The organism is Mesorhizobium sp. M1329 (assembly GCF_040318035.1).
Classification (GTDB): domain Bacteria; phylum Pseudomonadota; class Alphaproteobacteria; order Rhizobiales; family Rhizobiaceae; genus Mesorhizobium.
Window position 1 is genome coordinate 143,469 of sequence record NZ_JAMYLN010000007.1, and the last position, 56,024, is coordinate 199,492.

The 56,024-nt window shown below is 61.9% G+C and carries 57 protein-coding genes, 1 tRNA gene and 2 pseudogenes (2 of these 60 cut by a window edge); 34 read left to right on the forward strand and 26 right to left on the reverse strand.

Going from position 1 to position 56,024, the window contains the following annotated elements:
• From NKH21_RS09525 to NKH21_RS09550, 6 genes are all read left to right on the forward strand, one after another.
• Positions 1-450: the 3' portion of a CMD domain-containing protein gene (locus tag NKH21_RS09525; RefSeq protein WP_352864518.1), read on the forward strand. The gene continues 33 nt to the left of window position 1, outside the view; the window shows 450 of its 483 coding nt (coding positions 34-483); its start codon lies beyond the left edge, outside the window; it ends in the stop codon at positions 448-450.
• Entirely contained in the window at positions 447-1,010 is a 564-nt protein-coding gene (locus NKH21_RS09530; protein WP_352670092.1) for a peroxidase-related enzyme, read from the forward strand. The genes NKH21_RS09525 and NKH21_RS09530 overlap by 4 nt, the downstream gene beginning before the upstream one ends.
• A gap of 57 nt (positions 1,011-1,067) precedes the next feature.
• Positions 1,068-1,808, forward strand: a complete 741-nt coding sequence (locus NKH21_RS09535) for an amino acid ABC transporter ATP-binding protein (RefSeq protein ID WP_352670143.1) — start codon at positions 1,068-1,070, stop codon at positions 1,806-1,808.
• Positions 1,809-1,840: 32 nt separating this feature from the next.
• Positions 1,841-2,668: a transporter substrate-binding domain-containing protein gene (locus tag NKH21_RS09540; protein ID WP_352670094.1), complete on the forward strand. Its 828-nt coding sequence runs from the start codon at positions 1,841-1,843 to the stop codon at positions 2,666-2,668.
• A gap of 66 nt (positions 2,669-2,734) precedes the next feature.
• Complete coding sequence (locus NKH21_RS09545; protein ID WP_352670097.1) at positions 2,735-3,451, forward strand: amino acid ABC transporter permease; 717 nt, start codon at positions 2,735-2,737, stop codon at positions 3,449-3,451.
• A gap of 17 nt (positions 3,452-3,468) precedes the next feature.
• The gene (locus tag NKH21_RS09550) at positions 3,469-4,161 is read left to right on the forward strand and encodes an amino acid ABC transporter permease (RefSeq protein WP_352864521.1); all 693 of its coding nucleotides are present in this window, start codon (positions 3,469-3,471) and stop codon (positions 4,159-4,161) included.
• A 210-nt stretch (positions 4,162-4,371) separates the two neighbouring features.
• Here NKH21_RS09550 and NKH21_RS09555 read toward each other — a convergent pair.
• The 13 genes and pseudogenes from NKH21_RS09555 to NKH21_RS09615 form a co-directional block, all read right to left on the reverse strand.
• Positions 4,372-4,456 (reverse strand) — tRNA-Leu (locus NKH21_RS09555).
• A gap of 262 nt (positions 4,457-4,718) precedes the next feature.
• Positions 4,719-5,363 carry an alcohol dehydrogenase catalytic domain-containing protein gene (locus NKH21_RS09560; protein WP_352864523.1) on the reverse strand — a complete coding sequence of 215 codons (645 nt, stop codon included), beginning with the start codon at positions 5,361-5,363 and terminating at the stop codon, positions 4,719-4,721.
• Entirely contained in the window at positions 5,360-5,488 is a 129-nt protein-coding gene (locus NKH21_RS09565; protein ID WP_352670106.1) for a hypothetical protein, read from the reverse strand. Before NKH21_RS09565 ends, NKH21_RS09560 begins: the two co-directional genes overlap by 4 nt.
• Positions 5,481-6,566 carry a Gfo/Idh/MocA family protein gene (locus tag NKH21_RS09570; protein WP_352670109.1) on the reverse strand — a complete coding sequence of 362 codons (1,086 nt, stop codon included), beginning with the start codon at positions 6,564-6,566 and terminating at the stop codon, positions 5,481-5,483. Before NKH21_RS09570 ends, NKH21_RS09565 begins: the two co-directional genes overlap by 8 nt.
• Positions 6,563-6,756: pseudogene (locus NKH21_RS09575) on the reverse strand (nuclear transport factor 2 family protein); the annotation flags it as partial. The pseudogene NKH21_RS09575 and the gene NKH21_RS09570, both read right to left, overlap by 4 nt.
• Before the next feature lie 115 nt (positions 6,757-6,871).
• Positions 6,872-7,717 (reverse strand): SDR family NAD(P)-dependent oxidoreductase, encoded by an 846-nt coding sequence (locus NKH21_RS09580; protein ID WP_352864526.1) that lies wholly within the window; start codon positions 7,715-7,717, stop codon positions 6,872-6,874.
• Between the two features lie 123 nt (positions 7,718-7,840).
• Entirely contained in the window at positions 7,841-8,278 is a 438-nt protein-coding gene (locus NKH21_RS09585; RefSeq protein ID WP_352864528.1) for a DsrE family protein, read from the reverse strand.
• Positions 8,279-8,409: 131 nt separating this feature from the next.
• Entirely contained in the window at positions 8,410-9,375 is a 966-nt protein-coding gene (locus tag NKH21_RS09590) for an MBL fold metallo-hydrolase (RefSeq protein WP_352864530.1), read from the reverse strand.
• Positions 9,376-9,468: 93 nt separating this feature from the next.
• Entirely contained in the window at positions 9,469-10,293 is an 825-nt protein-coding gene (locus tag NKH21_RS09595) for an alpha/beta fold hydrolase (protein WP_352864581.1), read from the reverse strand.
• 259 nt (positions 10,294-10,552) lie between these two features.
• Complete coding sequence (locus tag NKH21_RS09600; RefSeq protein WP_352805192.1) at positions 10,553-10,852, reverse strand: tautomerase family protein; 300 nt, start codon at positions 10,850-10,852, stop codon at positions 10,553-10,555.
• Between the two features lie 34 nt (positions 10,853-10,886).
• The gene (locus NKH21_RS09605) at positions 10,887-11,888 is read right to left on the reverse strand and encodes a zinc-dependent alcohol dehydrogenase family protein (protein ID WP_352864533.1); all 1,002 of its coding nucleotides are present in this window, start codon (positions 11,886-11,888) and stop codon (positions 10,887-10,889) included.
• Positions 11,889-12,018: 130 nt separating this feature from the next.
• Entirely contained in the window at positions 12,019-14,889 is a 2,871-nt protein-coding gene (locus NKH21_RS09610; RefSeq protein ID WP_352864535.1) for an ATP-binding protein, read from the reverse strand.
• Between the two features lie 220 nt (positions 14,890-15,109).
• Positions 15,110-16,077, reverse strand: a pseudogene (locus NKH21_RS09615) (SDR family NAD(P)-dependent oxidoreductase).
• Positions 16,078-16,539: 462 nt separating this feature from the next.
• Between NKH21_RS09615 and NKH21_RS09620 the strand changes: the two are divergent.
• From NKH21_RS09620 to NKH21_RS09630, 3 genes are all read left to right on the forward strand, one after another.
• On the forward strand, positions 16,540-17,487 hold the full coding sequence (locus NKH21_RS09620; protein ID WP_352670112.1) for a DUF5996 family protein: 948 nt from the start codon (positions 16,540-16,542) through the stop codon (positions 17,485-17,487).
• A gap of 324 nt (positions 17,488-17,811) precedes the next feature.
• Positions 17,812-20,049 carry an adenylate/guanylate cyclase domain-containing protein gene (locus NKH21_RS09625; protein WP_352864538.1) on the forward strand — a complete coding sequence of 746 codons (2,238 nt, stop codon included), beginning with the start codon at positions 17,812-17,814 and terminating at the stop codon, positions 20,047-20,049.
• 53 nt (positions 20,050-20,102) lie between these two features.
• The gene (locus NKH21_RS09630; RefSeq protein ID WP_352670117.1) at positions 20,103-20,255 is read left to right on the forward strand and encodes a hypothetical protein; all 153 of its coding nucleotides are present in this window, start codon (positions 20,103-20,105) and stop codon (positions 20,253-20,255) included.
• On the opposite strand, the gene NKH21_RS09635 is transcribed toward NKH21_RS09630, so the two are convergent.
• Positions 20,249-20,605 (reverse strand): DUF1963 domain-containing protein, encoded by a 357-nt coding sequence (locus NKH21_RS09635; RefSeq protein ID WP_352670145.1) that lies wholly within the window; start codon positions 20,603-20,605, stop codon positions 20,249-20,251. The two genes, NKH21_RS09630 and NKH21_RS09635, sit on opposite strands and share 7 nt — an antisense overlap.
• A 173-nt stretch (positions 20,606-20,778) precedes the next feature.
• Between NKH21_RS09635 and blh the strand changes: the two genes are divergently transcribed.
• The 5 genes from blh to NKH21_RS09660 are packed head-to-tail and all read left to right on the forward strand — an operon-like array spanning position 20,779 to position 24,014.
• Positions 20,779-22,071 (forward strand): bifunctional sulfur transferase/dioxygenase Blh, encoded by a 1,293-nt coding sequence (gene blh / locus NKH21_RS09640; protein ID WP_352670119.1) that lies wholly within the window; start codon positions 20,779-20,781, stop codon positions 22,069-22,071.
• A gap of 5 nt (positions 22,072-22,076) precedes the next feature.
• Positions 22,077-22,409 (forward strand): sulfite-sensing transcriptional repressor BigR, encoded by a 333-nt coding sequence (gene bigR / locus NKH21_RS09645; RefSeq protein ID WP_352670148.1) that lies wholly within the window; start codon positions 22,077-22,079, stop codon positions 22,407-22,409.
• A complete protein-coding gene (locus NKH21_RS09650) occupies positions 22,406-22,816 on the forward strand; it encodes a YeeE/YedE family protein (protein ID WP_352864540.1) in 411 nt (136 codons plus the stop codon). Before bigR ends, NKH21_RS09650 begins: the two co-directional genes overlap by 4 nt.
• Positions 22,813-23,247, forward strand: coding sequence for a DUF6691 family protein (locus tag NKH21_RS09655; RefSeq protein WP_352670125.1), 435 nt, complete (start codon positions 22,813-22,815; stop codon positions 23,245-23,247). Before NKH21_RS09650 ends, NKH21_RS09655 begins: the two co-directional genes overlap by 4 nt.
• 8 nt (positions 23,248-23,255) lie before the next feature.
• Complete coding sequence (locus tag NKH21_RS09660; RefSeq protein WP_473600042.1) at positions 23,256-24,014, forward strand: sulfite exporter TauE/SafE family protein; 759 nt, start codon at positions 23,256-23,258, stop codon at positions 24,012-24,014.
• Positions 24,015-24,865: 851 nt separating this feature from the next.
• On the opposite strand, the gene NKH21_RS09665 is transcribed toward NKH21_RS09660, so the two are convergent.
• On the reverse strand, positions 24,866-26,725 hold the full coding sequence (locus tag NKH21_RS09665; protein WP_352864543.1) for an ABC transporter ATP-binding protein: 1,860 nt from the start codon (positions 26,723-26,725) through the stop codon (positions 24,866-24,868).
• A 372-nt stretch (positions 26,726-27,097) separates the two neighbouring features.
• On the opposite strand from NKH21_RS09665, the gene NKH21_RS09670 reads away from it, so the two are divergent.
• Together NKH21_RS09670 and NKH21_RS09675 are read left to right on the forward strand one after the other, a co-directional pair.
• Positions 27,098-27,685, forward strand: coding sequence for a YqaA family protein (locus tag NKH21_RS09670; protein ID WP_023677958.1), 588 nt, complete (start codon positions 27,098-27,100; stop codon positions 27,683-27,685).
• 29 nt (positions 27,686-27,714) lie between these two features.
• The gene (locus NKH21_RS09675) at positions 27,715-28,233 is read left to right on the forward strand and encodes a disulfide bond formation protein B (RefSeq protein ID WP_352670133.1); all 519 of its coding nucleotides are present in this window, start codon (positions 27,715-27,717) and stop codon (positions 28,231-28,233) included.
• Between the two features lie 151 nt (positions 28,234-28,384).
• Here the strand turns inward: NKH21_RS09675 and NKH21_RS09680 are convergent, their stop codons facing one another.
• Complete coding sequence (locus NKH21_RS09680; protein WP_023677956.1) at positions 28,385-28,942, reverse strand: HNH endonuclease; 558 nt, start codon at positions 28,940-28,942, stop codon at positions 28,385-28,387.
• Between the two features lie 128 nt (positions 28,943-29,070).
• The gene (locus NKH21_RS09685) at positions 29,071-29,712 is read right to left on the reverse strand and encodes a DNA-3-methyladenine glycosylase family protein (RefSeq protein WP_352670137.1); all 642 of its coding nucleotides are present in this window, start codon (positions 29,710-29,712) and stop codon (positions 29,071-29,073) included.
• Between the two features lie 122 nt (positions 29,713-29,834).
• Here NKH21_RS09685 and gluQRS point away from each other — a divergent pair, with 122 nt between their 5' ends.
• Positions 29,835-30,710, forward strand: coding sequence for a tRNA glutamyl-Q(34) synthetase GluQRS (gluQRS, locus tag NKH21_RS09690; protein WP_352670139.1), 876 nt, complete (start codon positions 29,835-29,837; stop codon positions 30,708-30,710).
• A 150-nt stretch (positions 30,711-30,860) separates the two neighbouring features.
• On the forward strand, positions 30,861-31,751 hold the full coding sequence (locus NKH21_RS09695) for a DMT family transporter (RefSeq protein ID WP_352668914.1): 891 nt from the start codon (positions 30,861-30,863) through the stop codon (positions 31,749-31,751).
• Here NKH21_RS09695 and NKH21_RS09700 read toward each other — a convergent pair.
• Complete coding sequence (locus NKH21_RS09700; RefSeq protein WP_292656768.1) at positions 31,718-32,572, reverse strand: YihY/virulence factor BrkB family protein; 855 nt, start codon at positions 32,570-32,572, stop codon at positions 31,718-31,720. The two genes, NKH21_RS09695 and NKH21_RS09700, sit on opposite strands and share 34 nt — an antisense overlap.
• 57 nt (positions 32,573-32,629) lie before the next feature.
• Between NKH21_RS09700 and NKH21_RS09705 the strand changes: the two genes are divergently transcribed.
• The 7 genes from NKH21_RS09705 to NKH21_RS09735 all read left to right on the forward strand — a co-directional run bounded on the left by NKH21_RS09705 (position 32,630) and on the right by NKH21_RS09735 (position 38,189).
• Entirely contained in the window at positions 32,630-33,496 is an 867-nt protein-coding gene (locus NKH21_RS09705; protein WP_352668915.1) for an SDR family oxidoreductase, read from the forward strand.
• A 23-nt stretch (positions 33,497-33,519) separates the two neighbouring features.
• Entirely contained in the window at positions 33,520-33,711 is a 192-nt protein-coding gene (locus NKH21_RS09710; RefSeq protein ID WP_023677950.1) for a twin transmembrane helix small protein, read from the forward strand.
• Between the two features lie 29 nt (positions 33,712-33,740).
• Positions 33,741-34,322: a cob(I)yrinic acid a,c-diamide adenosyltransferase gene (locus NKH21_RS09715; RefSeq protein ID WP_352668918.1), complete on the forward strand. Its 582-nt coding sequence runs from the start codon at positions 33,741-33,743 to the stop codon at positions 34,320-34,322.
• A gap of 25 nt (positions 34,323-34,347) precedes the next feature.
• Positions 34,348-35,151: a rhomboid family intramembrane serine protease gene (locus tag NKH21_RS09720; RefSeq protein ID WP_352668919.1), complete on the forward strand. Its 804-nt coding sequence runs from the start codon at positions 34,348-34,350 to the stop codon at positions 35,149-35,151.
• A 208-nt stretch (positions 35,152-35,359) separates the two neighbouring features.
• On the forward strand, positions 35,360-36,109 hold the full coding sequence (locus NKH21_RS09725; RefSeq protein ID WP_023677947.1) for an electron transfer flavoprotein subunit beta/FixA family protein: 750 nt from the start codon (positions 35,360-35,362) through the stop codon (positions 36,107-36,109).
• A gap of 157 nt (positions 36,110-36,266) precedes the next feature.
• Positions 36,267-37,196 carry an electron transfer flavoprotein subunit alpha/FixB family protein gene (locus NKH21_RS09730; RefSeq protein ID WP_352668921.1) on the forward strand — a complete coding sequence of 310 codons (930 nt, stop codon included), beginning with the start codon at positions 36,267-36,269 and terminating at the stop codon, positions 37,194-37,196.
• Between the two features lie 114 nt (positions 37,197-37,310).
• Positions 37,311-38,189, forward strand: a complete 879-nt coding sequence (locus NKH21_RS09735; protein WP_023677945.1) for a 3-hydroxybutyryl-CoA dehydrogenase — start codon at positions 37,311-37,313, stop codon at positions 38,187-38,189.
• A gap of 9 nt (positions 38,190-38,198) precedes the next feature.
• On the opposite strand, the gene NKH21_RS09740 is transcribed toward NKH21_RS09735, so the two are convergent.
• Both NKH21_RS09740 and NKH21_RS09745 read right to left on the reverse strand, forming a co-directional pair.
• A complete protein-coding gene (locus tag NKH21_RS09740; RefSeq protein WP_352668924.1) occupies positions 38,199-38,837 on the reverse strand; it encodes an NrsF family protein in 639 nt (212 codons plus the stop codon).
• A gap of 1 nt (position 38,838) precedes the next feature.
• Positions 38,839-39,381 (reverse strand): sigma-70 family RNA polymerase sigma factor, encoded by a 543-nt coding sequence (locus tag NKH21_RS09745; RefSeq protein WP_352668926.1) that lies wholly within the window; start codon positions 39,379-39,381, stop codon positions 38,839-38,841.
• A gap of 202 nt (positions 39,382-39,583) precedes the next feature.
• Between NKH21_RS09745 and NKH21_RS09750 the strand changes: the two genes are divergently transcribed.
• The 3 genes from NKH21_RS09750 to NKH21_RS09760 all read left to right on the forward strand — a co-directional run bounded on the left by NKH21_RS09750 (position 39,584) and on the right by NKH21_RS09760 (position 43,423).
• Complete coding sequence (locus tag NKH21_RS09750; protein ID WP_352668928.1) at positions 39,584-40,591, forward strand: iron ABC transporter substrate-binding protein; 1,008 nt, start codon at positions 39,584-39,586, stop codon at positions 40,589-40,591.
• A 169-nt stretch (positions 40,592-40,760) separates the two neighbouring features.
• Positions 40,761-42,344, forward strand: a complete 1,584-nt coding sequence (locus tag NKH21_RS09755; protein WP_352864550.1) for an ABC transporter permease — start codon at positions 40,761-40,763, stop codon at positions 42,342-42,344.
• Complete coding sequence (locus tag NKH21_RS09760; RefSeq protein WP_352668933.1) at positions 42,341-43,423, forward strand: ABC transporter ATP-binding protein; 1,083 nt, start codon at positions 42,341-42,343, stop codon at positions 43,421-43,423. The genes NKH21_RS09755 and NKH21_RS09760 overlap by 4 nt, the downstream gene beginning before the upstream one ends.
• A 47-nt stretch (positions 43,424-43,470) precedes the next feature.
• On the opposite strand, the gene NKH21_RS09765 is transcribed toward NKH21_RS09760, so the two are convergent.
• The 4 genes from NKH21_RS09765 to ugpB form a co-directional block, all read right to left on the reverse strand.
• Positions 43,471-44,538, reverse strand: a complete 1,068-nt coding sequence (locus tag NKH21_RS09765; RefSeq protein WP_352668935.1) for a sn-glycerol-3-phosphate import ATP-binding protein UgpC — start codon at positions 44,536-44,538, stop codon at positions 43,471-43,473.
• Between the two features lie 7 nt (positions 44,539-44,545).
• The gene (gene ugpE / locus NKH21_RS09770; protein ID WP_352668937.1) at positions 44,546-45,394 is read right to left on the reverse strand and encodes a sn-glycerol-3-phosphate ABC transporter permease UgpE; all 849 of its coding nucleotides are present in this window, start codon (positions 45,392-45,394) and stop codon (positions 44,546-44,548) included.
• A 7-nt stretch (positions 45,395-45,401) separates the two neighbouring features.
• The gene (gene ugpA / locus NKH21_RS09775; protein ID WP_352864585.1) at positions 45,402-46,286 is read right to left on the reverse strand and encodes a sn-glycerol-3-phosphate ABC transporter permease UgpA; all 885 of its coding nucleotides are present in this window, start codon (positions 46,284-46,286) and stop codon (positions 45,402-45,404) included.
• 185 nt (positions 46,287-46,471) lie between these two features.
• Positions 46,472-47,782, reverse strand: coding sequence for a sn-glycerol-3-phosphate ABC transporter substrate-binding protein UgpB (gene ugpB / locus NKH21_RS09780; protein ID WP_352668939.1), 1,311 nt, complete (start codon positions 47,780-47,782; stop codon positions 46,472-46,474).
• A 105-nt stretch (positions 47,783-47,887) separates the two neighbouring features.
• On the opposite strand from ugpB, the gene NKH21_RS09785 reads away from it, so the two are divergent.
• Complete coding sequence (locus tag NKH21_RS09785; RefSeq protein ID WP_352864554.1) at positions 47,888-50,170, forward strand: bifunctional diguanylate cyclase/phosphodiesterase; 2,283 nt, start codon at positions 47,888-47,890, stop codon at positions 50,168-50,170.
• A gap of 2 nt (positions 50,171-50,172) precedes the next feature.
• Here NKH21_RS09785 and tlpA read toward each other — a convergent pair whose 3' ends face one another.
• A complete protein-coding gene (gene tlpA, locus NKH21_RS09790) occupies positions 50,173-50,856 on the reverse strand; it encodes a thiol:disulfide interchange protein TlpA (RefSeq protein ID WP_352668941.1) in 684 nt (227 codons plus the stop codon).
• Positions 50,857-50,891: 35 nt separating this feature from the next.
• Here tlpA and argH point away from each other — a divergent pair, with 35 nt between their 5' ends.
• From argH to lysA, 3 genes are all read left to right on the forward strand, one after another.
• Complete coding sequence (gene argH, locus NKH21_RS09795) at positions 50,892-52,292, forward strand: argininosuccinate lyase (RefSeq protein WP_352668943.1); 1,401 nt, start codon at positions 50,892-50,894, stop codon at positions 52,290-52,292.
• Between the two features lie 71 nt (positions 52,293-52,363).
• Positions 52,364-52,570 (forward strand): hypothetical protein, encoded by a 207-nt coding sequence (locus NKH21_RS09800; RefSeq protein WP_352668945.1) that lies wholly within the window; start codon positions 52,364-52,366, stop codon positions 52,568-52,570.
• A 17-nt stretch (positions 52,571-52,587) separates the two neighbouring features.
• Positions 52,588-53,856: a diaminopimelate decarboxylase gene (gene lysA, locus NKH21_RS09805; RefSeq protein WP_352668948.1), complete on the forward strand. Its 1,269-nt coding sequence runs from the start codon at positions 52,588-52,590 to the stop codon at positions 53,854-53,856.
• Between the two features lie 10 nt (positions 53,857-53,866).
• Here lysA and NKH21_RS09810 read toward each other — a convergent pair whose 3' ends face one another.
• On the reverse strand, positions 53,867-54,169 hold the full coding sequence (locus NKH21_RS09810; protein WP_023677929.1) for an ArsR/SmtB family transcription factor: 303 nt from the start codon (positions 54,167-54,169) through the stop codon (positions 53,867-53,869).
• 64 nt (positions 54,170-54,233) lie between these two features.
• Between NKH21_RS09810 and NKH21_RS09815 the strand changes: the two genes are divergently transcribed.
• A complete protein-coding gene (locus tag NKH21_RS09815; protein ID WP_352668950.1) occupies positions 54,234-55,175 on the forward strand; it encodes a threonine/serine dehydratase in 942 nt (313 codons plus the stop codon).
• A 211-nt stretch (positions 55,176-55,386) separates the two neighbouring features.
• A protein-coding gene (locus NKH21_RS09820) for a TIGR02302 family protein (RefSeq protein ID WP_352668951.1) crosses the window boundary here: on the forward strand, positions 55,387-56,024 show its 5' portion. Its footprint extends 1,978 nt past the window's final position; 638 of the gene's 2,616 nt are visible here — the first part of the coding sequence; it begins with the start codon at positions 55,387-55,389; its stop codon lies beyond the right edge, outside the window.

Here is a 56,024-nt window from a genome sequence, read left to right on the forward strand (position 1 = left end):
TCACCGGATGATGCCCTTTTCGCCGCACGGCGGTTTCGGCCCGAATTCGTGCAAGGGGCGGAGGAATGTCGCCTCTCCGTCCTGCAGCCGGCAAACGATCAGGGGCTGGCGCCGAATTTGAGGGTTGCCCTGGCCCGTCGCATGGCCGCTCTGAATGACGATCCCGTCCTGATGGCCGAATATGATGTGCAGCTGGCTCAGCTTGGTCCGACTGAGCAGCTTCTGGCACTGGCCCAGGGGGAAACGGATTTGAATGAACCTCTCGCAACCATCGTCCGTCATGTCGACCTGATCACGCTGACGCCGAAAATGGCGGAAGCGAGCCATATCGCCCTCCTCGCCAAGGCTGGATTGAACAATCCTCAGATCGTCGCACTCTCCGAACTGATTGCCTTCGTCAACTTCCAAACGCGGGTGGCGACAGGCTTGCGCCTGATGAGGTCGAAATGATTTCCTCGGTTCGTCTGAAGCCATTGAATTGGCACCCCTACATCGCACCGGTCGAGCTATCGGAGGCCACGCCGGAACAGCTCGAAGCGATGAAGGTTACGCCCTCTGCGAAGAAGGTTTCGGAATATGTGCGCACCCTTGTGCATGACCCAGAGAGCTACCTTGCCCGCACTGTTCTGTTCAACGCCATCATGTATGTCGAAGGCGGACTTGTCCGTCCTGACCGCGAACTTGGTGCACTGGGCGCCTCGATCGTCAATGGCTGCAAATTCTGTGCCGTCGTTCACGCCCGCAGGCATTCAGAGTTGACCAAGAGCGACGAAGTCGTCACCGCGCTGTATCTCGACAAACCCGAAAAGCTTGGGCCGCGCGATGCGGCAATCTACAGTTTTGCCCGCCGCCTGTCGGCGGCGCCGTCGGAAGCGACGGCAGACGATATCGCGGCGCTTCGATCAGTCGGCATGGATGACCGCGAGATCATCGACCTGATCCACGCCATATCGATCTTCGGCTGGGCAAACCGGCTGATGCACGTTCTAGGCCATGCGGAGAGCGGGTGATGATGTCGCATGCGGTCAAGGCACTCCGTCTCACACTGTGAAGGGCACCAACCAGAAATGCTTGAACTCAAAGATGTAAAGCTGTCTTACGGAAGCACGCAGGTCCTGAACGGCGTCAATCTCTCGGTAAAGCGAGGTGACGTGGTGTCGATCATCGGCCCCAGCGGCACCGGCAAGACCACGCTGCTGAAATGCATCAACTACCTGGCCAAGCCGTCATCCGGAACCATCGCCTTCGATCAGATTCGGATGGATTACCAGCGCGCCGACAAGGCCGCCGTCCAGGCGATCCGGCTCCGGACAGCGATGGTCTTTCAGCAATTCAACGTCTTCAAGAACATGACGGTCCTCCAGAACGTGATGGATCCCCTGGTTGTCGTGCAGCGCAAGTCCACGGACGAGGCGCGCGAGATCGCCCTGCGGGAACTCGAGCGGGTCGGCCTCTCCCCGAAACGAGACAGCTATCCCTCCCAGCTTTCGGGCGGTCAGCTTCAGCGCACCGGCATCGCGCGCGCCCTGGCGGTTCGTCCCGACGTGATACTCTTCGATGAGCCTACGTCATCGCTGGATCCCGAACTCGTCGGTGAAGTCCTGAAGGTGATCAAGGATGTCACCTCGTCAGGCATCACTTCGCTGCTTGTGACCCACGAGATGCAATTCGCAAAGAACATCTCGAACCGAATTGTCTTCATGGATCGTGGCGTGGTTGCCGCCGATGGCAGCCCGGCTGAGATCTTCGATGCACCTTCCAGCCCACGCCTTGCTCAATTCCTGCAGTCGGAACTCGCTTTTCAATAGCTCAACAACTCTACAAGAAGGGAACCTAAGAAATGTCTGCAATCACATCCAGTTTGTCCCGCCGCGCTGCCCTGGCTGTTGCCGGCGGCATCGCAATCGCCCTTGCAACCGTGGGGATCAGCCACGGCGAAACGGTCAGGACGATCAAGATCGCGACGTCGGCGGAATCCAAGCCCCTGGCGTGGGGCGCGATAGGCGTCGAGCCGCAGGGCTATGAACCCGATCTCCTGAGGGCGATCAACGCAAAGCTGCCGCAGTACAAGTTCGAGATGGAAGGTGTCTCCGACATCGCGCAGGAAACCGGCCTGGCCACGGGCAAGTACGACATCGCGGTCGGCGGCTACTACAAGTCCCCCGAGCGCGCCAAGCAGTTCTTGATTCCGGAAAATCCAATGGGCGCCAGCCTGATGAAGATCTACAGCAAGAAAGACAGCGGCATCAAGGAGATGAAGGACCTGGTCGGCAAGAGGATCGTTCCGACCACGGCCGGCGGCGGAACCTACAAGTTCATCATGAACTGGCAAAAAGAAAACCCGCAATACAAGCTCGATGTAACGGCATCGAGCGCCGGTATTCCGTACCCGAACCGTCTGGACGAAGTCCAGAACGGCAAGTTCGACGCTCTCGTCCTGCCCTCGAATCTAGGTGAGCAGACCGTCATCGAGGAAAAGAAACTCGATATCGTGGCGTCCGAACCAGTGTTCAGCAACAACACCTACATGCTGATCCACAGATCAGACGAGAACAAGGTTCTGGCCGACGATGTGAACAAGGTTCTCAAGGAATTGAAAGACGACGGCACGATCGAAAAGCTCTCGCAGAAGTGGTTCGGCGAGGGCATCGTCCAGTACATGAAATAGCACGGCCGTCAACGACCATATTCGCTAGTCAGCGGCAAGACTGAATTGCAAGAAGGAGCGTTTCAAGTGGATGTTTCTGCTATGATCCCCGAGTTGCTCTCGGCACTGCCGCTGACGCTCGCCATCACGTTTACGGCCCTCATTACCGGGTTCTGCCTGGCTCTCATTGCGACAACCCTCCGGGTTCGCAGGGTGCCGGTGATCAGTCACCTGGTGGACCTCTACGTGTCCTATGCCCGCAGTGTTCCTGTCGTCCTCCAGTTGTTCGTCGCGTTTTACGGGCTTCCCCTGTTGGTGATCCTATTCGGCGCCAAAGATTTTATCTCGGCGACGATCGCTGCCATGGTGGGGTTGAGCCTCTACCACGGCGGCTATCTGTCAGAAGTCATGCGGCCTGCATACCTGGCCGTCGATCGCGGCCAGCATGACGCGGCCGACAGTCTGGGATACACCTTCCGACAGAAGATCACCCGCGTCGTCGGCCCGCAAGCGGTGCACTTCGCACTGCCGGGCTACGGGAACTCCATCATCTACCTGATCCATAACGTTGCGCTGGTCATGTATATCGGCGCGGCCGACGTCATGGCGACTGCGCATTTGATCATGGAGCGCGACTATAACCAGTACCAGTTCGAAACCTACCTCGTCCTGGCGGTCATCTATTCGCTGATGTGCCTGGTCGCGTGGCTCATCGTGCGCTTCTTCGAGCTTCGCTCACCGATGCAGGCGCCAGAGGCGACGACAACGACTCCGATCAAGAACGAGCTCATCGCCAGCGTCTGACGTAAGGGTATTCGATCATGTTTGACACCGATATTTTGCTCCAAGATACGCAGGAAATTCTGGGCGCCGTACCCGTGACCGTTGGAATGGCGCTCTTGATTTTCGTCCTGTCGACGATAGTCGGCAGCATATTCGCGCTCATCGAATACAGACGGTTGCCGGTGCTGCGAGAGCTCATCATGACTTACAAGATCGTCTTCAAGGGCGTTCCGATGGTCATCGTGATTTTCCTCGCCTATTTCGGTCTGCCGCCCGCATTCCAGTTCCTGTTCTCGTTGCTGGGGATCAACTTCAACGCCCACGAAACCCCCAATTGGGTCATCCTTGTCGTTGCGAGTACCGGCTGTGTCGCCGCGTTCCAATCGGAGATTATCAAGGGAGCCCTGAACGCATTCGACACTGGTCAGTCGGATGCCGCCCATTCGCTGGGCTATACGGGCGGCCAACTGTTCCGACGGATCCTCTTTCCCCAGGTGGCCCTGACGGCAATCCCCGACCTGACAACCTCGATGATGGTCATCATGAAGGCGCTTTCCCTCGGGTTCGCCATCGAGGTTGTCGATATCTTCGCCCAGTCCCAATTAACCGCGGCGCTGAATTACTATTACCTCGAAGCGTTCGTGATTGCCGTCGTGATCTACATGGTGATTGCCTATATCGTCACCCAGATTGCCGACCGGCTGGAACGGGCGCTTAGGGTGCGGACGTGAGGCGCATGTGGGATAGGATGGCCAACCTTCGGATATCGAGCCGCACCTGGGAGGCAATTCTTTTGGGTATGAAAAGCTTGCGGAGAAGCCCAAGTAGCCGATGTATGTACCGGTGATTTGAAACTCCGCCTGCGGGTTTTAGATCCGCATTAGGAATGGAGCCAAGGCAGCCAGCCTCCGCCACAACCCTAGCAACGAGATTTGAGAAGATGGTGCGGGTGGTCGGGCTCGAACCGACACTCCTTTCGGAACTGGATTTTGAATCCAGCGCGTCTACCAGTTTCACCACACCCGCATGCAACCACCAAGTCCGTTCGCGGTGTTTGCAAGACCCCCGCGACTCCTATGTGGCTCCTGGGCCGCGTATGTGCCACAAGGTATTCCATGAAGTCCAGAGCGATTTCCCAGCGAAATTCGTGCGTTTTCATTCGCTCACGAGCCGAATGATCCAACCTGGGCATTTGGCACCGACTCCTAGTTCGACCCTCGGTCGCTTCGCATGACCCTAAGGCCGAGTTTGTTTCATGGGCTATTGGCCTCGAGCGGCTGCTCCGGGACTACAAAGTCGCGTCAGGAGCCGCCCTCTCAGAGCAATCTGCAAACGTCGCGATTTGGGGCCGCAAGCAGACGGACCGCTGCGTGCGCCCGCAAAGCGAATAGCCGCTATACAAAAGTCTCGTACTGGCTCTCAGCAACGGATACCGGATCGCTATATCGGCCCCCGGCGTCGGCGCAAACGAGGCTCTAACTTCGTTCGAAACCGTGGTAGCCTTCCGGGCCTCAATCGTCGAAAGATACTGGATCGCGATAGGCCGCGGGCACCCACGCTTTCGTGCACCTGGACGAGGTCGCTGGACTTGACGTTCCCTTCGTCGAATACGGCTTCCCATGCGGTCAGGCCGACGACGGGTAGCGCCGCGGCCAGCACGAAGTCCAGACGCGTCGGTTTTCCTCGAAACAGACGCCCCGGGGGACCACCTAATGTTCGGCATAGCTGCAGATTCGGCATAGCTGCCCGGATTGCCGGGAAACCCGCCGTCGACATACCGGACTTCGTCTCCGACGCTGATCCCGTCGACTGCCTCGCCGACTTGTTCGACTACGCCGACACCATCGATGCCGAGGATCGTCGGCGATCCGGTTTCGGCATTGGGATTGTGCCTTTGCCCGCTTCTTCTGTTCTGCGGGTCGGCTGGGTTCACGCCGCCCGGACCTTGACGAGCACGTCCGAAGGTCTCTCGACTTTCGGCCTTGCTATCTCGCGAACCTGCAGGAACTCGGGTCCGCCGGGCGCATACATCACCGGCGCCCGCATCGTCTCAGACATTGCGCGCCACGCCACCGCTTTGCTCGATCGCGTTGATCAGCCGATGCAGATTGACGGCGTCTCCGAATGTCGGACTCTGACGGGTGCCGGAAGTCACGTCGGAAGCGAAGAGTTGGTAAAGCTTCCTCACGTTGCCCGTCAGGACGTTCTCGCCGGCGCCGAAGTCTTCGGGTACGGAGATCGGCTGGAGGGTCTCGTCTGCTTGCGCCCCCATAAGCTTGAACCCGCCCAAGCCAACGTAGCCGACGGGGCTCGTCAGCAAAAGGTCGCCCCTGCTGCCGTTGATCTCAACATGGAAATTCGTAGCACGCGACAGTCCGCCGCGGAAATGGCTCGTCACCACGCCGCCTGACGTGAGCTGGCCAGTGAAGGCAATCTGGTCGGCGACGTCGAGCGGAACCACTTCCTTGCTCTCCATCATCCTTATCGTTGGGCGCCGACTGACCAGTGTCCCCGACACGCTGAGGAAGCTCTCGTTGAGTGCGAACAGCAAGGCGTCGATCGTGTGGGCGAACGGCACGTGCAGCATGCTCGCGCCCGTGGACGGATCCAAGGTGTATCGGAAAGCCTCTTCGAGCTCCTCCCCCCAGGTAATACCGGAGCCAATGATCGAGGCCGAGAGCACCTCGCCCAGATAGCCCTCTTTGATCAGGTCGCGCATGTACCGGACAGTCGGATTCGCGCGGGTTTGAAGGCCGATCATTGCCGAGACGCCTTTTTCGGCGGCAAGCGAGTTCATCGTCTCGGCATCACGCAGGTTCATCCCGAGCGGCCATTCGGAAAACACAGACTTTCCCGCTTCGAGTGCCGCAGTCACGAGTTGAAGGTGTTCCGGCACTCTCACGGTGACAACCACCAGGTCGACATCTGGATGGTTCACAAGCTCTTCCGCCGACGAGACCGCGTGCGCGAAACCGAACTTGTCGGCTGACGCCCGCGCCGTTTCGATCCGACGATGGCTCACGGCAGAAAGCTGGAACTGCGGCAAACCTCTCAACGCAGGCACATGGGCGGTCGAGGCCCAACCGCGGTCGGGGTGAACGCCGATGATGCCAACTCTGATCCGTGCACTGGTCATTGGACGCGCTCCTTAGGCGTGATTTCCAGAATGGTCCGACGGAGCTCAAGCTTGGCGATACGCCACTGCCCATCCTCGAATTCCCAGCTTTCATGGTAGTGCCCGTAGCCGTGTATGCTGGCGGGGCGTGTGTCGGCGGTAGGCGGGAAGATGAGACAATCTCCTCCATCGACCAGATCGCGTTCACCTCCGTGTCGGACACCCACTCCATTTCCGATGCAGCAGATGCTTTTCCGCGATCGCCCTCGCCATGGGAGCACCCTGGTCGCCAAGCCCGATGAAACCCACTTGCTGGGTCGTGTCTATCATCTGCATCCTCCCAAAAAGCCGACAGTCATCTCCCACAGCCGTTGCGCGTTGGCGCTGTCGAGCGCGTATGCGGCCACACCCTCCAACCTCAACTGGGGGCGGTTCGGCACGACCGGAGCCTCGGCGCAGTTCTCGAAATACCGTCCGTTCGTTCCCTCGACCAACGGCGAGGCCGCGAGAAGCACCGAGGTGGCAGCGCCCTCCTCGGGTGTCTTGCGAAGGTGCTCGGGCGTACGCAGTCCTCCGGTATGACGCTGGAGGTTGGTCGCGATGGCTCCAGGATTCAGCGCGTTTGATACGATACCGTCATCGACCCATCGATCCTTGATTCCCACGGACAGAAGCGTGCAAGCCGTCTTCGACTGGGCATAAGCCAGAAGCGGGTCGTAGGGTATGAAGTGGAAGTGCGGGTCGTCCCAGAAGACCGGGCCGAACAGGCTGCCACTGGAGCTGACGGAGACGACGCGCGCGCCCTGGGCCTTGGCGAGAGCTCGGCGGAGACCTAGGGTCAGTGCGAAGTGCCCCAGGAAGTTGGTCGCGAACTGCATTTCCCATCCATGGGCAGAGCGTCGCAGCTCCGGCAACGCCATTATACCCGCGTTGTTGACGAGCGCGTGCAGGGGACCTTCCCAGTTGTCAACGAAACGGTCGACGGAGCGCAGGTCCGCGAGATCAAGCTGACGCAACTGGATCGCGGGGTTGCCGGTCTTCACCCGGAGGTCCGTCGCGATTTCCTCAGCGGTTTCCGGGCGGCGGACGGCGATGACAATAGTGGCCCCAGCCGCGGCGAGCGCCGAGGTCGTCTCGATGCCGATACCGCTCGCGCCGCCGGTGACGATCATCGTCTTTCCCCGGAGGTCGACAGCTCTCAGGACTTCGGACGCGGTCGAATGGAACCCAAATGGTAATTGGCGCAAGGTCGCCTCCTCAGGTTCTGGTGAGAGACTGGTTCAGTCGACCGACCGTCACTCAGTGATCTTGACGAAGCCCTGCTGCACGAGCTGGATCGTGCGGGCCATGGCGTCGAGATTGACCTTGATGCGGGGGAGCAGATCTGCATTTCCCCAGCCGTTCACCTTCGCAGTCGCACCGCAAAGTTCGACTCTGACGCCGATGTCGATGAGGTCGGCAACCAGCTTCTTGTATGGGTTGCCGGTGGCGATGTTGCGCGAAGCATTGTAGGCTACGTCATTCAGGGTGACGTGACCCGCGTTGGTGTGGAAGACCACGATCACGTCTGATGTCGCCTTGCAGTTCGCGATGTCCGTGGTGATCAGCTGAAGATGGAACAGCGCAGCGGGCAGGTCGCCTTCGAACTGAAGGCCCCCGATGCTGTGAACGGATTTCACTTCCTTCAGTTCGACCGGGATATCTATGAACAGAGCGCTTTTTGTTTCCGACATAGCTGTCTCCTGGGGTTCGGAATTCTGTGAAAAGAATTCGGGCCGGACGCCCCTTGGGAGCGTTCCGATGGCGCGCGTGAATTTGGGGAGGGACGCGCCAGAAGAAGTCGGCTGATGACCGAAGGCTCGTACTAGACGCCCTCGTAGACCAGCCGCGTGAAGAAGCTCGGATCGATGACGAAATTGCCCCACTTGGCGTCGAACGCCGCCGTGGGCTTGGCGGCGACGGCCTCGTCCCTCGATCGTCCCTGAAGCTTGAGCGCTGCGACGTTCTCGCGGACGGCCACAAGCATGTCGCGGAATTCCTGCAGCTCGGCGCGGTTGCTTACCGGATTTCCGTGGCCTGGGATGATGATCGTCTTGTCGGTCGCCGCGGCCAGGTTCGCATCCGAGGCGGCGATCATCCCGTCGATGCCGCCGCCCGTCGAATAATCGATGAACGGATAGATCCCGTTCCAGTAGGTGTCGCCGACATGGAGGACGTCCGCCTCGCCAAACATGACCGAGATGTCGCCATCGGTATGCGCCGGACCATAGTATTTCATGTCGAGCGACTGGCCGTTCAGCTTGAGCGAATGCTCCTTCGAGAAGGCGTGCTTGGGCACGCCGCCGTGCTCCAGCGGCAGGAAATTGTAATCCCAGTCATCTACCCGCTGTACCTGCGACAGGTACTTGCGGGTGTTCTCGTGCGCGATGATCTTGGCTCCGCCAGCTCCGATCCAGGCGTTGCCGTCCGCATGATCAAAATGCCAGTGGGTGTTGATGAGATGGGTCACGGGCTCAGGGGAGAGCGCGGAGAGCACCTTCGTCATCTGGGGGCGCGACACGCTGATGCCTGCATCGACCATGACGAGCCCGTCCTTGCCGCCCAAGACCGCGACGTTGCCGCCAGAGCCTTCGAGGATGGTGATGTCATTCCTCAGCTTGTGGGTGGCGATCTCTGACTTGGCGGCACTGTCCTTGATGAGGCTCACCAGCCCGCGCGCCTCGGCATAGGCCGCGCGTGGGCTCATCCAACCACCGGTCGCCGCGAAGGTGGCAGCGCCTATGCAGCAAAGGCAAAATCCACGCCGGGAATGCATGTGTTCCGTCATCATGACATACCTTTCCGCAGCCGGCCTCAGGTGGGCCGACAGCTTTCGAATTGGCTTGAGGAGATCGAGGGCAGGCATTTCGACCTGCCCAGGCGGTTACGCGTTGATAAAGGCGAGCAGGTCCGCGTTGATCACATCGGCATGCGTTGTGAACATCCCGTGCGGATAACCGTCATAGACCTTGAGTTTTCCGTTCTTGAGCAGCTTGACGGAGAGTTCGGCAGAGTCGGCGATGGGCACGACCTGGTCGTCGCTTCCGTGCATTATCAGGACCGGAACGTCGATGATCTGCATGTCCTCGGTGAAATCGGTTTCCGAGAACACCTTGATGCACTCGTAGTGCGCGTTCGCTCCGCCCATCATGCCTTGGCGCCACCAGTTGCGGATCGTGCCTTCGGAGATAACGGCGCCGGGGCGGTTGAAGCCGTAGAACGGTCCGCTCGCGATATCGAGATAGAGTTGCGCTCGGTTTGCCGCCAAGGCGGCGCGGTAGCCGTCGAAGACCTCGATCGGGAGTCCTCCAGGGTTCTTGGCCGACTTGACCATCACCGGAGGAATCGCAGAGATGAGCACTGCTTTGGCGACCCTGCCTTTACCGTGCCGGGCGACGTACCTGGTGACCTCGCCGCCGCCGGTCGAATGGCCAATATGGATCGCATCGCGAAGGTCGAGCGCCTCCGCGAGTGCGGCGACGTCGGCCGCGTAGGTGTCCATGTCGTTGCCGCCGGAGGTCTGGCTTGAGCGGCCATGGCCCCTCCGGTCGTGGGCGATGACCCGGAAGCCCTTGCCGAGGAAGAACAGCATCTGGTTATCCCAATCGTCGCCGCTCAGCGGCCACCCATGGTGGAACACGATCGGCTGACCGGTGCCCCAATCTTTGTAGAAAATCTGCGCGCCGTCTTTCGCCTTGATGCTGTTCATGGTCTCAGTCCCATCTTCAATGGTTGCACTGGTTGAGTTCGATGACGCCGTGGCAGCCAAGGCCTCCAGAGGCAGCGTCGTGGTCAGAGCGACGGCTCCGGTTCCGATCAGGACTTCCCGTCTCGTCGTTGTGGGCTTTGTCACGGCTGTCCTCGTGATCATGTCTATCCCCTCCTTGGGGCGGACACGGTTCCACTGGCAGCCCCGGACCTATCCTGACCGGATGCTCTCGTTTGGGCGTGTCGAGATTTCGAAATGGTCAGCCCTGCACTGGCGCTGCCGCGGCCCACTCTTTCCGGGTGGTAGGCATGCCGTCGATCATTTCGACGACGTCTTTGGATTTCGAAAGCGTCGTCATCAACGACTTGGGTCCCTCGAACGGCCGGCCCCCGATGTGCCAACCATCGGTATGAAGCTCCTCGATGAGGACCCATACCACCTCGCGGAAGGCCTCCGAGCCCTCGAACTTCACCATGACGTCGGTCAAGGCCTTGGCCATGGCGTGTTTCTCCTCCGGCGTGAACACGCCGTCGACCAGTTTCACGTTGACGAATGGCATGACATCTTTCCTTGGTTCAGAGGTTGAAGGTGCTTTATTCGGCGACGTCGATCACGATCTTACCGTTGGCGGTCCGGTTTTCGACTTCGACATATGCTTCCGCAATGGTCTCGAAACTGAAGCGACGCGGATCGAGGAGAGGTATGATCTTTCCTGCTTCCGCGAGCCGCTTCGCCTCTCGCAGGATGTGCCCGTGATGGGCGCGGCCTTCCCCGGTCAGGATCGGCAGGAGCGTGAAGACGCCGGAGTAGCTTGCGGCTCGGAACGAGAGCGGGCCGAGCGAGTGCGTGCCCCATCCCAGGCAGCTGACGACATGGCCGAAGCGGGTCACGGCGTTGAACGCGGCGTCGATCCCGGCGCCGCCGACGGTGTCATAGACAATGTCGAAGCCGCGCCCGCCCGTATGGTCTTTGACGTATTCTTCGACCGTCGTCTGATGGCGGTCGATCGCAGTGGCGCAGAGTTCCTCGATCTCGCGTTGCTTGGCAGCCTTATCCACGGCGAAGACCTCGGCTCCGAAAGCCCGGGCTATCTGGATGGCAATGTGGCCGACGCCACCCGCACCGAGTACGAGAACTTTCTGGCGCGCCTGAACCTGTGCGCGATCCACTAGGCCTTCCCAGGCGGTGATGAAGACCAGCGGCAACGCGGCCGCTTCGCGCATGGTCATGTTGGCAGGCTTGGGAGCCAGCAAATCGGCGTCGACGGCCACGAAGGTCGCGAGCGAGCCCTGGAGACCGCCGACGCCGCCCGTCATGCCGAAGACCTCGTCGTGCGGCTTGAACGCGGTCACCCCAGGGCCGACAGCTTCGACGATCCCGGCCACGTCCATCCCGAGAATGGCGGGCAGTGGATGCCGCGCATGCGGAGCCTGGCCGCTTTTGATCTTGAGATCGAGCGGGTTTACGCTGCTCGCCTTGACGCGGACCAGGACCTCGCCCGCCGAGGGCGCTGGGCAGACAATGCTGGTGCGGAGGAAGTCAGAGTTCGTCTCGTTCAAGACGAGCGCGTCCATTTTGGTCGCCATGGTCTTCATCTGTCTGCCCTCTCTGCCGCGCCGACGACTGTCAGGCGACTTTCAGAAGGTGGCAGAGCAGAGTGGTCTCAAGCCAGTGAATTGCAGTGAAATCTTGTGATGAGCACGAGCACAGATGCGCGCGGGAAGATCAGGACACCTCGGCCAAAAGAGCCTTGGCCGCCACCATGTCGGCCGTGTCGAAGCCTTCGATGAACCGATCACAGACCGCGGCCAACAGTGCGCGCGCCCGAGCAGTGTCTCCGCGGTAACGCGCCAACCTCGTCAAACTCGTGGTCGTCCTGAGCCCCCAGGACAGCGCGTCCTGTCGCCCCGCCACATCGACCGAATGGAGATAGCATCGTTCGACGCTCCCGAGGTCGTCACCGCCGCGCCAAAGGACATCCCCCTTCAGGCGATAGAGTTCTGCGACACACCAGAGCTCGTCCTTCTCTTCGCTGGCGCTGATCGCCGCCTCCACCAGCGACCGGGCTTCGGCGTGTTGCCCCAGACAAGACAGGCCCTCGGCTAGAAAGCCGAGAAATCTAACATTGTAGAGGTTGAAGAGTTTTACCTGGCGCAGTTCAGCCAACCCGTTCCGGAGAAGTGGCACGCCTCTCTCAGGAAGCCCTCGCTGGATCAGAAGCACCGCCTTCCAGCACCGACCGAAGACCTCCCATGGGCCGAGCGCGTTCGTCTTGGCTAGATCGAGTAGCTCGGTGATAGCCAAGTCCGCCGCCACAAGGTCGCCGACATGAACCAGGACCGGACATGACCAGCGCGCCAAGGCTTCACACAACGAGATCGCGTGGCCCGATTCCCGCGCGGCCCCAACGGCGGTGTGGACCGCCTTGATCGCCTGATCAGGAAGACCTTGCATCCACAGGAGCTGGGCAGGTTGGATTCGTGCCGAAACCGACTGGCCGAACCTGAAACGCACTGAATTCGCGGAGGCGGTTTCAGCAGAGACATCGTGGGCTAACATGAGATCGGCGTGACGGCGGGCACCCCGGAAGTCGCCCATGCAGAACAGGGTCATGCTGAGCATTCGGTCACCGATGAACCGATCGAGTCCGCTTTGGGCGAGCGCCACGAAACGTTCGGCGTTTCCCAGCGACGCCTTGTAGTCACCCATGCCCACTTGTGCGACCCACAAGCCCCAAAGAGCCTCCGCTTGAGCGTCGACGTCGCCCAACTCCTCGGATATCTCCAACGCCTTGGCGAAAGCGGCCGGAGCTTGTGGCGCGAAGCCGATCTTGAACGCTTGGGAGAGCCCGAGCGCACTGTAGAGCTGCATGATCTGACGAGCGTACTCGTTTCTTCGCTTTCCCGGGTCGATGCCTAGCAGCGCGCGCTGGACACTGGTCAGGCATTCGTCGACCAGAGAAAGCTGGTACCACATCGGAATGGCGGCGACGGTGACCGCGAGGCCAACTTCGATATCGCCGTGCCCCGAGTAGGCCCAATCCAGAACGAAGCGCACGTTGTTGATGTGCAGAGCATACCTCAAAAGCCATTCTTCCCTCGGCAGAGTTTCGACCTCCTCCTGCGAATGCTCGAGGACATCGCATAAATAGCTCGCGAGTTGCCGCGTGACGGCATCGAGTTCTCCTTCCTCCCGCACCTTGTCCAGAACAAAGGCCCGTGTCGTGTCGAGAAGACGGTACCGCGCGGCCTTGCCTCGAGCGTCTACCGCCACCAGGGATTTGGCGACGAGGTCAGCGAGATGACCCGGCACATCGCGTTCCGCGGCATCCGGGCCGGTTGCGACGGCGACTGCCGCCTCCCGCCCGAAGTCTCCTGAGAACATTGCGAGCCGGCGCAGAACCCTCTGCTCACCTTTCGATAGCGCCCCGTAGCTCCAGTCGATCATCGCTGCCAGGGTTTGATGGCGGGGGAGAGCGGCACGCCGACCACCCGTCAGCAGCCGCAGACGGTCATTCAGAAGCTCCGCGATACCGCGCGTGCCAAAGGCCTCCACCCGCGCTGCGGCGAGCTCGATCGCGAGGGCGATCCCATCTAGCTGGCGGCATATATGCGTGACCACAGGAGCTTCGTCGTCATTGAACGAATACTCGCTCCCGGAAGAGGTCGCCCGCTCGACGAACAGTCGAATGGCGGGATATTCCAACGCGTCGGCGGCAGTCAGGCCGGCCGCGGAAGGCGGCATGTCGAGAGGGGGGAGCCTGTAGACGCTTTCGCCCTCCACCCGCAACGCCTCGCGGCTGGTGGCAAGGATGGTAATTTCTGGCGCTTCCCGGAGCAAGGCCTCCGCCAGACGGGCAGTGGCTTCGAGAACGAGTTCGCAACTGTCGAGCACGAGCAGCATATGTTTCCCGCGAAGGTGCCCGATGAGGCTCGCGGTCGGATCCCCCGATGTCTCCGGAAGGCGAAGCTGTGACGCCAGGACTGAAGGGACGAGTTGGGAGTTCGTTATTGGGGCCAGGTCCACGAAGCAAAGGCCATGTTCATGCGATGACAACAATTGTTCTGCCACGCGAAAGCCCACGGTTGTCTTGCCTATGCCACCTGGGCCGACAATTGTGACCATACGGAACCGTTGAAATCGCCCTTCGACGATCTTGATCGCTTCGTCACGTCCGATGGGGTGCGTCAGCTGTCTTGGAAGATTGTTCGGGGCCGTTGTCGTCTGGGGCTCGTGTTCAACATGAGAGCGGGTGAGAGGAGCAATGAACCGATAGCCTCTTGATGGAACGGCGACGATGTATCGCGGAGCGGCTTGATCGTCGCCGAGCACCCTGCGGAGCAATGCAATCTGAGCTCTGAGATTCGACTCCTCCACCGTGGCGTTGGGCCAGGCTCTCGCGGTCAATTCATCCTTCGTTACCAGTTCGCCCGCCTGCTCGGTTAACGCGATGAGTATTTCGAGCGCGCGGGAGCCGATCGTTACGGGCTCAGCATCCTTGAGCAGAAGATGTCGCCCCGGATACAGCAGGAATGAACCAAACGTGATCGCGACATCTGCCGCAGCGGTTGCCTTTGGGAAAGCTTGCCCTTGCATTCTATCCTTCGCTGGTAACGGAGCATTATCGGCCCGGAATATGGAGTGAAGCTGCGAACCAAGGGCGAGTGTGCCAGAGTCGAGTTGCTGGCGACCGAATGATTTCTCGATTCTCCAAGTAATATACGATCCCGACGTAAGGGGTCATCCATCTATTTTTGTGGGAGTCATATTGCTCTACTTTGGCGGGGACCGACCCCCAAGGGTCAAGCATGGTGTCTCAGGTTCTTGCGATGTCCAATCCAGTCAGCCTTGCGCTCGCGCGCCACAACCTCTCGGCCCTCTCGGGATCGATCGCATAGGGACGCACCCCAAATCCCTCGCTGGGCTCTACGCGTGCGACGTCACAATTCTCGCAATAGACCCCGCCTATTGAGTCCAACACAGGAGCGGTGGCACTCCAGACTGTCGTCGCCGCGCCTTGTTCCACGGTTTTCATATCCTCGCCGGATCGATTATGGGGGACCCATCCGGAGCGACAGCACCGAAAGCGTCGAATTCGGACCGGGTCAGATGACGAATGCCGGGTGTCATTATCATTCCGGGGTGTACGGAGAGGGCGCTAACGCCGTGACGGCGTCCACGGGTGTCGAGCGCAACCGCGAAAAGCGCGTTCGCAGTTTTCGATTGGCCGTAGGCCATCCATTTATCATAGGGACGTCGTACAAAATCGAGGTCGTCGAAATCGACATCACACATCTGATGGCCTCGGGATGAGAGAACAACCACTCGAGATCTTTCCGCTGCAAGTAATGCTGGCCATAGCAGTGCCGTCAGCCGAAAATGTCCGAGGTAGTTGATGGAGAAATGGCCCTCGTGACCATCTTCATCGCGGAACAGCGGCCTCGCCATCACGCCCGCATTTAGGACCAGAAGATCAAGTCTGCTTTGTCGCTCGAGAAAAGCCGTGGCGAAGGCTTTGATAGAGACGTCATTGATTAGGTCAACGGGCCAAACCTCAACCCCGTCAATCCCCTTCAAAGCGGCTCGCGCGCCGATAGGGTCGATCGCTGGTACGCAGATGCTAGCGCCGCATCCTGCCAGCACTCTGACGGTCTCCAGGCCCAGCCCGGAGGAACCACCAGTCACCAATGCAACCCGCCCGGCAAGGTCCACGCCACGTGCCACTTCCTCCGCGGTCACGGCAGGTCCAAAAGGGGTATGAAGCGGGGTTTGCAATTCTCCCATTTTTGTTTCCCCAGTCGATCCCGCTCGATGCTCAACGCAGATACCCTAGTAGCGGTTTTCCCGCGCGATGTCGTCAAGGGCCGCTTGGCGATAGGATAGATGCCCTGTCCTACCAGGCGTACTCACACATTTTGTGTTCTTTGGCCATTCGCACAGCAGCGCCATGAGGTGCTGGGCGTTGCGGCGCGGTCGTCCCCGTGACAGGTAACGAGAATTGGAAGATAGCGCCGTGAGGACCGGCCGCCGTCGCCCATAGCTTTCCCCGTGTGCTTCGACGATAGTCCGGCAGACGCCATCTCGATCCTCTCAGCGATCTACCTTGCCGGTCTCCCATTCGTCGCATTGTCACCGGAGACTGCAAACCAACCGCTGCCAGCGTAACCTTTGCTCCGCCTGAAGAGAGGCCTTCCGCAGCAGCATCAGTGAGACTCTATTCAAGCTCAATAAAGCGAGGTTGGCCCAATGAATGAACGCATCCAGGAAAGGTGGCCGGATATACCGTACGGTCCTTGGCGCAGCACGTGTTCCGCGTTGCATCTTTATAGTCAGATCATAGGGAAATATCGGCTCGCCCGCTCAGCGTGGGTGAACCATTCCTGGCATGCAACCCTCTACACTGACGCTCGCGGTTTCACGACCGGGCTAGTGCCAGATGGACCAGGCGGCATCGAATTGAGCCTCGATCTGATCAACCATGAAGTGGTCGGACGAGCAACCGATGGGCGCATTGCCCGGTTCCCGCTTGAGCCGATGTCGGTCGCCTTCTTTCACCGGCGCGCGTTGGATCTCATTCGTACTCTCGGTGGGACACCGGAGTTCCATGGCAGGCCGAATGAGATTCCGCAGGCTATTCCGTTCGCCGAAGACAGGATGGAACGCCCCTACGATGCCGATGCTGTGACACGGTTCTTCAGGGCATGTGTGGCAGTGACGAACGTGCTCCAGATCTTCCGTACGGCGTATCTCGGCAAGGTCAGTCCGGTGCATCTCTTCTGGGGAAGTTTTGACATTGCCGTGACACGTTTCTCCGGTCGACAGGCGCCCTCACATCCAGGCGGTATTCCGGCCCTGCCCGATGAAATCACCCGCGAGGCCTACAGCCACGAAGTCTCGTCAGCTGGCTTCTGGCCAGGTGGGGGTGCAATCGATTTTCCCGCGTTCTATTCCTATGCATACCCAATGCCGACCGGTTTTTCAGCTGCAAGAATTTCTCCCGAAGCCGCATATTACGATGAAAACCTCGGAGAATTTCTGCTGCCCTATGATGCGGTCCGGCTTGCCAACAATCCAGAACACACGCTCATGACCTTTTTGGAAAGCACGTATGGCGCCGCTGCTGAACTCGGTGATTGGGACAGGACTGCGCTCGAGTGCAAGGTTGGTAAACCTCGACAACCTCGGCCCATGTGAGACACAGAGGTTCGACTTAACTGATGACTTTTCCCGACTACGATTGTCGTCGTTCCGGGCGAACTGGGGCCGAGAACAGACCGCCAGCTTCGGTCTGCGGATCGTGCAGAGCGGACATTTAGGTTGGGCCCGGACATCGTCGTGACCTGACCCAAACGAGCCATTCCGGCAGGCAAGCTCGAATGTCTCGAATGTGGTGAATACGACATTGACAAAACCTCAGCCGTCGATGAAAGCGCGGAAAGAAGGGATTTGCTGAGCGCCGGTGAGGTCGGTTTCCTTTCAGAACAACTGATACTATGATCCTGCGGGGCCAGGCCAACAATGGACCGCAAGCTTGCCGCGATTCTCGCCGCCGATGTCGTGGGCTATTCGGCTCTGATGGAGCGCGATGAGGCCAGCACGTTCGAGCGCCTTCGCGCCGGACGCAAGGAACTGTTTGAGCCCGAAATTGCACGCCACCACGGCCGTATCTTCAAGCTGATGGGCGACGGGATGTTGGCCGAATTCGGCAGTGTCATCGATGCCGTCGAATGTGCGGCGTCGCTGCAGCGCGGGCTTGGCGAGCGCAACGCTTCGCTTCCCGAAACCGAGCAGATTCACGTGCGGATCGGCATCAACCTCGGCGAGGTGATCGTCGAGGGCGAGGACCGGTATGGTGACGGGGTCAACATCGCAGCCAGGCTTCAGCAACTGGCGGAGCCCGGCGGCATCTGCCTGTCGGGAAAAGTGGCCAAGGAGGTGGAGAGGAAACTGGCTTTCGCCTTCGAGCCGATGGGCGAGCAGAGGGTCAAAAACATTGCCCAACCAGTTCAGACCTATCGCGTGGTGCTTGATCCAGCGGCAGCGGGCACGACCCTCAAAGCTCGCCGCCGGCCGCGCGCCTGGCGCCTTCCGGTAGCGGCGGCTGTTCTCATCCTGGCCCTCGGCCTTGCCGCGGCATGGTGGCAGCCGTGGGAGAGGCCTGCGCAACCTGCTGCGCCCGCGGCCAGCGAGGCGGTAGATGCCCGGCCGTCGCTCGTAGTCCTGCCCTTCGACAATCTCAGCGACGACAAGGAACAGGAATATCTCGCCAACGGCTTCACCGAGGACCTGACGACCGAACTGGCGCGCGTGCCCGGCCTTTTCGTCCTCTCCCGCAACGCGGCCTTTGCCTACAAGGACAAGGACACGAAGCCTGCGGAGATTGCTGCGGCATTGGGCGTCCGCTATCTGCTGGAAGGCTCGATTCGCCGCGTCGGCGACAACATGCGCATCAATGCGCAACTGATCGACAGCTCGACATCCGGACATCTCTGGGCGGAGCGCTTCGACGGCCGGTGGGCGGACGTGTTCGCGCTGCAGGACAAGGTCGTCGGCAGCATTGCCGGCGCGCTCCAGCTCCGCCTGGTGAGCGTCGCGCCGGCCGCCCGCGTGGGAGGCACAAACAATCCCGAGGCCTATGATGTCTATCTCAAAGGGATGGACATCTATAACCGCATCAACACCCCCGAGGAGTTTGCGCAGGCTGTGAAGCATTTCCAGCACGCGGTGCAACTCGACCCCGATTTCGGCGCGGCTCATGCCCAACTCGCCTGGGCCTATTGGGACGCGGACATCGACCGGGCCGTGGTGATGGGGCTCACGCGAGCCGAGGCCTATGACAAAGTCCACGAAACCCTGAAGCTCGCCGCCCGACATCCTTCGCCGGGTTATTATCAACTGGTCGCCGAGTTGATGATCAGGGAGCACAACTCGGACGAAGCAGTCACCGTTCTTCTGAAATCGATGGCGCTCGATCCTAGCGATACCTGGAATTATCTCTCGCTGGCCAATGCCCTGAATTTCAACGGCCGGCCGAAGGAAGCGCTGAGCTATCTCGATGCGGCTGCGCGCGTCGACCCGATCTCGTGGATGGACTACAGGCGCTACCAGGCCGGACTGGCCGAGTTCGGTCAAGGGAAATTCGAGGGCGCGGTTCGCTCCATCGAGAAGATGGACCTTGCTTCGCCCGATTCACCGGCCAACTTCTATGCCCTGCAAGTCCTTGTTTCGGCCTATGGGCATCTTGGGCGCACCGACCAGGCCGCGGCCGCCTTGGAAATGTTTAGGAAGGCTGTTGCGCACAGAATGGAATACGGGGAGAGCCAGTTGATCACCCAGGACTACATGGTGTTCAAGAATGTGGCCGATATCGAACGCCTTTTGGCCGGCCTGACCAAGGCAGGTGTGCCCGATCTGCCGGCATTGGCAAGGGCAGGCATGAATCCGAAGGACCGGCTCACAGGCGCGGAAATAAGGTCTCTCATGTTCGGCCACGAAACGCGCGGAAAATTGGCGTTTGACAAGTTCCTGCCTATGCAGCGCACGACCTCCGTCGACGGCGCCGTCAGCGAGACCATTGGCCAAAGGACCCACTCAGGAACCTCGTGGGTGCAAGGCAATTTCTTGTGCAATGCCTTTCCGGTAGAGCTGACAAGCTGTGGAGCAATTTATCGCAATGTGTTCAGGACGCCGGGGCGCGACGACGAATACAAGGCCGTTTACCGCTGGGACCAGTTCGAATTTTCGGTCGTCAAGTGAACTCCCAAATGCCGCAAAGGCCGAAAGTCTGCTTGCGGGATATACATGCGACCTTGTTCGCCATAACCGAAACGACCGGAATTGGCGCAACCACGACCTCCACCGTGGCCGCTGGCGATGTCGGCTTTCAGGCGCTGGCAAAGGCGACTTCGCCGGCCGACATTGGGCGCATTGCCGACGGTCTTGGGCCGAACATCAGTCAGTAGGCTTCGATTGTCAGAATTGCGTTCTGGAATCGCTTGGCCGCAAGATCCTCAGGCGTAATCCAATATTGAAGCGGCCCCATCTCTCCGACGGTCCAGTTGAGCGCCATATCCGGCCCAAGTTGGAGCAATAGCAGGTAGCGGTCCTTCATCTCGTCGGCTGCTGCCTGGACGACTTCACCCTTGCCAAGCATCTGATGGTTACGGGATACGTGGCGGTGAGACAGGGCGGCTACGATGTCAGGGCCGATGAGCGCTGCACCGTCCGGGGCTGTCAGACCGCCCTCGGCGCCTTGGATCGCCGCGATCGAAACCCAAGCGGACTCTCTGCAGCCATTTGTTTTTCGGCCGATAGCGGGCCTTCGGCGAAATTGGAGCTGTTGACTCTCCCAGACATTCGAAACGTGTGACCGCGGCTATTGGGTTCAATGATACGACCCTCGACGCAGGCCGTACGGAAGTCCTTGCCAGAGCCATCAATATACATTATGTGTAAATGTATATTGATATGAGGAAGGATGCCCGCATGCGCTCCATTGCCATCACTGACACGTTCTCGGTTGCAAGTCAGCCGAACGTTGCCGATTTCAAGCATTTGGCCGGCAAAGGCTTTCATGCGCTCATCAATGCACGACCCGACGGGGAGGAGGCTGGCCAGCCTGGAAACGTTGCCGAGCAGCGAGCAGCGCACTATGCCGGCCTTCGCTATAGCTTCGTTCCGGTCACCGGCGCGACGATCACGCGGGCCGATATTGACGCGTTCCGATCCGCTCTGGCTGCTTCGGCAGGGCCAGTCATTGCGCATTGCAAAAGCGGCGCACGGGCACTGACGCTCTACGTGCTGGGGGAAGTGCTCGATGGGCGGATGGAGGTCGACGATGTCGTATCCTTCGGAAAGAGCCACGGCTTCGACCTTTTCGGCGCGGTCAAATGGCTGGAAAAAACTGCCCGCGAGCGTCCGCGCGTAAAAGGCTTCTTCGACCCGCGCACCTATTCAATCCAGTATGTGGTTGCAGATCCGGCGACGAAGAGATGCGCCATCATCGATCCGGTGCTCGACTTCGATGGGAAGTCCGGCGCGACTGGAACCAGGAGCGCCGACGCCATCCTCGCCTATGTCGACGACGAGGGACTGTCGGTCGAATGGATCCTCGACACCCATCCGCACGCCGACCACTTCTCCGCGGCGCACTACCTCAAGGAGAAGACCGGCGCGCCAACCGCCATTGGTGCGCGTGTCGCCGATATCCAAAAGCTTTGGCACGGCATCTACAACCGGCCTTCCGCACAGGACGGTTCGCAGTGGGATCGGCTGTTCGCGGATGGCGATCGGTTCAAGGTCGGTTCCATCGACGCCCATGTGATGTTGTCGGCAGGACACACCCTTGCCTCTGTGACTTACGTTATCGGCGACGCCGCCTTCGTTCACGACACCCTCTTCATGCCAGACAGCGGCACAGCGCGGGCCGACTTCCCTGGCGGCGATGCCCAGATTCTGTGGCGATCCATTCAGAATATCCTCGCGCTGCCGGACGAGACGCGCCTTTTCACGGGCCACGACTACCAGCCGGAAGGCCGGACGCCACGCTGGGAGAGCACGGTCGGTGAACAGAAGCGCGCCAACCCGCATGTCGCCGGGATGGACGAGGCTGCCTTCGTCAAACTGCGCGAGGCGCGCGATCGCTTGCTGCCCATGCCCAAGCTGATCCTCCACGCACTGCAGGTAAATCTGCGCGGCGGCCGCCTTCCAGAACCGGAAGACAACGGCCGGCGCTATCTCAAATTTCCGCTCGACGCGCTCCAGGGAGCGGCATCGTGACTGCGATGGACGATTTGAAAACGAAAGGCATGAGCCTTGCCGCCATGGAGGTCCGCGCCGGCGAAGTCGCGGGATTGCTAAAGACGCTCGCCCATCCGGTCCGGCTGCTGCTCGCCTGCACGCTTGCCGAGGGCGAATACTCGGTCGGCGCGCTCGAGGAAAAGCTCGATATCCACCAGCCGACGCTCTCTCAGCAACTCACCGTTTTGCGCGAGGCTGGGATTGTCGAGACGCGACGCGAAGGCAAGCAGATTTTCTACCGCCTTACGGCGGACAAGGCGGCGCAGCTCATCGGGGCTCTCTATGGTATCTTCTGCGAGCCTGGGAGCACGTCATGAGCGGTTACTGGGTGTCGCTGATCGGTGGCATGATCATCGGCCTCTCTGCGGTCTTGCTGCTTGTCCTGAATGGGCGCGTCGCCGGCATAAGTGGCATTGTCGGACGTCTGGCGCAGGGAGCTAACATCCTGACGAACGGCGCCTTCGTCGTAGGCCTCGCCCTCGGACCGGTGTTGTTCCTCGCACTATTCGGGCATATGCCGGCGGTCACCGTCACCGGGTCGTGGCCACTGATCGTCGTCGCGGGCTTGCTCGTGGGTTTCGGCACGCGCATGGGTTCGGGCTGCACCTCGTGCCACGGCGTCCTCGGTCTTGCCCGGTTGTCGCGGCGCTCTTTCGCCGCCGTCGTCACGTTCCTCGCGGCCGGCGTGCTCGCCGTCGCTCTACTGAAGTGCGCCGCACCATGACCGTTCGCAAGTCGCAAATCATCGTTTCCGTCGGCGCCGGTCTGGTCTTTGGCTTCGGCCTGTCGCTGTCGGGCATGCTCGACCCGATACGCGTGCAAGGCTTTCTCGACGTCTTTGGCGCGTGGGACTCGAGCCTGGCCTTCGTGCTTGGCGGCGCCGTCGCGGTGGCCTTCGTCGGACTCCGCGTGGGGCGGCGCATGCCGCGGCCGATACTCGACACGACGTTCCATTTCCCGGTGTCGACAAGCATCGATGCGCGGCTGATCGCGGGCTCCGCGCTATTCGGCCTCGGCTGGGGGCTCGGGGGATTGTGCCCCGGCCCCGCTGTCGCCTCGCTGTCGCTTGGCCTCTGGCAAACCTGGCTCTTCGCGCTGGCAATGCTCGCCGGCATGATATTTCACGACCGGTTCTTCAAGCGGATGCGGCCTTGACCGGCGCCATGGTGAGCGCCGTCGGCTCGGGCGGTATCGTCGGCTTGATGCTCGGCCTGCTGGGTGGTGGCGGCTCGATTCTTGCCGCACCGCTCCTGCTCTATGTCGTTGGCGTTTCCAGCCCTCACATCGCCATCGGCACCAGCGCACTTGCCGTTTCGGCCAACGCGATTGCCAACTTCGCCGGGCATGCGCTGAAAGGGCACATCTGGTGGCGCTGCGCGATCGTCTTTGCCGCTGTCGGTGCGGTGGGCGCACTCGCCGGCTCCAGCTTCGGGAAGGCTATGGACGGTCAGCACCTGCTCGTCCTGTTCGCCCTGCTGATGATCGTGATCGGCGTCCTGATGCTCAAATCACGCAAGACCGTAGCCGCAACGGCTCGGCCCGTGGATCGACGTATGTGTCTGCTGACGGCGTTCGCTGCGATCCTCGCGGGTGGTGCGTCCGGATTTTTCGGCATTGGCGGCGGGTTCCTGATCGTGCCCGCCCTATTGGCCGCCACGGGGATGCCGATGATCAACGCGGTCGGCTCCTCTCTGCTCGCGGTCTCCGCCTTCGGCCTCGCAACTGCCATCAACTACGCCGCCTCCGGGCTGATCGACTGGCTGCTCGCGGCCGAGTTCATTGGCGGCGGTATCCTTGGGGGGATGATCGGCATGACTGTCGCCACTCGGCTTTCCGCCGGCAGGGACACGCTCAACCGCATCTTCGCCATCGTTATTTTCATTGTCGCAGGCTACGTGCTGTGGCGGAGCGAAGGCCGCTAGACGCTGCCTCCATAACGAGAAATCACCCCGCGCCGTGTGCAGCCGGTTTCAAGGTTCCAGGCTGGATCGACTTGCTTTGTGGTGCGGTTCCATGTCGGCTGTTGGCGCAAGCGCGTCGATCCGAGGCTCTCGGGAAGGTCGGCTTCCAGACGGTGATCAAGTCGCCCTGAACGGCCGACTTCGGCGCGTGGCAGACGTCCCTCAAATCATGGCGTAGAAGCGCCGCAAACCGGCGGGGGTCAATATCGCGTCGTGCCTCAGCTTTGTGATGAATGCCATTTATACGCCATTGGCGCCGCGGGCAGTTGCGGACGCGGCTCCTATTCTGCACCTGGACGGCTTTGTGAGGCTTTGAGGAATAAAGGTCCGATTCATTAACGCTTTGATTTTCTTATTCGTTTTTGGTTTTGCGACACTCCGTCGCATGGTAGACAAACCACTTTTTGAGTCGAGCGCGTCTACCAATTCCCCCATAGGGGCTCAGGCCGGGCGGCCTGGATGGGCGCGGACTATACGGTTGGAGGCCTGTTCGTCAACTGGCCAATTCCCTGGAGCCTATCTAGCCCAAGCCTAAGCTTCGATTTCGTCGTCGGAGGCTTCGGTCCATAGTGGGCATCTCAGCCCGTTGAACCCTTCTACCGCAACAGCGGCCACAGAATGCCGATGAATACTGACGCCCCATCCATGAGCCAATGCGCCGTCGCCAGCGGCAGCACGCGGTGCACATGATCAGATTGAGTTAGGATCGGGTTCTGAACGCTACGGTGGAAACGAGTTCAGCCAAGTCCGGTTTCCGGAGTGAAAGCAGAATGTATCGACCCGGCCATGAGCAAAACATCACCGAGGGCGGCTCACATCTCCTCGAGGGCGTCGGCAATATAGCCGCCGGTCTGAAGCTTCCACAGTCGGGCATAGAGCCCGTCGCGCTCCAGCAGCGCCGATGGTTTTCCCTCCTCGACGATGCGGCCTTTGTCGAGGACGACGATCCGGTCCATCCTGGCAATCGTCGACAGGCGATGGGCGATGGCGATCACGGTTTTGCCTTCCATCAGAAGAGCGAGCTTGTCCTGGACCGCCGCCTCGGCTTCGCTGTCCAATGCGGACGTCGCCTCATCGAGAACCAGGATTGGCGCGTCCTTGAGCAACACCCGGGCGATCGCGACGCGCTGGCGCTGGCCGCCGGAAAGTTTCACCCCGCGGTCGCCAACGAAAGCGTCGTAGCCGGTTCGGCCTTCGCTATCTCTGAGATCGGCGATGAAGTCGTCGGCCTCGGCCAGCATCGCGGCGTGCTCCACCTCCTCCGGCGGGGCATCGGGCCGGCCATAACGGATGTTGTCGCCGACGGAGCGATGCAGAAGCGAGACGTCCTGGGTGACGACGCCGATGCTCTCCCGAAGGCTGGCCTGGGTCACGCTGCGGAGATCCTGCCGATCGATCAGGATCGCGCCGCCCTTCAGCTCGAAGAACCTTAGGAGCAGGCTGACAAGGGTCGACTTGCCGGCGCCGGAGAGGCCAACGAGCCCGACCTTCTCGCCTGCGCGCACGGTGAGCGACAGGTCTTCGATCACCCGTTGGCCCTCGCGGTATTCGAACTGGATGTTCTTGAACTCGACTTCCCCGGCCGAGACGTCGAGCGGCTTGGCGTTCGGCGCGTCTTTTATGGTCGGCGGCGTCGTCACGACCGGCATTGCGTCGCGGATCGTGCCCACCGCCTGGAAAATCTGCTGGCCCATCTGCAGGAAGGCACGGGAGTTGGCGTTGAGCCGCTGCACGATGGCGATCGAAGCGGCGAACTGGCCAACCGTGACGAAGCCGGCGACAAATCCCCAGAGCCCTATGGCAACATTGGTGAGAAAGAGGGCAACGTTGAGCAGGACGACGCCCATATCGGTCGTCAGATAGATGCGCCTTTCGCGCTGCTGGGTCTCGATGGCGTTTTCCATGACGGTCCGTATCGCGCCCGCCTCGCTGTCTTCCGCCGCAAACAGCTTGACCATCTGGATGTTGCTGTAGAGGTCGGTCATGGCGCCGACCACGAGGCTTCGCCCGCGCGCCGAGCGGCGCGACCGCTCGGAATATTGGGGTACCGCCACCACCGCAATGGCGATGTTGGCGGAGATCCAGACGAAAACCGGCAGCGCCAGCGGCCACGACAACGCGCCAAGCAGAACGAGCGAACCGACGAGTTGCACCAGGAACAGCGGTATTCTGTAGAAGGCCACGACGATCTGCTGCTGCACGGCGGATGCGACTTGCGAAATGCGCGACGCCACCTGACCGGCGAAGAGATCGTGGAAGAAGGCAAGGTCCTGGCGTTCCACTGCCTTGTGGCCCTGCCACTGCATCGCCGCCGGCATGCATACGGCCACCGTCTGCGAGTTCAGCGCATTGCCCACGAAGATGAGCAACGGCAGCACGGGGAAAACCAGCACGCCGAGCACGACCAGCGTCGGCCAGTCCTCCTGCAGGAAAACCGCCGCGCCCTTCGCGCTCACCCCGTCGACGACGAACGAGGCCCCCCAGATCGTCGCAAGGTTGATCCCCTCGACCGCCATCATCAGGATGGTAATGGCCGCAAGGGTGCTGCGGAACATCCGCGCAAAATGCAGGAGCAATGCAAACGGCCCGCTCGCAGGCAGCGGCGCGGGTGGAATATCCAGCGGACGGATGAGCGTCTCAAAGGGGCGATAAATGAAATCAGACAACGACATGGCGGCGCAAAGGGCGAAGCAGGGAGAGAGGATGCGACAGGAATCGCCGGTATTTAAACACGGATCGTGTTCGACCGGAAAACGCGGCAACGTATTAGAACTCGCCTTGACGCATTTCAGGCGCAGAAGTTCGATGCCCTTGCCTGTTCGTCAACGGCCAATTCCCGAGATCCGGTCTCGCCCAAGCCCGGCCTTTCGATTTCGTGAAGCAGCTGCCATTGTGCAGCGCGGAAAATCTTTCTAGACAGGCGGCGCATGTCATTGAAGCGCACCCTGTCCGACGAGGTTGATACGGGGGCGCTTCCAAGTCTTGTTTGTGCCATGTCGTGACCCCAAGACCGCTACTGGTTTGGGCGTGCATTAGGAGTGCCGATGCTTCGCGGACTTTACGACTGGACCTTGTCGCTGGCGGCGAGCAAATCCGCCGAATGGTGGCTGGCCTTCATCGCCTTCGTCGAGAGCTCTGTGTTCCTGGTGCCGGCCGATGTGCTCTATCTGCCGATGGCGCTGTCGCGGCCGGATCGCGCTTACCGTTATGCGCTGGTTGCCACCGTCGCCTCGGTGCTGGGCGGCATCGCCGGCTGGTTCATCGGCCACTACGCCTATGACGCGGTGGCGCGGCCGATCCTCGAATTTTATGGCAAATACGACGAGTTCGAGGCGATGCGCGTCTCGTCGGGTGTCGGCTTCATCATCCTGATGCTGGTCACCTCCGGCCTCGCCCATCTGCCGCCGATCAAGGTGGTGACAATCCTGTCCGGCGTCATCGGTGTTCCTTTGCTGCTGTTCATCGTGCTGGCAATCGTTGCGCGCGGCGCCCGCTTCCTGTTTCTCGCCTGGCTGTTGCGCCGCTATGGCGAGCCAATCCGCCACTTCATCGAAAAGCGCCTTGGCCAGATTGCGGGCGCCGCCGCCGCTGCCCTGATTTTGCTCTATATCGTCGTCAAATACGCCGTCTGAACGGCATCGAACCGAATGGACTGAGTCCGATGACAGCGACCGTGAATGCCGATACCGGACGCCAGCGGCTGCGCACCGCCCTGTTTCTCGCTGTCGCCATGGCTGCCACGGTCGGCTCGGCGCTGGCCTTCCAGTATCTCGGCGGCTACATCCCCTGCAAGCTCTGCCTCGAGCAGCGCACCCCTTACTACGTCGGCGTGCCCTTGATGCTGCTGGCGGTGCTTGCGTCGGCTCTTCACGCGCCAGCCTGGATAAGCCGTGGCCTGCTGGCCATTGGCGGCCTGCTGATGCTCTACGGTGTCTATCTCGGCGTTTATCACTCCGGGGTCGAATGGGCGTGGTGGCCGGGCCCGACCGACTGCACCGCAGCCGCCGGACCGGTGGACACCGGCGGCAAGGGCGTGCTCGACGCTCTCGACAAATTCGTCCCGCCCTCCTGCGACAAGGCGGCGCTCCGCATCCTCGGCCTGTCCTTGGCCGGCTGGAACGCCATCGCCAGCTTCGTCCTGGCAGTCGTAGCCTTCCGCAGCGCCTTCGCCCGCGATTGATTTAGCGCGACACGAGATCATCCAAGAATTCGGCAGGCTGAGTCGTGTGGAGTGATTGTCGAGAACCGAAGCGGAGCGGACATTGGTCGGTGAGCATCGGAAGCGCAAAAAATCGCTTCAGACGGCCAGCCTCCCGAATTGTCGGATGATCTCAAGGTTCGAGTTCGACATCCCAGTAGAGATAATCCATCCAGCTTTCGTGCAGATGGTTGGGCGGGAACAGCCGGCCGTTATTATGCAAATCATGTACCGTCGGCTGATAGGGCTTCTGCAGCGGCCACATCTTGGCGTGGGCCGGCATCATGCCGCCCTTCCTCAGATTGCAGGGCGAGCAGGCAGCGACGACATTCTCCCAGGTCGTGGCGCCGCCGCGATGGCGAGGAATGACATGGTCGAACGTCAGATCGTCCGGCGTACCGCAATATTGGCACTGGAAACGGTCACGCAGGAAGACGTTGAAACGGGTAAACGCCGGATGCCTCGACGGCTTCACGTAAGCCTTCAGGCTGACGACGCTCGGCAGCTTCATCGAAAAGGTCGGTGAAGAGACGGCGTGTTCGTATTCGGCGACGATGTTCACCCTCTCGAGGAACACCGCCTTGATGGCATCCTGCCAGGACCAGAGCGACAGGGGGTAATAGCTGAGCGGACGGTAATCCGCATTCAGCACCAGCGCTGGAAGCCCATCCGGAGATACGGCAACCGTCACGTCGTTGACCTCCTTCACCTAGAACCGGTCGACGCGGATACTGTAAGCCCGACATGACAGGGATGTGAAGCGGATTGTCGATCTTGCCGGGTCTCAAAAACGCATGATTTCAATGCTTTTTTGCGGATTCAGGCCGGAGGCGCGGCATCCCTGCCCTTCAATTCGCGATAATAAGCCCAGAAAAGCCGCGATGCGACACCGCGCCACGGGCTCCATGATTCGGCAAGCCGGATCAGCATTTTCTCCGGCGGACGCGGGTCGATGCCGAGTGCATGGCCGACCGCGCTCTGCAAAGCAACGTCGCGCGCCGGAAAGATATCCGGGTGTCCGGCGGCAAACAAAAGGTAGACTTCAGCCGTCCACGGGCCGATGCCCGGGACCTTGGTCATGGCTGCGATAGCCTCGCTTGCATCGAGCCGGCACAGGTGATCGAGGTCGAGCCCGCCGGCCACCGCCTGGGCGACGGCAATCAGACCGCTCTGCTTGGGCCGCGACAGCCCGGCCTCGCGAAAGATCGCCTCGTCGGCGGCAAGGATCGCCTGCGGCGTCAGCGGATCGAGCAGTTTCGTCAGCCGGCCGAAGATGGCATCGGCGCTCGCGCGGGACACTTGTTGTGAAACGACGATCGAAGCGAGGCTCCTGAACCCCGGCTCCGACAGCCTGAGCGGCACCTCGCCGGCCATGCCGCGCACTTTTTCCAGGCGTGGGTCGAGCAAGCATAGCCTATCCAGCCCTTGCGCAATGTCGTCGAGACTGGCGATGCGTTGCATGTCTGCTTGTTCCAAAATCAAAAGTGCCGCACGCTTCGTCACGCGTCCCTCTGGACGCACGACGCCGCCGGCGCAAAGTAGCAATTGGCGAAAGCGCCGCACAACCCGATTGCCGCCGGACAATGACACTGCTGACATTCCGCTTCGCGCCGAGCCCGAACGGCGAACTGCATCTCGGCCATGCCTATTCGGCGCTGCTCAATCAGAAATTGGCAAAGGCGGCGGGTGGACGCCTGCTGCTGCGCATCGAGGATATCGATACGACGCGCTGCACGCCGGAATTCGAGACAGGCACTTTTCGCGACCTGAAATGGCTGGGGCTTGGCTGGGAGGAACCGGTGCGCCGCCAGTCCGAGCATTTTGCCGAATATCAGGCGATGCTCGAGCGGCTGATCGAAGCGGAGCTTGTCTATCCGGCCTTCATGAGCAGAAGTGAGATCCGCGCCTTCATCGCCGACAGTGAAAAGCGCGGCCGCGACTGGCCGCGCGACCCGGACGGCGTGCCGCTCTATCCCGCCGCCGACAAGGCGTTGCCGGCGAGCGAGCGTAAGCGGCGCATCGCCGAAAATGTGCCATTTGCCTGGCGGCTGGACGTCGATGCGGCAATGGCGCGCGCCGGCAAGGACCTGTTATGGGCCGAATACACGGACGAGACGCTCTCCGCGACGCGTCGTATCGAAGCCCGTCCGCAGGATTGGGGCGACGTGGTCGTGGCGCGCCGCGAAATCCCGACCAGCTATCATCTCGCCGTCACCATGGACGACGCGCTGCAGGGCGTCAGCCATGTCGTGCGCGGCCAGGACCTTTATTCCGCGACCAGCGTGCAGCGGCTGCTTCAGCAACTTCTTGGCCTGCCGCAGCCGGCCTATTTTCACCATCGCCTGATCCTCGGCCCTGACGGACGAAAACTGTCGAAGAGTCTTGGCGATACCGGCCTTGCCGCCCAGCGTAAGGCGGGCGCATCGCCCGCCGACGTCAAGCGGCTGGTCGGTCTCTAGACTAGACCGGTGAGCTGACGGCCATCAACGGCGCTCCTTCAATTCAAATGACTCTATGGATCAACCGTTTGGTTTTGCTTGCCGGCCCGAACGGCATTAAGCAGTCGCCGCAGTCGATCCCCCACCCGAATTCAACGCGGCCTCCGGAAAATGCACAGCCTCAAGCGGTTCATCCCCGCCTCTTTCGTCGTCCTGTGGGCGACCGGCTTCATCGGCGCACGCTATGCCATGCCGTGGGCGGAGCCCTTTACGTTCCTGGCCGCGCGCTTTGTCCTGGCCGCAATCCTGCTTGTCGCTTTGATGGCCGCACTTGGTTCGAGCCGCGCCACCCGCGATGAAGCGCTGCACGCGACGGGTGCCGGCATCCTGATGCATGGGGTCTATCTCGGCGGCGTGTTCTGGGCCATCCACCGGGGCATGCCCGCCGGGCTTTCAGCCCTGATCGTCGGCCTGCAGCCGCTGATCACGGCAGTGCTCGCCGGCCGGCTTCTGGGCGAGGCCATCCTGCCGCGCCACTGGGCCGGTCTCGGCCTCGGGTTGATCGGCGTGGTGATCGTGCTCTGGCCGAAGCTCGGCGCGCTCGGCGGCGGCGTGACGGCCGAAACACTGGGCGCCTCGCTGGTCTCCGTACTCGGCATGAGCGCCGGTACGATCTGGCAGAAGCGTTTCGCCTCCGGCGGAGATCTGGTGGCTGCCACGTTCTGGCAATATGTCGGCGGCGCATCGGTGATGGCTCTGGCCTCGCTCGCCTTCGAGACCCGAACGGTCATCGTCAATGGCGAACTGATGTTCGCTATGGCCTGGCTCGTGCTGGTGCTGTCGATCGGCGCCATCTTCCTGTTGATGGTGATGATCCGCGACGGCGAGATGTCGAAAGTCGCCTCGCTGTTTTACCTCGTGCCGGCCGTCACCGCGGTCATCGCCTGGGCATTGTTCGGTGAGCAATTGAGCCCGCTCCAGATCGCCGGCATGGCGATCGCGACGCTCGGCGTCGGGCTGGCGACGGCTCAGCCGCCGACGCGGGCACGTGCCTCTAAATAGCGGCTGATCGCGGCGTTGAGCTCGCCACCGAGGATGAAGATCGCCGAGACGATATAGAGGAACACGACGGCGATCATGATCGAGGCGAGGCCGGCATAGGTCGTCACATAGGACGAGAAATGATCGAGATAGGCGGCGAAGATGGTCGACCCGATGAGCCAGCCGACCAGCGTGAAGATGATGCCAGGCACGATCGAAACGAAGCGGCGCTTGCCGGCCGGCAACCAGAAATGCACGGCGAACAGACCGCCGATGATGACGACCGAGGCTATAACGTAACGCCACAGCGTGATCGTGCCCATATAGGGTTTTATCCATTCGAAATGCGACTCGGCCAGCCGTGCCAGCAATGGCGCGAAGACCAGCAGCACGCTGATCGCCAAAAACCCGGCCGTCGCGATCAGCACGAAGATGATGCTCTGCACTCGCCGGTAGATGATGCCGCGCGTTTCCGAGACACGATAGGCGCGGTTGAGCGAAGTGCGCAGCGCCTCGATCCCGTTCGAGGCGAAGTATCCGGCAAGCACGATACCGTAGGTCAACAGGTCACTGCGCCGAACGGTAAGCACGTTGAGCACTTCGCGCGCGATCGGTTTGGCGATCTGCTCCGGCCATGTGTCGAATACAAGGTGCACGGCGGTGTCGGCGAAAGCCTGCGCACCGAAAAAACTCGCCAGCGTCGTGGCGAAGATCAGGAAAGGAAAAAGCGCCATCAGCGCGGTGATCGCCAGATGGCTGGCCATTGCCCAGCCGTCGTCGGTGTTGAAATGGCCGAGCGCGTCGTAGAGGACGCGTTTGAGGGCTACGATCTTCCGCAACAAGAACCGCGTTCCCTTCGATTGTCCCGACGCCGCGAATATGGGAAGGGTTTGCGGTAAATGACAACCCTAGGTCAAACCACCATTCCTCCCGGAGAAAAGTTGCGCACCATCATTGTCACAGGTGCCTCTTCCGGAATAGGTGCCTATTGCGCCCGAGCGCTGAAGGCGGAAGGCTGGCGGGTGTTCGCAACGGCCCGAAAGCCCGAAGATATCGCCGCGCTAGAGGCCGACGGCATCGAGGCCTTTTATCTGGACTACACCGAGCCCGGATCGATCGAGGCGCTGGTGGCGTCGGTGCTGGAACGGACCGGCGGCCGGCTCGATGCGCTCTTCAACAACGGCGCCTACGGACAGCCCGGCGCCGTCGAGGACCTGCCGGTCGAGGCTTTACGGCAGCAGTTCGAGGCCAATGTCTTTGGCTGGCATGATCTCACTCGCCGTGTCGTACCGGTGATGCGCCGCCAGGGCCATGGTCGTCTCGTTCATTGCTCATCGATCCTCGGCCTCGCGCCGGTGCCTTTTCGCGGCGCCTACTCGGCATCGAAGCACGCTATCGAAGGGCTGATGCTGTCCCTCTATCAAGAGCTCCTCGGCAGCGGCATCCATGTTTCGCTGATTGAGCCGGGGCCGGTGAAATCGAAGATCGCTAGCAACAGCCTTGCATGGTTCCTGGCAAATATCGATCATGAGAATTCCGTTCATCGCCTCGCCTATGCGGCGCAACTCAAACGGCTGCGGGCCGGCGGCAGCACATCGCGGCTGAAGCCCGGGCCGGAGGTGGTTTATGCCGCCTTGCGCCATGCCCTTCTGTCGCGGCGCCCGCGCCCGCATTATGTGGTAACGGTGCCGGCCAGGATCGGCGCAATCCTTAAACGCATCGTGCCGTCATCGATACTCTACCGTCTGCTCGCCAAACGCGCCTGAACGCAATTCACCTGGGACACACCATGGCAACCGTCTTCAACATCCTCGCCGTTCTCGTCATGGTTGCCGTGGTGATCGTGCTGATCCGCGGTCTCATCAACATGATGCGCGGCGGCTCCAGCATGACCTCCAACAAGCTGATGCAGACGCGCGTGCTGTTGCAGTTCGTGGCCTTGGTGCTGATCATGCTGGCGGTATATTTCACCCGTAAGTGACGCAGCAGCCACCAGCCGGGAGGTAACCCGTGGTCAAGCTCAACAAGATCTACACCCGCACCGGCGACGATGGCACCACCGGCCTCGGCTCTGGTGAGCGGCGGCTGAAATCCGACCTTCGAATCGAGGCCTACGGCACCGTCGACGAGGCCAATGCCTGCATCGGCATGGCCCGCATTCATACAGCGGCAGTAAATCCGGCGATCGATGCGATGCTCGGCCGCATCCAGAACGACCTTTTCGATCTCGGCGCCGATCTGGCAGTCCCCGATGATGGCAAGCCGCTCGACTACGAGCCGTTGCGCATCATCGCCTCGCAGACCGACCGCATCGAACAGGATATCGACCTCCTCAACAAGGACCTTGAGCCGCTCAAATCCTTCGTGCTCAACGGCGGTACGCCGGCAGCGGCTGCCCTTCACCTCGCCCGCACGGTGGCCCGCCGCGCCGAGCGCATCATGGTGGCGCTGTCGCAAGACCCGGACGAGCACGTCAACCGCGAGGCGATAAGATACATCAACCGTGTCTCGGACTTTCTGTTCGTCGCCGCACGCGCGGTCAATGACAACGGAAACGCCGACGTGCTATGGGTTCCCGGCAAGAACCGCTGAATCCGCCGGAAGCGGGAGAGGCCCGATGTTCATCCCGCTTTACGACACCAACCGGCTGCGGCACATCAAGCTGCAATATGTGACGATCAGCCTGATCGCGCTAAACGTGCTGATCTACTTTGTCACAACGCTTGGCGGCGAGGACTTCGCCAACGCCGCGGTGCTGGGCCTCGGCTTCATCCCGTCTGTTGTGCATGACAGCGTCGAGCTCGCTCCGCAATTTGTCGTCATTCCGGAGAGCCTGAGCTATCTGACCTATTCCTTCCTGCACGCGGATATCTTCCACCTCGGCGGCAACATGCTGTTCCTGTGGGTGTTCGGCGACAATGTCGAGGATGCACTCGGCCATGTCCGCTATCTCGTCTTCTACCTGCTTTGCGCCATCGCCGGCGCTTTCTTCCAGGGTCTGGTTGCCTGGGATTCGCAAGTGCCGCTGATCGGCGCGTCGGGCGCCATCGCCGGTGTCGTCGCTGCCTACCTGATCCTTTATCCGCGGGTGAAGGTATGGGTGCTGGTCTTCGCACGCATCCCGTTGCGCATCCCGGCCTTCATACCGCTCATCCTGTGGATCCTGTTCCAGATCTTCATGTTTGCCCAGGGAGGCGAGGATCAGGTTTCCTGGGCCTGCCATATTGGCGGCATCATCGCTGGAGCCGTACTGGTGCTTATCTTGCGCAGCCGCGGCGTGCCGCTGCTCGCCGGCGCAGACGAGGAGCCGGCCGTGGTCGCCGGTCCGGTGCCCCTAGCCGTGGAGCCGGCGCCAAGCGACCCACAACCTGCGCAGCCGGCGCCGCGCTGGGGCAGGGGGACCGTTTCCGGTCCGGACTGAACCGATTTGAGTGCTTCGCCGAAGATCCGAGTGCGCCCCGGATATTGACGCGCGAGGTCGCCGCAACTACGGAAGCGCCACCCTACTGGCGTGGCGAAGACCAGAATTCCGTCCGGAATGTCGGCTTTCGACAACTCTGAAGAGGTGCACGCTGCTATAGCGCGCCCGACGAGCGTAAAGAGACTATCGTGAAAGAGGTGACAGGCAAATGAAGATCCTTGTGCCCGTGAAGCGGGTTGTGGATGCGAACGTCAAGGTCCGGGTGAAGGCGGACGGTTCGGCGGTGGAACTCGCCAACGTCAAGATGGCGATGAACCCGTTCGACGAGATCGCGGTGGAAGAGGCGATCCGGCTGAAGGAAGCTGGCAAGGCCGAAGAGATCATCGTCGTATCGATCGGGCCGCAGCAGGCACAGGAGACGTTGCGCACGGCGCTCGCCATGGGCGCCGACCGCGCCATCCTGGTCAAGACCGACGAGCAGACTGAGCCGCTGGGCGTCGCCAAGGTACTGAAGGGCGTCGTCGAGGCAGAACAGCCCGGCCTGGTCATTCTCGGCAAGCAGGCGATCGACGACGATTCCAACCAGACCGGCCAGATGCTGGCCGCACTTCTCGGCTGGGCTCAGGGCACCTTCGCCTCCAAGATCGTGCTCGACGGTGACAAGGCCACCGTGACGCGCGAGGTCGATGGCGGCCTGCAGACGCTGGAACTGAAGATGCCGGCAATCGTCACGGCCGATTTGCGGCTGAACCAGCCACGCTACGCGTCGCTGCCCAACATCATGAAGGCCAAGAAGAAGCCGCTCGACGAGAAGAGCCCTGCCGACTACGGCGCCGACGTCAAGCCGCGGCTGAAGGTGATCAAGACCGAGGAGCCGGGCGGCCGCAAGGCGGGCGTCAAGGTCAAGAGCGTCGCCGAACTGGTCGACAAGCTGAAGAATGAAGCCGGCGTGCTGTAGGAATTCATGTGATGCCGGCCTGCAAACGGCAGGGTTCTCCGCTTCCGGTGCTCACCTACTGAAGTACGCTCCGCTCCGGTTCTCGAACCCAACCGTTTTCGACTCGGCCTGACATGAATTCGAACGTCCCCACTGAAGTGGATCAAGGAATAAAGAGATGACAATTCTTCTGATTGCCGAACATGACAACGCGACGCTTTCCGACCAGACCGCCAAGGCGCTTTCGGCGGCGCTGCAGATCGGTTCGGACGTGCATGTGCTGGTTGCCGGCAAAGGTGCCAAGCCGGCAGCGGACGCCGCCGCCAAGCTCAAGGGCGTCACCAAGGTGCTGCTCGCCGACGCCGACGAACTGACCGAGCGTCTCGCCGAACCGCTGGCGGCACTCGTCGTTTCGCTTGCTGAGCCATACGAGACGATCATCGCGCCGGCGACCTCGTCGGGCAAGAACGTCGCGCCCCGCGTGGCGGCGCTGCTCGATGTCGCCCAGATATCGGAAATCATCGAAGTCGTGTCGCCCGACACCTTCAAGCGGCCGATCTATGCCGGCAACGCCATCCAGACGGTGCAGTCGAGTGACGCCAAGAAGGTCATCACGGTGCGCACCGCTTCCTTCCAGGCAGCACCCGAGGGCGGTTCCGCGCCGGTCGAGACGGTCCAGGCGCCGGCCAATCCCGGCCTGTCGAGCTTTGTCGAGAACAAGCTCTCCGAGACCGACCGTCCAGAGCTGACCTCGGCCAGGATCATCATCTCGGGCGGCCGTGCGCTGGGCTCCTCCGAAAAGTTCCAGGAGGTCATCCTGCCGGTCGCCGACAAGCTCGGTGCGGCGGTTGGTGCATCTCGCGCCGCCGTCGATGCCGGCTATGCGCCGAACGACTGGCAGGTCGGCCAGACCGGCAAGGTGGTAGCGCCCGACCTTTACATTGCCGTCGGCATCTCCGGTGCTATCCAGCACCTTGCCGGCATGAAGGATTCGAAGGTGATCGTTGCCATCAACAAGGACGAGGAAGCGCCGATCTTCCAGGTCGCCGACTACGGTCTCGTCGGCGATCTCTTCGTCATTCTGCCGGAACTGCAAAAGGCGCTTTGACGCCTTCTGCCAAAGCGTATTAAATTCTGAGGGGTGGGGTAGACGAAGTCGCCCCGCCCTTTTAGTTTGCACTGCACAAAAAACGGGCCGCAAAGGCCTCGACGGGATCGGGTAATGAGCAAGATCGAGACGATCGGCATCATCGGCGCGGGCCAGATGGGTGGCGGCATCGCCCATGTGTCGGCGCTGGCGGGCTATAAGGTGCTGGTTTACGATATTTCGCCCGACCGCATCGAAAAGGGCATCGCTACTATCAGCGGCAACATGGCCCGTCAGGTCGGCTCCGGCAAACTCGAGGAAAAGCTGCGCAATGAGGCGATGGCGCGCATTTCGGCGGCACCGGCCATGGCCGACCTTGCGGGCGCCGATCTGGTGATCGAAGCAGCGACCGAGGACGAGACGGTCAAGCGCAAGATCTATGCCCAGCTCTGCCCGCAACTCAACCCCGAGGCTATCCTGGCGACGAACACGTCATCGATCTCGATCACGCGGCTGGCTTCGCAGACCGACCGCCCTGAACGCTTCATCGGCATACATTTCATGAATCCGGTTCCGGTGATGAAGTTGGTCGAACTGGTGCGCGGCATCGCCACCGAGGACCAGACCTTCGAAGCGGCAAAAACATATGTGAAGCAACTCGACAAGACGATCACCGTCTCGGAGGATTTCCCGGCCTTCATCGTCAACCGCATCCTGCTGCCGATGATCAACGAAGCGATCTACACGCTCTATGAAGGTGTCGGCTCGGTCGACGCCATCGATACCGCTATGAAGCTCGGCGCCAACCATCCGATGGGGCCGCTGCAGCTTGCCGATTTCATCGGGCTCGATACCTGCCTGTCGATCATGCAGGTGCTGCATGACGGGCTGTCGGATTCGAAATACCGCCCCTGCCCGCTGCTGGTCAAATATGTCGAGGCCGGCTGGCTCGGCCGCAAGACCGGGCGCGGCTTCTACGACTATCGCGGCGAGCATCCCGTTCCGACGCGCTGATCCCTATCGCTACCAGCGCACGAAAAGCCGTCCGCCGACCGCCCCGAGCACGGCAAGGCCGGCGATTGCGATCGTATACCAGGTGCCGACAAAAAGCGGCGAATCGTCGAAGCAATGCGCCGCATAGAAGGTCGCCGCCAGCCCGCCGGCAAGCAGGCCCGCCGCCGCACCGGCAAGCACCGGCCGTGTCGGCGCGCCATGGCGCAGCACCGCGAGAAAGACGGCAAGCGGGCCGATGCCGATCAACGGAATGAAGGTCAGGCAGATGACCATGTTTGTACCGACCAAGCGTGTGCCCCAGTCGGACGCAGGCACGGCGAAGAGTTCGAGAATCACGGCCACAAGCACCAGCAGCGGCGCGGCGATCATCCAGCTTGCCGTCCGGCCGGTCGATGCACCGGGCGTCGACAGTCCACGCACCAGGACAAAGGCGCTGGCGGCAAGAGCAATCGTGAAGACGAATTTGGACAGGAACCGCATCGTGTGCATAGCGATCGCAATGTCGGGGCGCGGGCCGATCGTCAGCCAGAAAACCGCGGCCGCGATCACGATGGCCGCGCTGGCAGCAAGCCACCAGGCGGCGCCTAGCGGCAGCGCCTCGCTGCGGGCATCGGCGTCGAGCGCCTTGATGAGATCTTCGGTCCTCATGTTATTCCCGCCCCGCCCTGAACCGTTTGGCAATGGCGGCAAGCCCGCGGTGCAGTGACACCCGCACAGCCGTCTCGCTGATGCCGAATTTGGCCGCGGTCTCACCGATTGACCGGCCTTCGACCGATACGGCCGAGACGACGGAACGCTGTGCCGGCGACAGGCTGTCAAGCGCCCGGTTGACGTCGCGCTCGCTCACCGTCTCCGATTCCCGTTCGGCAAAGGTCTCGGCGATTTCGTCGATCTCGACCTCGATCCGCCGGCCGCGCCGCCGGAACGCATCGATCAGCTTGAAGCGGGCTATTGCATAGACCCAAGGCAGCACCGGCGCATCACGGCGCCAGGTGTGTCGTTTCACATGAATGGCCAGCAAGGTTTCCTGCACGACATCCTCGGGATCCACCCCGCCCTGCACAATCTTGCGCCGGGCAAAGCCACGAACGAGCGCGGCGATCCGGTGCAGAAAGTCGGCATAGGCCCTTTCGTCTCCGGCGATCGCGGCCCGCAGCAGCCGTGAAAGCTCGGCTTCGTCCTTGCCGCTCACAAGAGTTCACTCCCCGATATTCGCGTCTCGGCGCTGATTTGTTACGGGGCCGGCGAAATAATGTCCAAGGCAAATTAGCTGAACATCACGAAAGTTTGCTCCTTTTGAGCAATTGAGTGGGCCAGCAATGTTGACTGCACTAGTCAGGTATTGGTAGGTGCAGCTTGCAAAGCCAAAGACCATCGAAATCGAGGACGACGCCATGAAGTATGCTCTTTCCGCCCTTGCCGGTGCGACAGCACTTGCAATCAGCCTGATCGCCGGCCCGGCAATAGCAGAGGACGAGGGCATCGTCGTCTACAACGCCCAGCACGAAAACCTGACCAAGGCCTGGGCGGAGGGATTCACCAAGGAAACCGGCATCAAGGTCACCGTCCGCAATGGCGGCGACAGCGATTTCTCCAATCAGATCGTTGCGGAAGGCACCGCTTCGCCCGCCGACGTATTCCTGACGGAGAATTCGCCGGCCATGGCGCTGGTCGAGGCGGCCGGCCTGTTCGCACCGGTCGACACCGAGACGCTGGCCCAGGTTCCGCAGGAGTACCAGCCGGCGAGCGGCAAATGGGTCGGCGTCGCCGCGCGCAGCACCGTCTTTGCCTACAACAAGACCAAGCTGACCGCCAACCAGCTGCCCAAATCGCTGCTCGATCTCGCCGATCCGAGCTGGAAGGGCCGTTGGGCCGCTTCGCCCTCCGGCGCCGATTTCCAGGCGATCGTCAGCGCGCTTCTGCAGCTCAAGGGTGAGGCAGCGACGGCCGAATGGCTAAAGGCAATGAAGGAGAATTTTACCGCCTATAAGGGCAACAGCACGGTGATGAAGGCGGTCAATGCCGGCGAGGTCGAAGGCGGCGTGATCTATCACTATTACTACTACGGCGATCAGGCCAAGACCGGCGAAAACAGCAAGAACGTCGAGTTGCACTATTTCAAGCACCAGGATCCCGGCGCTTTCGTCTCGGTTTCCGGCGGTGGCGTGCTGGCCTCGAGCAAGCACCCGAAGGAAGCGCAGGCTTTCCTGACATGGGTCACCGGCAAGAGCGGCCAGGACGTGCTGAAAACGGGTGATTCCTTCGAATACGCAGTCGGCAAGGGCGCCGAGTCCAATCCGAAGCTGGTGCCGCTGGCCGATCTGCAGGCGCCGAAAGTCGACGCGACGACGCTGAACTCGAAAAAGGTGACCGACCTGATGACGGCGGCCGGCTTGCTTTAGCCGGCGTTCGTCCTAAAAGGGCAACCGACTGCGCTCCTGTGGGAATTCGCTTTCCGCGCGAGCGCTCTGTTTTCAAGATGGCATTTGCCTATGACCACAAGCTACTCGCGAGATTATCCGCCGCCGATCGTTTCCGCCTCCGGGCGGAGCTGGCACAACGTCTGATCTGATGCAATCTACGATCGATCTCGCACGCCCAGGCTTGCCGGCCGACACCACGGCCGTGCGGGCACGTCGTTGGTCGGTCTCATGGATTTCGCTGGCCGCCGTCTTTGTCTCGCTGGTTGCGCTGCTGCCGCTTGCCTTCATCGTCTGGGTGGCGATGCACACCGGCTGGGAAACCGTGGCGGCGCTGGTGTTCAGGCCGCGCGTCGGCGAACTTCTGGTCAACACCAGCCTGCTGGTGGTGCTGGCGGTGCCGATCTCGATCGTGCTGTCGGTGGCGCTGGCCTGGCTGACCGAGCGCAGCGATCTGCCGGGTGCCCGCCTATGGGCCTGGCTGTCGGTCGCGCCGCTCGCCATTCCCGCCTTCGTCCACAGTTACGCCTGGATCACCATGGTGCCCAGACTGCACGGCCTGTGGGCCGGCGTGCTTGTGTCGGTCATTGCCTATTTCCCGTTCCTCTATCTGCCGGTGGCGGCGGCCTTGCGTCGGCTCGATCCCGCTCTCGAGGATGCAGCGGCAGCCCTTGGTCTCGGCCCGTGGCGTGTGTTCAGGCGTGTCGTGCTGCCGCAGCTCCGGCTCGCCATTTGCGGCGGCTCCCTGCTGGTCGGCCTGCATCTCCTGGCCGAATACGGGCTCTATGTCTTCATCCGCTGCGACACCTTCACCACCGCGATCGTCGACCAGTTTCAGTCGACCTTCAACGGTCCCGCCGCCAACACGCTGGCCGGCGTGCTGGTGACCTGCTGCCTTGTGCTGCTCGGGCTGGAGGTGCTGGTGCGCGGCGAGGAGCGCTATGCCCGCGTCGGCTCGGGTGCCGCGCGCCACCAGCAGCGCACGAACCTAGGGCGCGCCACCATTCCTTGCCTGCTGCTGCCCGCCATTACCACGCTGCTGGCGCTCGGCGTGCCGTTCGTCACTATCGGCCGTTGGCTTGTGGCCGGCGGCGCCGATGTCTGGCGGCTCGACGAGATCGGCCTGGCGCTTGGCCAGACGCTGTTCCTGGCGATTGCCGGCGCGCTGCTCGCCACCGTCGCGGCAATGCCGATGGCGTGGATTTCGATCCGCGCGCCGGGGCGGCTGCAACGCGTCCTGGAGGGCTGCAACTATATCGTCGGCGCGTTGCCCGGCGTCGTCATCGCCCTGGCGCTGGTCACCACCGCCGTGCGTATCGCCATGCCGCTCTACCAGACCCTGTTCACCATCCTGGTCGCCTATGCGCTGATGTTCCTGCCACGCGCCCTGATTAGCCTCAGGGCGTCGATCGCACAGGCGCCGGTCGAGCTCGAGCGCGCCGCCTCCAGCCTCGGCCGGTCGCCGCTCAAGGCGCTGTGGTCGACGACCATCCGCCTGTCGGCGCCGGGCGCCGCAGCCGGCATGGCGTTGGTCGCGCTGGGTATCATGAACGAATTGACCGCAACCCAGATGTTGGCGCCCAACGGCACCCGCACGCTGGCCATGGCGTTCTGGTCCTATAGCGGCGAGATCGACTATGCGTCGGCGGCGCCTTATGCCCTGATCATGGTGGCGATGTCGCTGCCCTTGACCTGGCTGCTCTACGTCCAGTCGAAGCGGATGGCCGGGCGATGAGCTTTCTCGAGCTGAGCGGCATCCACAAGCACTACGGGCCCGTCGCAGCACTTGCCGGCGTCGATCTCAGCGTGGCCAGCGGCAGCCGTACGGCAATCGTCGGACCGTCCGGTTGCGGCAAGACCACGTTGCTGCGGCTGATCGCCGGCTTCGAGGCGCCGGACCAGGGCCGCATCGTGCTCGACGGCGAGGTGCTGGCCGATGGCGACACGGCCGTGCCGGCGCATCGCCGCGGCATCGGGCTGGTGGCGCAGGACGGCGCTCTATTCCCGCATCTGAGCATCGCCGCCAATATCGGCTTCGGCATGGGCCGTCACGAGGAAAAGCGCAGTGAGCGCATCACTGAGCTCGCCTATGTCGTCGGGCTGGACAAAGGGATCCTGAAGCGCCGCCCGCACGAACTCTCCGGTGGCCAGCAGCAGCGCGTCGCGCTCGCCCGCGCCATGGCGATGAAGCCGCGGCTGATGCTGCTCGACGAGCCATTCTCGGCGCTCGACACCGGCCTGCGCGCCTCGATGCGCAAGGCCGTGGCCGAGCTCCTCGAAACAGCCGGCATCACCACCATTCTGGTCACCCACGACCAGGCCGAGGCGCTGTCATTCGCCAGCCAGGTCGCGGTGATGCGCGACGGCAACTTCTCGCAGGTCGGCACGCCGCGCGAGCTCTATTTCAAGCCGAAGGACAGGATGGTCGCCGAGTTCCTCGGCGACGCCATCGTCCTGCCGGCAAGGATCGCCGATGGCTTCGCCATCTCGCCGCTTGGCCGCATCGCCGTCGACAGCCCGGAGCGGCGCGACGTCGCCCGCATCATGCTGCGGCCGGAGCAGGTGTTGCTGAAACGCACATCGCGTGAAGGCATGTCCGGCACGCCGGACATGCTGTTCGGCGAGGTGACCGAATCGGAGTTCGCCGGCTCGATGTGCACCATCGCGGTGCGTCTGTTGAACAGCCCCGATCCGCCTGACGCCGCCGCCATCGGCAACACGCCGTTGATCCTGCGCAAGCCGGGCATGGACGCGCCGGCGATCGGCGAGATCGTCCGGCTGACCGTGTCGGGCAAGGCGCATGTGTTTGCCTGAACGGTTTTGGACACGCATAGCACCGCTCGGCAGATGAAAGACCAGTCTCAATCGACCCGTTTGCCGGCCTGATCGAACCAATGCAGCTTTTCGGACCTGGCCACGACGCGCAATTGGTCGCCTGGCTTGGCGCTGGCGCGGCCTGAGACGCGCACCACGATGCGGCTGCCGGCTGCCACGCAATGGAGAAAGCTTTCGGCACCCACCGGTTCGACCGCTTCCACTGTCGCCGGCAGCCCGAGCGCGCCGGCCGGCGCCTCTGCCGCGAAGGTGATATCGGCGTCCTCCGGACGAAAGCCGAGTGTCACCGCCTTGCCCTGTCGAGGCGCCAAGCCAATCACAGTACCGTCCGCCAATACCAAGCTTGGGAAGGCCCCTGTGAGCGCCAGCAGATTCATCGGCGGTGCACCTATGAACGAAGCGACGAAGGTCGAGGCCGGCTTCTCGTACACATCAAGCGGCGCGCCGGTCTGCTCGACCAGTCCGGCGTTCATGACCACGAGGATGTCGGCCAGCGTCATCGCCTCAAGCTGGTCGTGCGTGACATAAACCGAGGTGACGCCAAGCGAGCGCTGCAGATTCTTGATCTCGATGCGCATCTGCCCGCGCAATTTCGCATCGAGGTTGGACAGCGGTTCGTCGAACAGGAAGACCTTCGGGTTGCGCACGATGGCGCGGCCCATGGCGACACGCTGGCGCTGACCGCCGGAAAGCTCGCGCGGGCGCCGATCGAGAAGCGCCGAAAGCTCCAGCACCTTGGCTGTCGAGCGTACCCTGCTGTCGATCTCGTCCTTCGGCGTGCCGCGGTTGCGCAGGCCATAGGCCATGTTGTCGTAGACCTTCATATGCGGGTAGAGCGCGTAATTCTGGAACACCATGGCGATGTCGCGTTCGGTCGGGCCAATGGCGTTGACCACCTTGCCGTCGATGGCGACTGTACCGGCAGAAATCGTCTCCAGCCCGGCGATCATCCTCAGCAGCGTGGACTTGCCGCAGCCGGATGGGCCGACCAGCACGCAAAGCTCCTTGTCGGGAATGGCGATGGAGACGCCCTTCACTGCCTCGACACCGCTGGGATAGACCTTTTTCACGTCCTTCAGATCGACGGCCGCCATTAGCTTCTCACTTTTCGGATTCGACCAGGCCGCGCACGAACCAGCGTTGCATCAGCACCACGACGAGGATCGGCGGCACGATGGCCAGCATTGCCGTGACCATCACCAGGTGCCATTGGGTGTCGGCATCGGCAAAGGAAACCATCTTTCTCAGCGCGATGACGATGGTGTTCATGTCGTTGCTGTTGGTGACGAGCAGCGGCCAAAGATACTGCGTCCAGCCATAGATGAAGAGGATCACGAACAGCGCGGCGATGTTTGTCCGCGACAGGGGCACCAGAATATCGAAAAAGAAGCGCCATGGCCCGGCACCGTCGACACGCGCCGCCTCGACCAATTCACCCGGTATGGTCATGAAGAACTGGCGAAACAGCAGCGTTGCGGTGGCCGAGGCGATCAGCGGGATGATCAGGCCGGCATAGGTGTCGATCATGCCGAGATCGACCATCACCTTGTAGGTCGGCAGGATGCGCACCTCGACTGGAAGCATCAAGGTGATGAAGATCAGCCAGAAGAAGGTCATGCGCAGCGGAAAGCGGAAGAACACGATCGCGTAGGCTGACAGGATCGAAATGAAGATCTTTCCGACCGCGACGCCGAGCGCCATGATGGTGGTGTTGAGGAGCAGCCTGCCGACGCTAACACCGCCGATACGACCGATGCCGCCGAACAGCGCCTCGCTGTAATTGTTCAATAGCTGGCCGCCGGGCAACAGCGGCAGCGGCGGCTTGAGGATCGTTTGCAGCGTGTGCGTCGAGGCCACGAAGGTGTAGTAGATCGGAAAAGCCACGATCAATATGCCGAGGATGAGCACGGCATGGGCGATGAAGGTGCGGAGCGGGGACTGGCCGATCATCGCTGCCCTAGCCGTAATGGACTTTGCGTTCCACATAGCGGAACTGGATCGCTGTGAGCGCGATGACGATGGCCATCAGGATGACCGACTGCGCCGCCGAATCGCCCAGGATCAGATTGACGAAGCCGTCATTGTAGACCTTGTAGACCAGCGTCTCGGTCGTCTTGCCCGGCCCGCCGCCGGTGACGGCATGAACGATGCCGAACGTGTCGAACAGGGCATAGACGGTGTTGACGACCAGCAGGAAAAAGGTTGTCGGCGCAAGCAGCGGGAAGACGATGGTCCAGAAGCGCTTGGTTTCGCCGGCGCCGTCCATGGCCGCCGCTTCGATCAGCGTTTTCGGCACCGCCTGCAGGCCGGCGACGAAGAACAGGAAATTGTAGCTGATCTGCTTCCAGGCAGCAGCCGACACCAGCAGGATCATGGCGTGGTTGCCGTTGAGCAGTGGGTCCCATGCGATGCCGAGGCTTCTCAGCAAATAGGCCAACGAGCCGATCGAGGGATTGAACAGGAAAAGCCAAAGCATGCCGGCAATCGCCGGCGCCACGGCGTAAGGCCATATCAATAGTGTGCGGTAGAGGCCTTTGCCGCGCACGGCCTTCTCGGCCATGACCGCCAGCAACAGGGCCGCAACCATGGCAACGATCGCGGTTGCAAGCGAGAACACCACTGTGACCTTGATCGAGTTGAGGTAGGCCGGATCGGCCAGCACCTTCCGGAAATTGGCAAACCAGACGAACCTGCTCTTCAGCCCGAACGGGTCTTGCCTGAGCATCGACTGGTAAAGCGCCTGACCGGCCGGCCAGTAGAAGAAAACCAGGGTGATGGCGAGTTGTGGTGCCACCAGCAGGTAGGGCAGGATCTTGTTGGGAAAGACGATGCGTGCAGACAGGCTGATTTCCCTCGCTATCCAGGCATCGCCCACGCGCGCTCGCGCGGGCGATATTCCAAGCGACTAATGCATGTCGCCCAAAAGTGCGCAGCGGTTTTGGGATAACGACATTCATAAGAACAAGAGCTTAAAGCGCGTAGCATGTGGCCATTCAAACGCGACGCGCTTTAACCGTGATGGTCTCGTTAGTTGTCCAGGGCTTCCTTGATCGCGGCGTTGCCGCGCGCGACCGCATTGTCGAGCGCCTGCTGGGCGGTTTGCTGGCCGGCCAGCATCTTCTCCAGCTCCTCGTTCTGGATATCGCGCACCTGCGGCAGATTCGGCAGGCGCACGCCCTTCGAATTGTCGGTCGGCGACTTTCCGATCATCTGCAGGATGGGTGTCTCGCGGCCGGGGTTCTTGTCATAGAAGCCTGATTTCTTGGTCGCCTCATATGCGGCGAGCGTCACAGGCAGGTATCCCGACTTCTGGTGCAGATATTCCTGCACATCGGTCTTGGACAGATAGGCAAAGAAGGCGGCAACGCCCTTGTATTCCTCGTCCGACTTGTTGCCGAACACCCACAGGCTGGCACCGCCCGGCGTCGTGTTCTGCGGGGCCCCCTTGGCGTCACTGTCGTAAGGAAGCTGGCCGATGCCATAGTTCATGCCGGACTTGACGATATCGCCGAGGCCGCCCGACGATTCGGTGAAGATGCCGCATTCGCCGGCGAGGAATATCTGCTTGGCTTCGGAGGTGCGTCCGCCATATTTGAACGTGCCGTCCTTGGCCAGGTCAGCGAGCGCCTGGAAGTGGTTGACGAAAATCGGCGCATTGATCTTGAGTTCGACATCACCGCCGGCCAGGCCATTCTGTTGGCTGGCCCAAGGCACGTCATTCCACGCCGCGAAATTCTCCAAGTGGATCCAGGTCAGCCAGGTCGAGGTATAACCGCAAGAGGCGGCGCCGCTCGTCTTAATCTTCTTGGCAGCTTCCCACACCTCGTTCCAGGTCTTGGGCGGATTTTTCACGTCGAGGCCTGCCTTCTGGAAGATGTCCTTGTTGTAGTAGAGGATCGGTGAGGAAGAGTTGTAGGGGAACGACAGCATGGTGCCGTCCGGCTTCGAATAATAGCCGACGATGCCGGGCAGATACTGGCTCTTGTCGAAGGTCATCCCGGCACCGGTCATCACATCGGCCACCGGCTTAATCGCACCCTCGGCCGCCATCATCACGCCGGTGCCGACATCGAACACCTGGAGGATATCGGGCGCTTGGCCGGCGCGGAATGCAGCGATGCCCGCATTCAGCGTCTCTGGATAGGTGCCCTTGAACACCGGAACGAGCTCATAGTCGCTCTGGCTGGCGTTGAAATCCTTGGAGATCTTGTCAACGACCTCGGCGTTGGCGCCGGTCATGGCGTGCCACCAACTGATCTGCGTGACGGCGAAGGCGGATGTGGTGGAAAGCAGGGTCAAGGTGGCGGCAATACCGGCCGCGAAGCCGAAGAACTTCATGTTTCATCGCTTGCCGCACTCGTCTGTGGAATTTCTTGCTTCTCAGCGGTTAATCTCCTTAAGCATGTCGGCCGATCGACCGAGCGAAACCGGCTTGCCTGGCTGATGATCGCCGCGGCCTCGACCGGGTTCGGCATATGGGCGACGCATTTCATCGCCATGACCGCGTTTACGCCGGGAATACCTAACGCATACAATCCGGCATTATCCGCCTTTTCGCTTGCCGCCGCCGTCATCCTGACCGCGCTTGGGATGTGGGTCGCCACTTTGCGCCGCGGCATCGACCATTTCCTCGTCGGTGGCGCCATCCTGGGCGGCGCCATCGCGACGATGCACTACATCGGCATGGCCGCTTTCGAGGTCGAAGGCCGGGTCGTATGGAACCTGCTCCTTGTCGCGATATCGCTTCTGGCCGGCGTGACCCTTGCGGCACTGGCGCTTCTTGTAGTCTTGCGCCGCCCGTCAGCGCTCGCCACTCTCGGCGGCGCCGCGCTTTTGACGCTGGCGATCTGCAGCCTGCATTTCATCGCGATGGCCGCGGTGTCGATCATTCCGGATTCCGCGATTGAAATATCGGCACATTCAATCGATCCCGTTTCCCAGGCCTTTGCTGCAGCGGTCGCCAGCCTGATAATCCTTGTGCTGTCGGGCACCGCCCTGTGGATCGACCTGCGCTTTCGCCGCCAGAAGCTCGAGGCCGATCGCATGCACGATCTCGCGAATGCCGCGGTGGAAGGTCTGATCGTTTGCGATGGCACCCGCATCGTCAGCGCCAATGACAGTATGGCTAAGCTGACCGGAACAGCGACAGCCACCCTCAACACGATGCAACTCGGCGAGCTTTTCGACGGACGGAGCGCAGCCGATATATCCGGCTTCGGCGAACAGGCGCAGGAAGCGAAATTAAGGGGCAGCGACGGCGCGAGAATTCCTGTCGAGCTGATCGCCAGGAAGATCACCTACTGCGGCAGGCCTCATACGGTGCTTGCCGTCCGCGACATCCGTGAGCGCAAGAAGGCGGAAGAAGAGATCCTCCGCCTCGCGCATTTCGATCCACTTACCGGGCTTGCCAATCGGCGGAGCTTTTCTTCCCGGCTGGAAGCAGAATTCGCATCGATGGATCGTGGCGGCAAGGACGGATATCTGGCGCTCCTGCTGCTTGACCTCGACCGGTTCAAACAGGTCAACGACCTCTATGGCTACGGCGCCGGCGATGCCATGCTGCAGAAGCTGGCGCACTGCATTTCCGGCATCCCGCGCCACGGACAGATGCTCGCACGTCTCGGCGGCGATGAATTTGCCATCATAGCTCCGAACCTCCCCGACCCCCTGGCCGCAGGCAGGATAGCCGAGGACTTGCTGGCGGCGATCCGCGAGGAAAACAGGGTTTCGGTCGGCTCCGGCCTCGTCTCGGCCAGCATCGGCATCGCCTTCTTTCCGCTGGATGCCGAAGACCAGGCCGGACTGATCAGCCATGCCGATACGGCACTCCATCGCGCCAAGACCGAAGGCCGGGACACCTATCGGTTTTTCGAGATAGCCATGGGCACCGCGGCCCGCGACAAGCGCGTGATGGAGCATGAACTGCGCCAGGCGATCGCCCGCAAGGAGTTCCACCTCGTCTATCAGCCGCAGAAGGAGATCCGCGGCGGCAGGATGATCGGCTTCGAAGCCCTGGTCCGTTGGCAGCATCCGGAGCGGGGTGACATTTCTCCGGCCGTTTTCATCCCCGTGGCAGAGGACAGTGGCGCAATCGCCCAGATCGGCGACTGGGTGCTGACGACGGCCTGTAACGATGCTGCTCGCTGGACAAACCCGCTAATGGTCGCCGTCAACGTCTCCGCCGTGCAACTTCACAATCCGAACTTCAGCCGCAAGGTGCACGACGCATTGTCGAGATCCGGCCTGGCCCCCGGCAGGCTCGAACTGGAGATCACCGAAACGGCCCTGGTGAAGGACATGCCGCGCGCGCTCGCAACCTTGAGGCAGGTCAAGGCGCTTGGCGTGCATGTGGCGATGGACGATTTTGGCACCGGCTACTCTTCTCTGTCCAACCTTAGCGCCTTTCCCTTCGACAAGATCAAGATCGACGGGTCGTTCATCAAATCGGTCGACAAGAACGCCCAGTTCGCGGCGATCGTTCGCGCCGTGCTGGGGCTTGGACGCGGTCTCGGCCTGCCAGTCCTTGCGGAGGGCATCGAGACGCCGGGTGAATTGCAGTTCCTGGACGCCGAGGCTTGCGAGATCGGGCAAGGCTATTACCTCGGCAAACCGGCTCCGATCGAAACATTCGGCGAACTGACGGGCGTGGCCGCTCCGGCAATCCGCACCGCCAGCCGACGCGGCGCAAGCATTGCCGTGCTCAAGCCGCGCCTGCGCACGGTCTGAGCCTATCCTGGCTGAAGCGCCGCCTCGACCAGACGCTTGGCATCCGGCCCCGACCATTCGGCCGGGCCGTTCATATGGGCGATCAGGCAGCCTTGCCGATCGATCAGCATGGTGACGGGTAGACCGAGCGCAAGGCCACGTGTCTTGACGTCATTGAACAGCGCCATGGTGGCATCGCGATAGTAGCCGAGCGACTTGACGCCGGTGTCCTCCAGGAACTTCTTCGGTTTGGCATCGTCGCCGGCATCGACGTTGACGGCAACAACCTGAAACGCATCGCTGCCCATCTCCTTCTGCAGCGCATCGAGCGCCGGCATTTCGGCGCGGCAAGGTGCGCACCATGTCGCCCACAGATTGAGCAGCACCGTCTTGCCGGCATGATCGGCGATCGTCGTCGGCTTGCCGTCCGGGCCGTTGAAGGCAAGGCTTTTCAGCGATTGCGGCGGATCCGCCGGCAAAAGCGCGGCAACCTGGCCGGTGGCAGCGGAGGCGATCTTCTTGGCACGGTCGGTCTTGGCGGCGCAGGCGACGTCGTCCTTGCCGCCGCCGGCGGCCACTTGCGCGGGCGCCTTGTTGCCAGAACTGCTTTCCCTGACATATACCGCGACCGCGCCGGCCAGCACGCCCGCAACCAAAGCGGCGAGGATGAGACGCAAAGCCGGGAAAAATCTATTGCCGTCTGCCATTTTTGAAAAATTGCTCCGGAGCACGGGTTATAGCGATGAACGACAAGAAGGCCAGCAACCAGATGTGGGGCGGACGTTTTGCCTCGGGTCCGGCCGCAATCATGGAAGCGATCAACGCGTCGATCTCGTTCGACCGCAAACTCTATGCGCAGGATATTCGCGGCTCGATCGCCCATAGCCAGATGCTGGCGCAAACGGGCATTATTTCGGCGGCCGATCAAGAAAAAATCGCTCACGGACTGAACACGATCCTGGCAGAGATCGAGGCCGGCACATTCGAGTTCTCGACCAGGCTGGAAGACATCCACATGAATGTCGAGGCTCGTCTGGCCGATCTGATCGGCCCCGCCGCCGGCCGCCTGCATACCGCCCGCTCGCGCAACGACCAAGTGGCGGTCGACCTCAGGCTGTGGGTCAAGGACGAGTGCTTTCGCGTCGCCGAGGCGCTGAAGGGACTGATCACGGCGTTCCTGGATCGGGCCGAGGAGCATGCGGCAACGGTCATGCCGGGCTTCACCCACATGCAGGCAGCGCAGCCGGTGACCTTCGGCCACCACTGCATGGCCTATGTCGAGATGTTTGCGCGCGACCTGTCTCGCGTACGCGACGCGATCGAGCGGATGGATGAAAGCCCACTCGGCGCTGCCGCCCTTGCCGGCACCAGCTTTCCCATCGACCGGCACCAGACGGCGAAGGCGCTTGGCTTCCGCGAGCCGATGCGCAATTCGCTCGACAGCGTTTCGGACCGCGATTTCGCGCTCGAGTTCCTGGGCCTGGCGGCGATCTGCGCGACGCATCTGTCGCGGCTGGCCGAAGAGATCATCATCTGGTCGACGCCGCAATTCGGCTTCGTCAGGCTGTCGGATAGTTTCTCGACAGGTTCCTCGATCATGCCGCAGAAGAAGAACCCCGACGCTGCCGAACTGGTTCGCGGCAAGACTGGCCGCGTCACCGGCCATCTGGTCGGTCTGCTGACGGTGATGAAGGGCATGCCGCTGACCTATGGCAAGGACATGCAGGAAGACAAGGAATCCGTCTTCGATGCGGCAGAGACACTCGACCTGATGCTGGCGGCGATGACTGGCATGATGCGCGACATGACGGTGAACACTGCCGCGATGAAAAAGGCGGCCGGCGCCGGCTATTCGACTGCGACCGACCTCGCCGATTGGCTGGTGCGCACGCTCGGCCTGCCGTTCCGCGAGGCGCACCATATCACTGGCCGGGCGGTGGCGCTGGCCGAGGACAGGAAGGTCGGGCTCGACAGGCTTTCGCTGGAGGACCTGCAGTCCATTCACCCCGGTATCAGCGCCGACGTGTTTTCGGTTCTCGCCGTGCAGAATTCTGTGAAGAGCCGCACAAGCTTCGGCGGCACCGCGCCGTCCGAGGTGCGCAGGCAGATCCGCTACTGGAAAAAGCGGCTCGCCAAGGCGTAGAACGCGGGGTGCAATGGCCGCAAAACTCGGCTAGAAGCGGCTGCGGGCAACAGTTTCGGACGGATGGCACGATGACCGGAAGCAGGATTTTGGTGACGCTGGCGCTGGTGGCAGCAATGGCCACCGTTGCGGCTTGCGGCAGGAAGGCTGCGCTCGATACGCCCTACGCGGCAGCCGTGCAGGCCCGCAAGGACGCCGAGAAGGCCAAGCAACCTTTGCCGCCGGAGCCGGAAAAACCTGTCGAGGACAAGAAATTCATCCTCGACCCGCTGCTCTGATTTTTCGGACCAATCTCGTGAACCATTTCGACTACCGCGACGGCGCGCTGCATGCCGAGGACGTGGCGATATCAGACATCGCCGCCAGCGTCGGCACGCCGTTCTATTGTTATTCGACGGCGACGCTGACCAGGCATTTTCGCGTCTTCACAGAGGCCTTTGCCGGGCTCGACGCTCTCGTCTGCTATGCCATGAAGGCGAATTCCAACCAGGCCGTGCTGAGGGTGCTGGCAAGGCTCGGCGCCGGCGCCGACGTGGTCTCGGAGGGCGAATTGCGCCGCGCTTTGGCGGCCGGCATCCCGGCAAGCAAGATCCTGTTTTCGGGCGTCGGCAAGACCGCGCGCGAAATGGATTTTGCGCTCTCGGCCGGCATTCTCTGTTTCAACGTCGAATCCGAACCGGAGCTGGAGCTGCTGTCGGCTCGCGCCACCGCGCTGGGCAAGATCGCGCCGATCTCGCTGCGCATCAATCCGGATGTCGACGCCAGGACGCACAAGAAGATTTCGACTGGGAAGGCCGAGAACAAGTTCGGCATTCCCTGGCAACAGGCGCGGAAGGTCTATTCCCGCGCGGCTGAGCTGCCGGGCATCAAGGTGACCGGCATAGACACCCATATCGGCAGTCAGATCACCGAATTGCAGCCCTTCGACGACGCCTTTGCGCTGCTGGTGGAGCTGGTCGGCGCCTTGCGCTCCGACGGTCATGCCATCGAGCACATCGATGTCGGCGGCGGCCTTGGCATTCCCTATCGCGTCGACAACAACCCGCCGCCTTTGCCCGATGCCTATGCCCAGATCGTCAGGAAGCATGTTGCCAAACTTGGGCTGAAAGTGATGTTCGAGCCAGGCCGGCTGATCGTCGGCAATGCCGGCATCCTGGTCTCGCAGGTGATCTTCGTGAAGGACGGCGACGCCAAGAACTTCCTCGTCGTAGACGCCGCGATGAACGATCTGATCCGGCCGACGCTTTACGACGCTTTCCACGACATCAGGCCGGTGGCGCAGCAGCCGGCCGCAGCACCACGCATGAAGGTCGACGTCGTTGGCCCGGTTTGTGAGACCGGCGACTATCTCGGGCTCGACCGTGACCTGCCCCGGCTGAAATCCGGCGACCTGATCGCTGTCGCCACCGCCGGCGCCTATGGCGCCGTCCAGGCCGGCACCTACAATACCAGGCTGCTGGTACCGGAAGTGCTGGTCGACGGCGACCGCTTCCACGTTGTGCGCCCGCGCCGGACCTATGACGAGCTGATCGGACTGGATTCGGTGCCGGACTGGTTGAAGTAGAACTCTGCAGCTACAGCCGGTGCTGAATGAGCGCCCTGGTCTCGGCGATTCTGTCCTCGTTCCGGCGATAGAATATCCACTGCTTGATGCGCTTGCTGCGCAAAAGCCCTGCCTGGGTGAGCACGCGCATATGCTCGCTGAGCGTTGCCTGGGTGATCCCCAGCTTTTCCGCGATCAGCAGCGCGCAGACGCCGTCCTCGACCAGATCGCCGTCCGTCTGCGGCGGAAAATGCGCGCGCGGGTCCTTGAGCCAATCGAGGATCTGCAGCCTGCGCTCGTTGGCAATCGCTTTGAAGACGTCGACCTCTTGCATTTAGGTACTTTGCCAAGTTACTAAGTAATGTCAACTCTGAATGTCAGCTCTGGGGAGTGAAAGCATGCCGCACGGCCACACGATCACACGCGAGCGCATCGCTGCAATGGAGCCGCGCATCCGGCCCTACGTGCGCCACACGCCGGTGCTGCGCGTCGACATGGCCGATTTCGGCCGCCCGCCTCTACCTGTCGACCTGAAGCTTGAGTGCTTGCAGCATTCCGGCTCGTTCAAGGCGCGTGGTGCGTTCACCAATCTCCTCGAACGGCCGGTTCCTGCGGCCGGCGTCGTCGCCGCATCGGGCGGCAACCACGGCGCCGCCGTCGCCTATGCCGCCATGCGGCTCGGCCACAAGGCGACCATCTTTGTTCCCGAGGTGAGCCCGCCGGCCAAGCTGGACCGCATCCGCGGTTACGGCGCCGAGCTGATCGTCGGCGGCGCCCGTTATGCCGAGGCGCTGGCCGCCAGCGAGAGCTTCGCCGAAAAATCCGGCGCGCTGCAGATCCACGCCTTCAACCAGGAGGAGACGCTGGTCGGGCAAGGCACGCTCGGCCTCGAGATCGAGGCCGACCTGCCGAAGCTCGACACCCTGCTGGTCGCCGTCGGTGGGGGCGGCCTGATCGGCGGCATCGCCGCCTGGTTTTCCGGCCGCATCAGGATCATCGCCGTCGAACCGGAGGGTGCGCCGACGCTTCATCGCGCCTTCGAGGCGGGCCGACCCGTCGACGCGCCGGCGGAGGGCATCGCCGCCGATTCGCTCGCGCCGAAGCGTGTCGGCGAAATGATGTTTCCTATCGCCGAGGCATTCGTCGAGCGCTCGATCCTTGTCGGCGACGACGACATTATCGCCGCCCAGGCGGCGCTCTGGGACCGCGTGCGAATCATCTCCGAGCCGGGTGGTGCGGCCGCCTTCGCGGCGCTCCTGTCCGGCCGCTACGCACCGGCTGCAGGCGAGCGCGTTGCCGTGCTGGTCTGCGGCGCAAACGCCAATCCGGCGAAATTCTGACAATATCCGGGGCATTATTGTTCACGTTTTGGGGAACCGCCTCGCCTTCGCCGTGTTTGTTGGTATCCTTAGGACGATGTGCATCCGCTTGGACGCACGAAGTACGCGCTAAGATTTTAGGTCTTCGCATCGTGCTTCCCGAAAATCGACTTTTCGGGCCCATGCGATAGACTCGTGAGGCCCGGGCTATCCGCCCGGCCAGGAAGGGCCGATGACACAACGACCCATCTTCACCAGCGATCGCAGTCTGGCCAGGCGACTTGCCCTGAGCCGGCTGGGAACGCAGGTCTCGATAATCGTCGAACGCGGCTGGCCATTGCTGCTGCCACTGATCGTCGTCGCCAGCCTGTTCCTCAGCATCTCGTGGCTCGGCCTGTTCCCATTTTTGCCCGATCTGGCGCGGATCGGTCTCATCACGGCATTCGGCGTCGCAGCTCTTGCCGCACTCTACCCGCTGCGTTTCTTCCGCACGCCATCCAGTGCCGAGGTCGACCGCCGCATCGAGGCGGCCAACCGATTGCTGCACAGCCCGGTGCAGGTCCAGACCGATCGCCCGAGCGGCAAGGAAAGCATTTTTTCGCAAGCCCTGTGGCGCGAGCATCAGCGGCGCATGGCGGACCGGCTGGGTGAGCTTGGCGGCGACGTGCCGCGCACACGCGTGCCGGAACGCGACCCGTGGGCGCTGCGCGCCGTTGCCGCGCTTTTGTTGGTAACTGCCTTTGCCTTCTCCTTTGGGCCATCGGGCGGCAGGCTGAGCGACGGTTTTGTTGCCCGTGCCGCCCGCGACGTCGTGCCGCCGCGCATTGATGCCTGGGTGACGCCGCCGGCCTATACCGGCAGGCCGCCGGT

Bases quoted from the DNA above. Each gene is read 5' to 3' on its own strand.
- NKH21_RS09530 (WP_352670092.1), top strand. From the start codon at position 447: ATGATTTCCTCGGTTCGTCTGAAGCCATTGAATTGGCACCCCTACATC.
- NKH21_RS09535 (WP_352670143.1), top strand. From the start codon at position 1,068: ATGCTTGAACTCAAAGATGTAAAGCTGTCTTACGGAAGCACGCAGGTC.
- NKH21_RS09540 (WP_352670094.1), top strand. From the start codon at position 1,841: ATGTCTGCAATCACATCCAGTTTGTCCCGCCGCGCTGCCCTGGCTGTT.
- NKH21_RS09550 (WP_352864521.1), top strand. From the start codon at position 3,469: ATGTTTGACACCGATATTTTGCTCCAAGATACGCAGGAAATTCTGGGC.
- NKH21_RS09565 (WP_352670106.1), bottom strand. From the start codon at position 5,488: ATGTCTGAGACGATGCGGGCGCCGGTGATGTATGCGCCCGGCGGACCC.
- NKH21_RS09570 (WP_352670109.1), bottom strand. From the start codon at position 6,566: ATGACCAGTGCACGGATCAGAGTTGGCATCATCGGCGTTCACCCCGAC.
- NKH21_RS09580 (WP_352864526.1), bottom strand. From the start codon at position 7,717: ATGATCGTCACCGGCGGCGCGAGCGGTATCGGCATCGAGACGACCTCG.
- NKH21_RS09585 (WP_352864528.1), bottom strand. From the start codon at position 8,278: ATGTCGGAAACAAAAAGCGCTCTGTTCATAGATATCCCGGTCGAACTG.
- NKH21_RS09590 (WP_352864530.1), bottom strand. From the start codon at position 9,375: ATGATGACGGAACACATGCATTCCCGGCGTGGATTTTGCCTTTGCTGC.
- NKH21_RS09595 (WP_352864581.1), bottom strand. From the start codon at position 10,293: ATGAACAGCATCAAGGCGAAAGACGGCGCGCAGATTTTCTACAAAGAT.
- NKH21_RS09600 (WP_352805192.1), bottom strand. From the start codon at position 10,852: ATGCCATTCGTCAACGTGAAACTGGTCGACGGCGTGTTCACGCCGGAG.
- NKH21_RS09605 (WP_352864533.1), bottom strand. From the start codon at position 11,888: ATGAAGACCATGGCGACCAAAATGGACGCGCTCGTCTTGAACGAGACG.
- NKH21_RS09610 (WP_352864535.1), bottom strand. From the start codon at position 14,889: ATGCAAGGGCAAGCTTTCCCAAAGGCAACCGCTGCGGCAGATGTCGCG.
- NKH21_RS09620 (WP_352670112.1), top strand. From the start codon at position 16,540: ATGAATGAACGCATCCAGGAAAGGTGGCCGGATATACCGTACGGTCCT.
- NKH21_RS09625 (WP_352864538.1), top strand. From the start codon at position 17,812: ATGGACCGCAAGCTTGCCGCGATTCTCGCCGCCGATGTCGTGGGCTAT.
- blh (WP_352670119.1), top strand. From the start codon at position 20,779: ATGCGCTCCATTGCCATCACTGACACGTTCTCGGTTGCAAGTCAGCCG.
- bigR (WP_352670148.1), top strand. From the start codon at position 22,077: ATGGACGATTTGAAAACGAAAGGCATGAGCCTTGCCGCCATGGAGGTC.
- NKH21_RS09650 (WP_352864540.1), top strand. From the start codon at position 22,406: ATGAGCGGTTACTGGGTGTCGCTGATCGGTGGCATGATCATCGGCCTC.
- NKH21_RS09655 (WP_352670125.1), top strand. From the start codon at position 22,813: ATGACCGTTCGCAAGTCGCAAATCATCGTTTCCGTCGGCGCCGGTCTG.
- NKH21_RS09660 (WP_473600042.1), top strand. From the start codon at position 23,256: ATGGTGAGCGCCGTCGGCTCGGGCGGTATCGTCGGCTTGATGCTCGGC.
- NKH21_RS09665 (WP_352864543.1), bottom strand. From the start codon at position 26,725: ATGTCGTTGTCTGATTTCATTTATCGCCCCTTTGAGACGCTCATCCGT.
- NKH21_RS09670 (WP_023677958.1), top strand. From the start codon at position 27,098: ATGCTTCGCGGACTTTACGACTGGACCTTGTCGCTGGCGGCGAGCAAA.
- NKH21_RS09675 (WP_352670133.1), top strand. From the start codon at position 27,715: ATGACAGCGACCGTGAATGCCGATACCGGACGCCAGCGGCTGCGCACC.
- NKH21_RS09685 (WP_352670137.1), bottom strand. From the start codon at position 29,712: ATGCAACGCATCGCCAGTCTCGACGACATTGCGCAAGGGCTGGATAGG.
- gluQRS (WP_352670139.1), top strand. From the start codon at position 29,835: ATGACACTGCTGACATTCCGCTTCGCGCCGAGCCCGAACGGCGAACTG.
- NKH21_RS09695 (WP_352668914.1), top strand. From the start codon at position 30,861: ATGCACAGCCTCAAGCGGTTCATCCCCGCCTCTTTCGTCGTCCTGTGG.
- NKH21_RS09705 (WP_352668915.1), top strand. From the start codon at position 32,630: ATGACAACCCTAGGTCAAACCACCATTCCTCCCGGAGAAAAGTTGCGC.
- NKH21_RS09710 (WP_023677950.1), top strand. From the start codon at position 33,520: ATGGCAACCGTCTTCAACATCCTCGCCGTTCTCGTCATGGTTGCCGTG.
- NKH21_RS09720 (WP_352668919.1), top strand. From the start codon at position 34,348: ATGTTCATCCCGCTTTACGACACCAACCGGCTGCGGCACATCAAGCTG.
- NKH21_RS09725 (WP_023677947.1), top strand. From the start codon at position 35,360: ATGAAGATCCTTGTGCCCGTGAAGCGGGTTGTGGATGCGAACGTCAAG.
- NKH21_RS09730 (WP_352668921.1), top strand. From the start codon at position 36,267: ATGACAATTCTTCTGATTGCCGAACATGACAACGCGACGCTTTCCGAC.
- NKH21_RS09735 (WP_023677945.1), top strand. From the start codon at position 37,311: ATGAGCAAGATCGAGACGATCGGCATCATCGGCGCGGGCCAGATGGGT.
- NKH21_RS09740 (WP_352668924.1), bottom strand. From the start codon at position 38,837: ATGAGGACCGAAGATCTCATCAAGGCGCTCGACGCCGATGCCCGCAGC.
- NKH21_RS09750 (WP_352668928.1), top strand. From the start codon at position 39,584: ATGAAGTATGCTCTTTCCGCCCTTGCCGGTGCGACAGCACTTGCAATC.
- NKH21_RS09755 (WP_352864550.1), top strand. From the start codon at position 40,761: ATGCAATCTACGATCGATCTCGCACGCCCAGGCTTGCCGGCCGACACC.
- NKH21_RS09760 (WP_352668933.1), top strand. From the start codon at position 42,341: ATGAGCTTTCTCGAGCTGAGCGGCATCCACAAGCACTACGGGCCCGTC.
- NKH21_RS09765 (WP_352668935.1), bottom strand. From the start codon at position 44,538: ATGGCGGCCGTCGATCTGAAGGACGTGAAAAAGGTCTATCCCAGCGGT.
- ugpE (WP_352668937.1), bottom strand. From the start codon at position 45,394: ATGATCGGCCAGTCCCCGCTCCGCACCTTCATCGCCCATGCCGTGCTC.
- ugpB (WP_352668939.1), bottom strand. From the start codon at position 47,782: ATGAAGTTCTTCGGCTTCGCGGCCGGTATTGCCGCCACCTTGACCCTG.
- NKH21_RS09785 (WP_352864554.1), top strand. From the start codon at position 47,888: ATGATCGCCGCGGCCTCGACCGGGTTCGGCATATGGGCGACGCATTTC.
- tlpA (WP_352668941.1), bottom strand. From the start codon at position 50,856: ATGGCAGACGGCAATAGATTTTTCCCGGCTTTGCGTCTCATCCTCGCC.
- argH (WP_352668943.1), top strand. From the start codon at position 50,892: ATGAACGACAAGAAGGCCAGCAACCAGATGTGGGGCGGACGTTTTGCC.
- NKH21_RS09800 (WP_352668945.1), top strand. From the start codon at position 52,364: ATGACCGGAAGCAGGATTTTGGTGACGCTGGCGCTGGTGGCAGCAATG.
- NKH21_RS09810 (WP_023677929.1), bottom strand. From the start codon at position 54,169: ATGCAAGAGGTCGACGTCTTCAAAGCGATTGCCAACGAGCGCAGGCTG.
- NKH21_RS09815 (WP_352668950.1), top strand. From the start codon at position 54,234: ATGCCGCACGGCCACACGATCACACGCGAGCGCATCGCTGCAATGGAG.